General features: G+C 73.8%; 48 protein-coding genes (1 of these 48 only partly in view). 21 read left to right on the top strand and 27 right to left on the bottom strand.

Annotated elements, in window-relative coordinates; translation table 11 throughout:
• Positions 1-69 precede the first annotated feature (69 nt).
• Both ACFUK0_RS07620 and ACFUK0_RS07615 read right to left on the bottom strand, forming a co-directional pair.
• Complete coding sequence (locus tag ACFUK0_RS07620; RefSeq protein WP_380247240.1) at positions 70-609, bottom strand: DUF5324 family protein; 540 nt, start codon at positions 607-609, stop codon at positions 70-72.
• A gap of 66 nt (positions 610-675) precedes the next feature.
• A complete protein-coding gene (locus ACFUK0_RS07615) occupies positions 676-1,074 on the bottom strand; it encodes an STAS domain-containing protein (protein ID WP_380247239.1) in 399 nt (132 codons plus the stop codon).
• A gap of 176 nt (positions 1,075-1,250) precedes the next feature.
• Here ACFUK0_RS07615 and ACFUK0_RS07610 point away from each other — a divergent pair, with 176 nt between their 5' ends.
• Positions 1,251-1,724: an ATP-binding protein gene (locus ACFUK0_RS07610; protein WP_380247237.1), complete on the top strand. Its 474-nt coding sequence runs from the start codon at positions 1,251-1,253 to the stop codon at positions 1,722-1,724.
• A gap of 48 nt (positions 1,725-1,772) precedes the next feature.
• Here ACFUK0_RS07610 and ACFUK0_RS07605 read toward each other — a convergent pair whose 3' ends face one another.
• Together ACFUK0_RS07605 and ACFUK0_RS07600 are read right to left on the bottom strand one after the other, a co-directional pair.
• A complete protein-coding gene (locus tag ACFUK0_RS07605; RefSeq protein ID WP_380247235.1) occupies positions 1,773-3,050 on the bottom strand; it encodes a PP2C family protein-serine/threonine phosphatase in 1,278 nt (425 codons plus the stop codon).
• Positions 3,047-4,672: an ATP-binding protein gene (locus ACFUK0_RS07600; protein WP_380247233.1), complete on the bottom strand. Its 1,626-nt coding sequence runs from the start codon at positions 4,670-4,672 to the stop codon at positions 3,047-3,049. Before ACFUK0_RS07600 ends, ACFUK0_RS07605 begins: the two co-directional genes overlap by 4 nt.
• 167 nt (positions 4,673-4,839) lie before the next feature.
• Here ACFUK0_RS07600 and ACFUK0_RS07595 point away from each other — a divergent pair, with 167 nt between their 5' ends.
• The 3 genes from ACFUK0_RS07595 to ACFUK0_RS07585 all read left to right on the top strand — a co-directional run bounded on the left by ACFUK0_RS07595 (position 4,840) and on the right by ACFUK0_RS07585 (position 6,537).
• Positions 4,840-5,196, top strand: a complete 357-nt coding sequence (locus ACFUK0_RS07595) for a hypothetical protein (RefSeq protein WP_380247231.1) — start codon at positions 4,840-4,842, stop codon at positions 5,194-5,196.
• 33 nt (positions 5,197-5,229) lie between these two features.
• Positions 5,230-5,667: a response regulator gene (locus tag ACFUK0_RS07590; RefSeq protein ID WP_380247229.1), complete on the top strand. Its 438-nt coding sequence runs from the start codon at positions 5,230-5,232 to the stop codon at positions 5,665-5,667.
• A 165-nt stretch (positions 5,668-5,832) separates the two neighbouring features.
• Positions 5,833-6,537 (top strand): metal-dependent hydrolase, encoded by a 705-nt coding sequence (locus ACFUK0_RS07585; protein WP_380247228.1) that lies wholly within the window; start codon positions 5,833-5,835, stop codon positions 6,535-6,537.
• A gap of 109 nt (positions 6,538-6,646) precedes the next feature.
• Here ACFUK0_RS07585 and ACFUK0_RS07580 read toward each other — a convergent pair whose 3' ends face one another.
• Positions 6,647-6,955 carry a DUF4193 domain-containing protein gene (locus tag ACFUK0_RS07580; RefSeq protein WP_380247226.1) on the bottom strand — a complete coding sequence of 103 codons (309 nt, stop codon included), beginning with the start codon at positions 6,953-6,955 and terminating at the stop codon, positions 6,647-6,649.
• 188 nt (positions 6,956-7,143) lie between these two features.
• On the opposite strand from ACFUK0_RS07580, the gene ACFUK0_RS07575 reads away from it, so the two are divergent.
• From ACFUK0_RS07575 to ACFUK0_RS07545, 7 genes are all read left to right on the top strand, one after another.
• Positions 7,144-7,983 (top strand): DUF1206 domain-containing protein, encoded by an 840-nt coding sequence (locus tag ACFUK0_RS07575; RefSeq protein WP_380247224.1) that lies wholly within the window; start codon positions 7,144-7,146, stop codon positions 7,981-7,983.
• Positions 7,984-8,098: 115 nt separating this feature from the next.
• Positions 8,099-8,272 (top strand): CsbD family protein, encoded by a 174-nt coding sequence (locus ACFUK0_RS07570; protein ID WP_380247223.1) that lies wholly within the window; start codon positions 8,099-8,101, stop codon positions 8,270-8,272.
• Between the two features lie 186 nt (positions 8,273-8,458).
• Entirely contained in the window at positions 8,459-8,815 is a 357-nt protein-coding gene (locus ACFUK0_RS07565; protein WP_380247221.1) for a PRC-barrel domain-containing protein, read from the top strand.
• A 42-nt stretch (positions 8,816-8,857) separates the two neighbouring features.
• The gene (locus tag ACFUK0_RS07560) at positions 8,858-9,028 is read left to right on the top strand and encodes a hypothetical protein (protein ID WP_380247219.1); all 171 of its coding nucleotides are present in this window, start codon (positions 8,858-8,860) and stop codon (positions 9,026-9,028) included.
• 98 nt (positions 9,029-9,126) lie between these two features.
• On the top strand, positions 9,127-10,152 hold the full coding sequence (locus ACFUK0_RS07555) for a serine hydrolase domain-containing protein (protein ID WP_380247217.1): 1,026 nt from the start codon (positions 9,127-9,129) through the stop codon (positions 10,150-10,152).
• A gap of 125 nt (positions 10,153-10,277) precedes the next feature.
• Positions 10,278-10,625 carry a hypothetical protein gene (locus ACFUK0_RS07550; protein WP_380247216.1) on the top strand — a complete coding sequence of 116 codons (348 nt, stop codon included), beginning with the start codon at positions 10,278-10,280 and terminating at the stop codon, positions 10,623-10,625.
• Between the two features lie 171 nt (positions 10,626-10,796).
• Positions 10,797-11,057, top strand: coding sequence for a co-chaperone GroES (locus ACFUK0_RS07545; protein WP_380247214.1), 261 nt, complete (start codon positions 10,797-10,799; stop codon positions 11,055-11,057).
• 50 nt (positions 11,058-11,107) lie between these two features.
• Here ACFUK0_RS07545 and ACFUK0_RS07540 read toward each other — a convergent pair whose 3' ends face one another.
• Positions 11,108-11,359: a WhiB family transcriptional regulator gene (locus ACFUK0_RS07540; RefSeq protein ID WP_380247212.1), complete on the bottom strand. Its 252-nt coding sequence runs from the start codon at positions 11,357-11,359 to the stop codon at positions 11,108-11,110.
• A gap of 223 nt (positions 11,360-11,582) precedes the next feature.
• On the opposite strand from ACFUK0_RS07540, the gene ACFUK0_RS07535 reads away from it, so the two are divergent.
• Positions 11,583-11,906 carry a plasmid stabilization protein gene (locus ACFUK0_RS07535; protein ID WP_380247211.1) on the top strand — a complete coding sequence of 108 codons (324 nt, stop codon included), beginning with the start codon at positions 11,583-11,585 and terminating at the stop codon, positions 11,904-11,906.
• An 86-nt stretch (positions 11,907-11,992) separates the two neighbouring features.
• Here ACFUK0_RS07535 and ACFUK0_RS07530 read toward each other — a convergent pair whose 3' ends face one another.
• Positions 11,993-12,358, bottom strand: a complete 366-nt coding sequence (locus tag ACFUK0_RS07530) for a PRC-barrel domain-containing protein (protein WP_380247209.1) — start codon at positions 12,356-12,358, stop codon at positions 11,993-11,995.
• Positions 12,359-12,494: 136 nt separating this feature from the next.
• On the bottom strand, positions 12,495-12,929 hold the full coding sequence (locus ACFUK0_RS07525) for a hypothetical protein (protein WP_380247207.1): 435 nt from the start codon (positions 12,927-12,929) through the stop codon (positions 12,495-12,497).
• A 220-nt stretch (positions 12,930-13,149) separates the two neighbouring features.
• Between ACFUK0_RS07525 and ACFUK0_RS07520 the strand changes: the two genes are divergently transcribed.
• Positions 13,150-14,004 carry a hypothetical protein gene (locus tag ACFUK0_RS07520; RefSeq protein ID WP_380247205.1) on the top strand — a complete coding sequence of 285 codons (855 nt, stop codon included), beginning with the start codon at positions 13,150-13,152 and terminating at the stop codon, positions 14,002-14,004.
• A 10-nt stretch (positions 14,005-14,014) separates the two neighbouring features.
• Here the strand turns inward: ACFUK0_RS07520 and ACFUK0_RS07515 are convergent, their stop codons facing one another.
• The 5 genes from ACFUK0_RS07515 to ACFUK0_RS07495 all read right to left on the bottom strand — a co-directional run bounded on the left by ACFUK0_RS07515 (position 14,015) and on the right by ACFUK0_RS07495 (position 19,090).
• Positions 14,015-15,589 (bottom strand): S8 family serine peptidase, encoded by a 1,575-nt coding sequence (locus tag ACFUK0_RS07515; RefSeq protein ID WP_380247203.1) that lies wholly within the window; start codon positions 15,587-15,589, stop codon positions 14,015-14,017.
• 234 nt (positions 15,590-15,823) lie between these two features.
• A complete protein-coding gene (locus tag ACFUK0_RS07510; protein WP_380247201.1) occupies positions 15,824-17,368 on the bottom strand; it encodes a putative Ig domain-containing protein in 1,545 nt (514 codons plus the stop codon).
• A 440-nt stretch (positions 17,369-17,808) separates the two neighbouring features.
• Positions 17,809-17,997, bottom strand: a complete 189-nt coding sequence (locus ACFUK0_RS07505; protein WP_380247200.1) for a hypothetical protein — start codon at positions 17,995-17,997, stop codon at positions 17,809-17,811.
• A gap of 110 nt (positions 17,998-18,107) precedes the next feature.
• Positions 18,108-18,365 (bottom strand): hypothetical protein, encoded by a 258-nt coding sequence (locus tag ACFUK0_RS07500; RefSeq protein WP_380247198.1) that lies wholly within the window; start codon positions 18,363-18,365, stop codon positions 18,108-18,110.
• Positions 18,366-18,505: 140 nt separating this feature from the next.
• Positions 18,506-19,090 carry a hypothetical protein gene (locus tag ACFUK0_RS07495; RefSeq protein ID WP_380247196.1) on the bottom strand — a complete coding sequence of 195 codons (585 nt, stop codon included), beginning with the start codon at positions 19,088-19,090 and terminating at the stop codon, positions 18,506-18,508.
• A 335-nt stretch (positions 19,091-19,425) separates the two neighbouring features.
• On the opposite strand from ACFUK0_RS07495, the gene ACFUK0_RS07490 reads away from it, so the two are divergent.
• Positions 19,426-20,841 (top strand): sulfatase, encoded by a 1,416-nt coding sequence (locus tag ACFUK0_RS07490; RefSeq protein ID WP_380247195.1) that lies wholly within the window; start codon positions 19,426-19,428, stop codon positions 20,839-20,841.
• Between the two features lie 82 nt (positions 20,842-20,923).
• Entirely contained in the window at positions 20,924-21,865 is a 942-nt protein-coding gene (locus ACFUK0_RS07485) for a formylglycine-generating enzyme family protein (protein ID WP_380247193.1), read from the top strand.
• 79 nt (positions 21,866-21,944) lie between these two features.
• Here ACFUK0_RS07485 and ACFUK0_RS07480 read toward each other — a convergent pair whose 3' ends face one another.
• Positions 21,945-25,559: a discoidin domain-containing protein gene (locus ACFUK0_RS07480; RefSeq protein ID WP_380247191.1), complete on the bottom strand. Its 3,615-nt coding sequence runs from the start codon at positions 25,557-25,559 to the stop codon at positions 21,945-21,947.
• 454 nt (positions 25,560-26,013) lie between these two features.
• Here ACFUK0_RS07480 and ACFUK0_RS07475 point away from each other — a divergent pair, with 454 nt between their 5' ends.
• Positions 26,014-27,996: a discoidin domain-containing protein gene (locus ACFUK0_RS07475; RefSeq protein ID WP_380247189.1), complete on the top strand. Its 1,983-nt coding sequence runs from the start codon at positions 26,014-26,016 to the stop codon at positions 27,994-27,996.
• Between the two features lie 64 nt (positions 27,997-28,060).
• Here ACFUK0_RS07475 and ACFUK0_RS07470 read toward each other — a convergent pair whose 3' ends face one another.
• Positions 28,061-28,768, bottom strand: coding sequence for a hypothetical protein (locus ACFUK0_RS07470; RefSeq protein ID WP_380247187.1), 708 nt, complete (start codon positions 28,766-28,768; stop codon positions 28,061-28,063).
• Entirely contained in the window at positions 28,765-30,090 is a 1,326-nt protein-coding gene (locus ACFUK0_RS07465; protein ID WP_380247185.1) for a 2-isopropylmalate synthase, read from the bottom strand. The genes ACFUK0_RS07470 and ACFUK0_RS07465 overlap by 4 nt, the downstream gene beginning before the upstream one ends.
• Before the next feature lie 389 nt (positions 30,091-30,479).
• Here ACFUK0_RS07465 and ACFUK0_RS07460 point away from each other — a divergent pair, with 389 nt between their 5' ends.
• Complete coding sequence (locus tag ACFUK0_RS07460; protein WP_380247184.1) at positions 30,480-30,803, top strand: hypothetical protein; 324 nt, start codon at positions 30,480-30,482, stop codon at positions 30,801-30,803.
• A 51-nt stretch (positions 30,804-30,854) separates the two neighbouring features.
• On the opposite strand, the gene ACFUK0_RS07455 is transcribed toward ACFUK0_RS07460, so the two are convergent.
• The 3 genes from ACFUK0_RS07455 to ACFUK0_RS07445 all read right to left on the bottom strand — a co-directional run bounded on the left by ACFUK0_RS07455 (position 30,855) and on the right by ACFUK0_RS07445 (position 33,162).
• Positions 30,855-31,088: a hypothetical protein gene (locus ACFUK0_RS07455; RefSeq protein ID WP_380247182.1), complete on the bottom strand. Its 234-nt coding sequence runs from the start codon at positions 31,086-31,088 to the stop codon at positions 30,855-30,857.
• Positions 31,089-31,201: 113 nt separating this feature from the next.
• The gene (locus ACFUK0_RS07450; RefSeq protein ID WP_380247180.1) at positions 31,202-32,206 is read right to left on the bottom strand and encodes an aldo/keto reductase family protein; all 1,005 of its coding nucleotides are present in this window, start codon (positions 32,204-32,206) and stop codon (positions 31,202-31,204) included.
• A 197-nt stretch (positions 32,207-32,403) separates the two neighbouring features.
• Positions 32,404-33,162, bottom strand: a complete 759-nt coding sequence (locus ACFUK0_RS07445) for a hypothetical protein (RefSeq protein ID WP_380247178.1) — start codon at positions 33,160-33,162, stop codon at positions 32,404-32,406.
• Positions 33,163-33,427: 265 nt separating this feature from the next.
• On the opposite strand from ACFUK0_RS07445, the gene ACFUK0_RS07440 reads away from it, so the two are divergent.
• Together ACFUK0_RS07440 and ACFUK0_RS07435 are read left to right on the top strand one after the other, a co-directional pair.
• Complete coding sequence (locus ACFUK0_RS07440; protein ID WP_380247177.1) at positions 33,428-34,369, top strand: DUF1731 domain-containing protein; 942 nt, start codon at positions 33,428-33,430, stop codon at positions 34,367-34,369.
• Between the two features lie 262 nt (positions 34,370-34,631).
• Complete coding sequence (locus ACFUK0_RS07435) at positions 34,632-35,051, top strand: DUF2267 domain-containing protein (protein WP_380247175.1); 420 nt, start codon at positions 34,632-34,634, stop codon at positions 35,049-35,051.
• Here ACFUK0_RS07435 and ACFUK0_RS07430 read toward each other — a convergent pair.
• From ACFUK0_RS07430 to ACFUK0_RS07420, 3 genes are all read right to left on the bottom strand, one after another.
• Positions 35,039-36,184, bottom strand: a complete 1,146-nt coding sequence (locus ACFUK0_RS07430; protein WP_380247173.1) for an FAD-dependent oxidoreductase — start codon at positions 36,182-36,184, stop codon at positions 35,039-35,041. The genes ACFUK0_RS07435 and ACFUK0_RS07430 overlap by 13 nt on opposite strands.
• Before the next feature lie 56 nt (positions 36,185-36,240).
• Positions 36,241-36,987: a TetR/AcrR family transcriptional regulator gene (locus ACFUK0_RS07425; protein WP_380247171.1), complete on the bottom strand. Its 747-nt coding sequence runs from the start codon at positions 36,985-36,987 to the stop codon at positions 36,241-36,243.
• A gap of 171 nt (positions 36,988-37,158) precedes the next feature.
• Positions 37,159-38,586: a chondroitinase-B domain-containing protein gene (locus ACFUK0_RS07420; protein ID WP_380247170.1), complete on the bottom strand. Its 1,428-nt coding sequence runs from the start codon at positions 38,584-38,586 to the stop codon at positions 37,159-37,161.
• Positions 38,587-39,143: 557 nt separating this feature from the next.
• On the opposite strand from ACFUK0_RS07420, the gene ACFUK0_RS07415 reads away from it, so the two are divergent.
• Complete coding sequence (locus ACFUK0_RS07415; RefSeq protein WP_380247168.1) at positions 39,144-41,123, top strand: BTAD domain-containing putative transcriptional regulator; 1,980 nt, start codon at positions 39,144-39,146, stop codon at positions 41,121-41,123.
• Positions 41,124-41,196: 73 nt separating this feature from the next.
• Here the strand turns inward: ACFUK0_RS07415 and ACFUK0_RS07410 are convergent, their stop codons facing one another.
• Both ACFUK0_RS07410 and ACFUK0_RS07405 read right to left on the bottom strand, forming a co-directional pair.
• Positions 41,197-41,817, bottom strand: a complete 621-nt coding sequence (locus ACFUK0_RS07410; RefSeq protein ID WP_380247166.1) for a sigma-70 family RNA polymerase sigma factor — start codon at positions 41,815-41,817, stop codon at positions 41,197-41,199.
• 135 nt (positions 41,818-41,952) lie between these two features.
• The gene (locus ACFUK0_RS07405) at positions 41,953-42,330 is read right to left on the bottom strand and encodes a hypothetical protein (RefSeq protein WP_380247164.1); all 378 of its coding nucleotides are present in this window, start codon (positions 42,328-42,330) and stop codon (positions 41,953-41,955) included.
• A 285-nt stretch (positions 42,331-42,615) separates the two neighbouring features.
• Here ACFUK0_RS07405 and ACFUK0_RS07400 point away from each other — a divergent pair, with 285 nt between their 5' ends.
• On the top strand, positions 42,616-43,956 hold the full coding sequence (locus ACFUK0_RS07400; protein ID WP_380247163.1) for a MinD/ParA family protein: 1,341 nt from the start codon (positions 42,616-42,618) through the stop codon (positions 43,954-43,956).
• A 57-nt stretch (positions 43,957-44,013) separates the two neighbouring features.
• Here ACFUK0_RS07400 and ACFUK0_RS07395 read toward each other — a convergent pair whose 3' ends face one another.
• From ACFUK0_RS07395 to ACFUK0_RS07385, 3 genes are all read right to left on the bottom strand, one after another.
• Positions 44,014-44,697 (bottom strand): helix-turn-helix domain-containing protein, encoded by a 684-nt coding sequence (locus ACFUK0_RS07395; RefSeq protein WP_380247161.1) that lies wholly within the window; start codon positions 44,695-44,697, stop codon positions 44,014-44,016.
• Between the two features lie 144 nt (positions 44,698-44,841).
• Entirely contained in the window at positions 44,842-46,125 is a 1,284-nt protein-coding gene (locus ACFUK0_RS07390) for a S8 family serine peptidase (RefSeq protein ID WP_380247159.1), read from the bottom strand.
• On the bottom strand, positions 46,122-47,198 hold the 3' end of the coding sequence (locus ACFUK0_RS07385) for a right-handed parallel beta-helix repeat-containing protein (protein WP_380247157.1). The gene runs 2,322 nt beyond the window's last position; 1,077 of the gene's 3,399 nt are visible here — the last part of the coding sequence; the start codon falls outside the window, past its right edge; it ends in the stop codon at positions 46,122-46,124. The genes ACFUK0_RS07390 and ACFUK0_RS07385 overlap by 4 nt, the downstream gene beginning before the upstream one ends.

The following is a 47,198-nucleotide window of genomic DNA, read 5'->3' as shown; positions in this document are numbered from 1 at the left end:
GACGGGAACCGCGTGGTTCCCGTCCGGCGCCTTCGGTGTCCGGTCCGCCGTGGCGGAACGGACGGCGGCTCAGTGTCCCGCCGCCGGGCGCCCGCTCCCGAGGTCGTGCAGATTGCGGGCCTCGGTGTCGGCCACCAGGTCCTCGGGGCCGTCGGGGAGGGAGAGGTCCCCGCCCGGTGAGTCCTCGTCGGACAGGGCCTGATGCGGTACGTCCTCGGACAGCTCCTCATACCTCCGCTGCTCACGCCCCCAGGCCCGGACCAGCACCCCGGCGGCGGCGAGCGCCGCCAGCGCGGCGATGAAGCCGATCCGCCGCCGGCTGCGACGCTTGCGGAGCTGCTCGATCTCGGCCGCACCGGCCCTGCCGCGCAGTGCGGCCAGCGCGGCCGCACTGCGCCCGGGAACCTCGTGGGACGCGGCAACCGCGGTGCTGCGGGCCCGGCCGACCGCGTGGCCTGCCTCGGCCGCCAGCGATTCGAGGTGCGGGGCGAGCCGCTGCCAGGCCTGTTCTGCGCCGTGCGCGGCCGCGTCCCTGGTGCGGCCGAGATCGACGTCGAGGATCTCCCGGACCTTCTCGGCAGCCTGTCGCGGCGCGTTCGTACGGTTCACGTCTACCTCCAGGTCGATTCTGTGCTGCGGGCCGGCCGGACGGCTGCCGTCCGCTACTGCCGTCCGCTACTGCGGCCGGGGCGCGCCGGGCGCGCTGTGCGACAGCAGCGCCTCGACCGCCGCGACCGCGGCGGGCACGTCCGGATAGGCCGGATGCGAGAGGGTGATGCCGGTCAGGTCGAAGACCCGCTGCACCGCCGGCGTCAGGGCGGCGGTCTTCAGGCTGCCGCCCACGGCGTCGGTCTCCTTGATCGCCCTGATCACGATGTTCAGCCCGGAGGAGTCCATGAAGGGCACTCCGGCCAGATCGAGGATCAGGTGCCTGCGGCCGTGGGCGAGTTGGTTCGCGAGTTGGACGTGCAGCAGGGGCCCGGTGTGCATGTCGAGTTCGCCGGAGGGGGCGACGACCGCGAGTTCACGGTCCGCCAGGACCGTCACGGTCAAGTCGGCACTTTCCACGGACATGGGTCGTCCTCCGAAGGGGGCATCGCTGCTCGGATGTCTCGGTCACTGTCGAATGACCGGCTGCCCGGGATCCGGGGGCCCATGCGTCCGAGTGTTGAAACCGTGTCGGCAGGAGCCGGATCCGCTCACACAACTGAGGGTGCAAACCGGAGTATTCGGGGCAGAAGAGCGGCACGATGCACCCCAATCACCCCTCACCCCCGGCTCCCCGCGCGGCGACCTGGCCTCTGGACGGTCGGCGCGAGACCCCGGCGCGGGCCCGCGAGCTGGCCTGCGCCTTCCTGGACCAGTGCTCGTCACCGCTGACCGGCGCGGGGCGCGCGGACGTCCTGCTCGCGCTGAGCGAACTGGTCACCAACGCCGTCCGGCACGCACCCGGCCCCTGCACGCTCACCCTCACCGAGCACACCGACAGCCTCACCGTGGCCGTCCGCGACGGCAGCACCGCGCCGCCGGTGCCGCGCCCGCCCGACCTCATGGCCGGGACGGGCGGCTTCGGCTGGCACCTGCTGCGCACCCTCTCCGAAGAGGTGGAGATCCGCCGGCACCAGGACGGCAAGACGGTGGCCGTCCGCGTACCGGCGCGACGGGCCACCGGGCGGACGGCCGCACCCGACGGCGCCCCGCTCCCGGCCGACGGGCGGCCCTGACCTCACCCCGGGTCCGGGCCGCACCCCGGGTCCGGGCCCCGGCGGGGGTCACCCCGTGGTGACCTGCCGGCCGTGCGGGGTGGTGCGGCCGGGCCGGTCGCCGCTGCGGTCCCAGGCCAGGTGCAGGATCGCCAGGTCGTCCGCGTGCCGGCCGGCGTTGAGCCGGTGGACGGCACCGATCAGGTGGTCCAGGAAGCTGGCGGTGCCGGAGTCCGGAGCCGCCGCGATCAGGCCCAGCAGGCCCTGGGTGCCGAGCCGGTCCCGGTCGGGGCCGGTGTGGCCCTCGGTGAGGCCGTCCGTGTAGAGGAACAGCGCGCCGGCCGTGGGCAGTCGGACCGTGGTGGCCGGCCAGTGCCGCAGGCCGGGGGCCAGCCCGAGGGCGATGCCGTGGGCGGCGCTCACCTCCGAGGGGCCGCCGGCCAGCAGCAGCGGCTCGTGGTGCCCGGCCAGGTGGAGGGTGGCCTCGGTGCGGTCGGGCGCGAAGAGCACGGTCGTGCAGGTGGCGAACATGTCGCCGCGGGTGCGCTCCGCGACCAGGACCTGCTCCAGCAGGTCGAGCAGCTCGACGCCCCGGTGGCCGGCGAGGACCAGGGCCCGCCAGGTGATCCGCAGGCAGACGCCGAGCGCGGCCTCGTCCGGCCCGTGGCCGCTCACGTCGCCGATGAGGGCGTGCACGGCCCCGTCGGCGGTCTCCACCACGTCGAGGAAGTCCCCGCCGAGCTGGGCCCGTTCGCGCCCGGGGAGGTAGCGGCTGGTGACGACCACGCCGGCCGACCGCAGCAGCGGCGTCGGCAGCAGGCCCCGCTCCAGGCGGGCGTTCTCCTGCGAGCGGATCCGGTTCTCGCGCAGTTCGGCACTGGCCTGCTCGGCCTGCTTGCGGTGGACGGCGTAGCGCACGGCCCGCTGCAGCAGCCGCTCGTCGACCTGGCCCTTGACGAGGTAGTCCTGCGCCCCGGCGGCCACGGCCCGCTCCCCGGCCCCGGTGTCCCGCAGGCCGGTGAGCACGATGGCGGCGGCCTGCGGACAGGCCGCCTGGACGGCGGTGACGACGTCCAGCCCCTGGGCATCCGGCAGGTGGAGGTCGACCAGGACGCAGTCGGCGCCCTCCACGGCGAGCTCGGCGAGTGCCCCGGCCAGGGTCGGGGCCCAGCGGAGGCTGTGCCGGAGGTCGGTGTCGGAGAGCAGCTCCTCGACCAGCAGCGCGTCCCCGGCGTCGTCCTCGACGAGCAGGATCCGGTAGGCCTCGGGAAGCGGGTCGGCCGGGTCCGCCGGCCCGGCCGGGGCGCGCGTCGGCGCCGCCGGGGCGACCCGGACCTCGGGGGTCACCGCGCCGCCCCGGTCTCGGCGGCGGTCAGGGAGACGCTGCTCACGGGCGCGCCCACCGGCAGGGTGAAGGTGATCCGGGTGCCGGGGGTGTGATCGAGGTCCACCCCGATGGTGCCACCGTGGAACTCCACGATCTTCTTGCACATGGCCAGGCCGATGCCGTTGCCGGGGTACGCCTCGCGGGTGTGCAGCCGCTGGAAGATGACGAACACCTTGTCGACGTAGTCGCCGTCGATGCCGATGCCGTTGTCGGCGACCGCGAAGTGCCACACGTCACCGTCCCGGGCGGCCTCCAGGTGGATGCGGGGGCTGCGCCCCGGGTCGCGGAACTTGATCGCGTTGCTCAGCAGGTTCTGCAGCAGCATGCCCAGCTGGGTGGCGTCGCCGCTGATCTCGGGCAGGGGGTCGTGGGTGACGACGGCGCCGCTCTCCTCGATCGCGATACTGAGGGCGTCGACCGTGGCGCCGCAGAGCTTGTCCAGGTCGACCGGGGCGTACCCGGTGTGCATCCGCCCGACCCGGGAGAAGGCGAGCAGGTCGTTGATGAGGGTCTGCATGCGGTTGGCGCCGTCGACCGCGAACTCGATGTACTGGTCGGCCCGGGCGTCGAGGCTGCCGCCGTAGCGGCGCTGGAGGAGCTGGCAGAAGCTGGCGACCTTGCGCAGCGGCTCCTGGAGGTCGTGCGAGGCGACGTAGGCGAACTGCTCCAGTTCGGCGTTGGAGCGCTTCAGGTCGGCTGCCTGCGCGTCGAGGATCTCGCGGGCCCGCTCCTTGAAGGCCAGCTCGTCGGACAGGCGCCGTCGCATCGACTCGACCACGGCGGCGAGCCGGCGCAGGTCGGCGGGGCCGGTGCCGACGATGGGGTGGCCGAAGTCGCCGGCGGCCACCCGCCCGGCGTCGGCCGACAGGCGGCCGAGCGGCTTGGTGACGCCCCGTCGCAGGCCTTCGAAGACCAGGACGGCCAGCCCCAGGATGATCAGCGCGATGATCCCGAAGACGAGGTTGCGCAGGGCGCGGACGGACTGGAGGTCCGCACGGCCGCGCAGCCGGTCCTGCTGGAGATGGTCCTGCTGGACGGAGGTGGCGGCGCGCAGGGCGTCGAAGGCGCTCTTGCCGTTCGCGGAGAGCTGCGCGCCCTCGGGGACGGGAGCCCCGGCGGGCGAGCCGGCGATGGGGCGGGCGACCGCGCTCTGCCAGGCCGCCGCCCGGGTCAGGACCAGGTCGAGGTCCTGCTCGGCGGAGGTGTCATCGGCGAGCAGCCTGCGCAGGCCGTCGACGGCGTCCTGCTGCTGGGCCAGGCCCTGCACGTAGGGGTCGAGGAAGTCCGACCGGCCGGTCAGGGCGTAGCCGCGGATGCCGGTCTCCTGGTTGACCAGGCCGGCCTCCAGGCGGACGGCGGTGATCAGGGCCGGGGAGCTGCGGTCGACCAGCCGGTCGGTGATCTTGGCCGAGCGCACGAACACCCACGCGCCCAGGACCCCCAGGGACAGCAGCAGCACGAGTGAGGCGCTGACGCCGACCCGCAGCCAGCGGCGGGTGGTCCAGTTCGCGTGCCAGGACTCCCGGGCGGATGCCCCATCCCGGCCCTCTCGGTGCGCGCTCTCCGGGCCCGGCTCCGTCATTGCCTCAGTCCTCTGCTCCGCGCACCCCCGGCGGGGTGCGGTCCATGTGCCGCCCTCGGCACGGTCGCGCGGGGCACGGCCACCCTACAGGCTCCGACAACCGTGGTTGTCCCGAGCATGCGGGTGGCCTAGGGTGGAGCCTCATGCCGCCGGACCGATTTTCCGCCATGTTGAGCAAGGACCAGATCACCGTCCTCGCCGACGCGGCCGTCGCCGATCTCGCACGGCGGCTCGCCGCCCGGGCGATGCGGCCGCTCTCACCTGCTGCCACGCCCACCCCCGGGCAGACGGATGCCCCGTCGGCGCCGAACGAAACGGTCCTCGTCGCGGACGCGCTGACCAGGCTGCACGCGCTCGAACACCTGCGCCGGGCGGCCGAGCGGCTCGCCCGCGAGACGGCCCGGGAGGCCGCCCGGGCCGGAGCCGGCTATCCGCAGCTCGGCGAAGCCTGCGACATCAGCCGCCAGGGCGCCCGCAAGCGCTGGCCAGGCATCCTCAGCAAAGCCCCGTCGTCACAGTCGTAGCCCGCGGCCCACCCCCAGTCACCGGAGTCCCCGATGTCCACTCTGATCAACGCACGCTCCTACAACGTCCTGCTGGTCGAGGACGACCTCGCCGACGCGATGCTCATCGAGGAGGCGCTCTTCGAGCGTGGCATGGCCCGCACCATCGTCCGGGCCGAGGACGGCATCGCCGCCCTGGACTACCTCCGGGACGGCGTCAAGCGGTTGCCCGACCTGATCATCCTCGACCTGAACATGCCCCGGATGAACGGCCGCGAGCTGCTCAACGTCCTGAAGACCGACGAGGACCTGAAGGTCATCCCGGTGGTCGTGCTGACCACCTCCGCCGCGCCGGACGACGTGTCGGGGGCGTACCAGCACCACGCCAACGCCTACGTCACGAAGCCCGTGACCCTGGACGAGTTCAGCCAGGCCGTCCGCAGCATCGACGCGTTCTACCTGGAGACCGCCACGCCCCTGCCGCGCTCCTGACGGCGCTCTCCGGCCGCTGCACCGCCCCGGCCCGGCAGTCGTCGCGCCGGGGCGGCGTCGATCCGGCACTTCGGGGTAGCCGACGAACCGTCGGCCACCGGCGCCACCGGGGCCACCGGCACGGCCGACCGGGACGGAGGGCCGGGACGGAGGTCGGAGAACGCCATGATGGGCCACTCGCACGCGGTGAGCGGAGCGCTGGTGTTCGCGGCCGCGGCCCCCTTCCTGCCCGAAACGGCGCTCGGCCGGCCACTGGATCCCGGCGAGGTGCTGATGGGCACGCTGCTGTGCGCCGGCGCCGCCCTGCTGCCCGACCTCGACCACCACGACGGCACGGCGGCGAACTTCCTCGGCCCCCTCTCGCGGGCCCTGTGCCGGCTGGTCGCCCTGCTGTCCGGCGGCCACCGCCACGCCACCCACTCGTTGCTCTTCGTCGCCCTCGTAGGAGCGGGAAGCTGGGCCGGCATCGCGCAGTGGGGCCGGAACTTCACCCTCGGCCTGGTGTTCGTCCTGCTCGCCCTGGCGGTCCAGGCGCTTCAGCTGCACCCGCCCGGCACCGGCCCGACGGCCTGGCTGACGACCGTCGGCCTGGCGGCGGTCGGGACGGCGGCCCTGGACGTGTGGCTGCCGGGCGCCCCCGGCTGGCTGCCCTACGCCGTGACCCTCGGGACCCTCGCGCACGTCCTCGGCGACTGTCTGACCAAGCAGGGAGCCCCGCTGCTCTGGCCGCACCGGCGGCGGTACGAGCTCGTGCTGATCCGGCGCACCGGGAACCGGCTCGAAACGCGGTTCCTCGTCCCGCTGATGACCATGGCGACCTTCGTGCTCGTCTGGCTGGCCGCCTTCGCACCGACCATCCTGACCGGCTGACGCGCGGCCGCGCCTGGCGGCGGGTGGCGGACATCGGGTTTCGGGTTCACGGATGGTCGGTGCGCCGCAGGGGGTCGCAGGCCCCGGCGCGGCGGCTGTGGGACATACGTCAGGACATACCGGCGCACTCCCGGCAGATCGGACGGCCCTCCTTGTCCTCACCGGCCAACTGGCTGCGGTGGTAGACCATGAAACAGCTCACACAGGTGAACTCGTCCTGCTGCTTCGGCAGCACCCGGACGGTGAGCTCCTCGCCGGACAGGTCCGCGCCCGGCAGTTCCAGGCCCTCGGCCGCGTCGAACTCGTCCACGTCGACGTTGCCGGTCTGGCTCTCCTTCCGGTGACTCTTCAGCTCCTCGATGCTGTCGTCGTCCCCTTCGTCGTTGTTCTTGCGTGGGGTGTCGTAATCCGTTGCCAAGGCCGTGAGCCCTTCTCTTCGACTTGATCGCGATCTGCTGGTGCCCAGCATGCCGCCCGCACCCCGCCCGCAGGTCCCGCGACTCACACCGGGCGGGCCCTTCACCTCCAGCATCCGCGACCGGGAGGTCGTGGTCGACCCCGCCCGGCCGCCGTTTGCCCCCGGCGGGCCGGGGCAGGCGGGGGCGCATGGCCAGTAACAGTGGTGAAGGCGGCTCCCTGCGAGCCCGGGGACGGCAGTGGGGGCGCAGCCCGGTCGTGCGGACGGCCGGCCGGGCCGGGTTCACGGCCCGCGGGGTGATCTACGTCCTGGTCGGGGTCCTCGCGGTGCGGATCGCGCTCGGCGGGTCCGACGGGAAGGAGGCGGACCGCTCCGGCGCGGTGGCCGCCGTCGGCGAGCAGCCCTTCGGCAGGGTGATGCTGTGGGCGCTCGCGGCCGGGTTCGGCGGAATGGCGCTGTGGCGGCTCTCGGTCGCCGTCCTCGGCCGGGGCACCGGCGAGGACGGCTGGACCAAGCGCGCGGCCGACCTGGGGCGGGCGCTCTTCAACGCCTTCCTGTGCTTCAGCCTGGTGCAGGCGCTGCTGGCGGGCCGCGGCACGCGGTCCAGCAACGAGTCGTCCAAGGAGTACACGGCGACGGTGCTGGGCTGGCCCGGCGGGCAGTGGCTGGTGGGCGCGGCGGGCCTCGCCGTGATCGTCACCGGTGTGGTCCTGGCGGTGCGCAGCGCGCTGCGGAAGTTCGAGAAGAAGCTGGACACCGGGGCGATGGGGCGGCGCGTCCGCACCGCCGTCCGCACTCTCGGCGTCGTCGGAGGCGGGGTGCGCGGGCTGGTCTTCGCGGGCGCGGGCGTGTTCGTCCTGATCGCCGCGGTGATGTTCGACCCGGGTCGGGCGAAGGGCCTGGACGAGACGCTGCGCTCCTTCGCGGCCACGGCGGCGGGCCCGGCCCTGCTGGTCCTGGTGGGCGTCGGGCTGGCGCTGTACGGCTGCTACTCGTTCTGCCAGGCCCGCTGGTACCGCCTGGGCTGAGCCACCGGCGGCCGAAGTCCGACCGGGTGTACATATTCGTGCGAATACTCCCGGTTTGGCGGGGCAGGCGTGTCACCGCACGGAGAATCACGCAGCCGACGCCGAGGAGAGCGCGATGAGCACGGGCGACAAGGTCAAGAACACGGGCGAGAAGCTCAAGGGCACGGTCAAGGAGGCGGCCGGCAAGGCCGTCGGAAACGAGCGGCTCCAGGCCGAGGGCAAGGTCGACCAGAGCAAGGCCGACCTCAAGCAGGCCGGCGAACACGCCAAGGACGCCCTCAAGGACTGAGCGTCACGACGACGCGCGGGCCCCGGCCGAAGCGGTCGGGGCCCGCACCCGTCCCCCGGTGTGCGCTGGCGACCGCGCCCGGACGGGGGCAGGCTGATCAGCAGCTTCACCGCAGCCCGAGGGCCCGGCCCCGCGCCCGGTCCCGGCCGCTGCTCCCGTTGTTCCTGCCAGGCGAAGGGACTTTCGATGATCCGGATCGGCGACATCCGCGAGTGGCGGACCCATGACGTGGTCGACCCAGGCGGCCACAAGATCGGCGTCCTGGAGGCGGTCTACGTGGACACCAGCAGTGACGAGCCTGCGATGGCCACCGTCCAGGTCGGCCTGCCCACGCGGCACCGCCTGGTCTTCGTCCCCCTGGACGGCGCGAGCGTCGGTCCCGGTTACGTCAAGGTCGTCCACGACAAGGCCCTGGTGAAGGCGTGCCCGTCGATCGGCACGGACGACGTCCTGCCCGCCGAGGGCGAGGAAGCCGTCTTCCGGCACTACGGCCTGGGTTACCAGCCGGGCGCCGCGGGCGAACGCCAACTCGCGCGCGGCTGATCACTCCGTCCGGACTCCGTCCGGCGAAGGAGGCGTCCGATCATGTCCCTGTTCCTGCTCCTGCTCATCCTCGCGATCGTCCTGGGCATCGTCGGCGTCGCCGTCCACGGGCTGCTCTACCTGCTGGCCGTCGCCATCCTGCTGTTCGTCGCCGACCTCGCCTTCTTCGGCCTCCGCCGGTCGCGGGGCACGGGCCGGCACCGCGTCCGCTGAGGCGGTGCGGCCGGTACGCCGCAGGGAGGAGAGCGGCCCCGCAGAATCGGCTTCCAGGCTGATCCACCCCCCGGGCGGGCGCGCCTAGGTTGGACGCCGTGGCAGAACTCGGTGATCTCGCGCAGCAGACGGCGGACCGGCTGACGGCGCACCACGTCGGTGTGACGGTGGCGGTGCTGGCAGGTGGCGACGCGGCGATCCGCGGTGCCGGCCGGCTGGGCGGCGGGGACGACGGCGCACCCGACGGGGACACGGTGTTCGAGATCGGGTCGGTCACCAAGGTCTTCACCTCGCTGGCCCTCGCCCGTCTGGTCCTCGCGGGCACGGCAGAGCTGGACGAACCGCTCGCACGACTGCTGCCCGAGGCCGCGAGCGTGCCGTCGCGGGGCGGCGAGCAGATCACCCTGCGCCACCTCGCCACCCACACCGCCGGACTCCCCCGCCTGCCGAAGGGCATGGGGCTCCGCGCGCTGCTGCGGCCGAACACACCGGATCCGTACGCCGCCTGCACCACCGACGTCCTGCTACGGGGCCTGGCCGCCACCCGGCTGGGCGCGGTTCCCGGCCGGCGGTTCCGCTACTCCAACCTCGGCGCCGGTCTGCTCGGACTCGCGCTCGCGAACCGGGCAGGCACCGACTACGAGACGCTGGTGACCCGCGAGATCTGCTCGCCCCTCGGCCTGGCCGACACCGGTGTCACGCGGCCCGGCCGGCTCACCCAGGGGCACTCCGCAGGCCGGCGCCCGAAGCCCCCCTGGCACCTCGCCGACCTCGCCGGGGCCGGCGCGCTGCGGTCGACCGCCGCCGACCTGGTGACCTTCCTGCGCTCGCAGCTGACCGGCGAACCCGGCGAACTCGCCGAGGCGATCGCGCTGACCCGCTCCACCGAGCACCGGAGGAACCCGTTCGCCCGGGTGCACCTGGGCTGGTTCAGCCAACGGCTCCACCCCCGTCAGGGCGCCCACCTGCAGCTCTGGCACAACGGCGGCACGGGCGGCTTCTCCTCCTTCGCCGGTTTCGACCCCGAGAAGAACGTCGGCGTCGTGGTTCTGAGCAACACCCAGCGCTCACTGGACGCAGCCGCGTTCGAGCTTCTGCGCACCCTGCAGTCCACCCACCGGTAACGCGCCGGCGGACGGCCGGGCCACACCGGGTGACGTCAGGGTGTCAGGAGAACCGCGACGGGACCGGCCCTCGCCCGGGCCGCACCTGATGGCTACCCTGGCACCAGTCGACCGGGGGTGGGGACATGGTGTCGGACAACACGTGGCACGTGCTCGTCGAGGAGGAGTCCAAGAACTCCTGGGGCGAGGACAACCACCGCTGGGGGCTGGCGGGGCGGCATCCGGCCCGGGACGAGGAGCACGCGCGGGCGCTGGCCGCCGAACTCGCCGGCTCGCACGTTCCGTCCCTGCTGCGCAGCCGCCGGCCCTACCGCCGGCTGGTCCACCGGCTGGCGGGCGACGTCTGGCTGGCCGTCCTGGAGTCGGCGTCCGGCACCCTGCACGTCCGGGTCAGCGTCGCGCAACTGGTGGCCGTGCATGATCACGAGCCCTCCAGGCGCGGGGTGCTCGGGCGGCTGACCGGCCCGGAGTGACCGCTCCCGGCCGGATGCGACCGCGAACGGGCGGTGCCGGGCGGGAGCGGGGCCGGTAGCCCAGGAGGTCGATCGAAACGGGCCCCGCCGTGCGGGGACGGCCCGGCCCGGGAGAATCGAGATGCGGGCTGTCCACCGGCACCGCACAGCCGCCCGGCCGAAAGGAACCCCATGTCCGAGTTCCACCCGAAGCACGATGGCCTGATCGTGAAGCCGCTCGACGAGTCGGCGTCCGACACCGAGACGCGCCGGGGCGAGGTGGTCGCGGTGGGGCCCGGGCGACCGCTGGAGGGCGGCAAGCCCCACCCGGTGGACGTCAAGGTCGGCCAGCGGATCGTGTACAGCAAGTACTCCGGCTCCCGGGTCGAGCTGAACGGCGAGGAGTACGTCGAACTACCGGAGGACGAGATCCTGTCGGTGTCGGCGGACTAGCCCCGCCCGGCAACCGCCCCGTCCCGCCCCGGCCCGGCCGGCCGGCGTGGTCAGCGCGCGGACGCACGCTGCCGGGCGGCGCGGCGCTTGGCGGCCCGGCGCTCGTCCTCGCTCATACCGCCCCAGACACCGGTCTCCTGATCGTTCTTCACGGCCCACTGCAGGCACTGCGCGACGACCGGGCAGCGACGGCAGACGCTCTTCGCCTCCTCCGTCTGGCGGACGGCCGGACCGCTCGCGCCCACCGGGAAGAACAGCTCGGGGTCCTCGTCACGGCAGACGGCATGGTGTCGCCAGTCCATCGGGATCATCCTTTCCATGCTCGGTGGTGCCGGGCTCCGTCCGCTCGTCGCGGTCGGCCGGCCCCGGTGCGGGGCCGTGCCGGTCCCGGCCACGCCAGGCGCCTTACCGCCCTCGCCCGGCTCATGCCTGCCCGGACTGTGCGGTTCCGGTCGATTCGTCGAGGAGGTCGCGGGTAGGCGCGCGAGTACAGACCACGAAACCGCCCGGAGAGGAGACCAGGCCATGCCCCGAGGTTCCAGTCCCAAGCGGGAACGGCAGTACGAGCACATCAAGGAGAGCCTCCAGGAGCGGGGCCGGGACGAGGACACGGCGGAGGAGATCGCGGCCCGCACCGTGAACAAGGAGCGGGCGCGGCACGGAGAGTCCAGGACTGCCAGTCGCAGCTCGCTGGACGACATCTCCTCCAGCCGCCGCGGCGGCCTCCACTCGCACGCGGGCCCCCAGGGGCCGACCCGCGACCAGCTGTACAACGAAGCCCGGCAGCGCAACATCAAGGGCCGCTCCACCATGAACAAGGAGCAGCTCGCCGAGGCCCTCGGCCGCTGACCACCCCTCACCCCGGCCCACCGGAACGCGACTGCGGGCCACCACCTCGACGGTGGTGGCCCGCAGTCGCGTCGCGCGGCCTCCGGTCAGATGGCCGGGCCGCCGTAGAACGGGCCGTAGTAGCCCGCGTACCTCTCCTGGTAGCCGGTGTCCGCGTCGTGCTTGTCCTTGTCGAACTCCGGGCTGTCCTTGATCTCTTCCTTGGTCCGGTCGACGTAGACCTTCTTCTCCTCCTGCTCGACCCGCAGGACGGTGCCGGCCGGGAGCAGGACGTGCTTGCCGAAGATCCACGGGCCGGTGTCCACCACCAGGTGGGACGAGCCGGCCTCCTCGGACAGCCGGTCGACCTTCCCGATGTGCCCGTCGGTCGCCTCGACCTGAAAACCGACCAGGTCGGCGCCGGAGATGTGGCCGGACGTGCTGCGGAACTCCCAGATCTCGATGCCGCTCATGGTGTCTCCTCACTGTCCGTGGCACTGCCGGGGCCGCTCCCCTGGCGACGTGCGCCACGTTCCCTCGACTGCCCCGGGCCGGCCGGTCCATTCACGGGTACCGCCGCGGCCCGGGCCGGCGGCCGTCCCGGCGGCGTCAGCCGCGTCGCCGCCGCCGGACGACCACGACGACGACCCCGCCCGCCGCGAGGCCCGCGGCCAGCAGGTGCGGGACCCGGACTCCGGACGTGATCTCGTCGTACTGCCAACGGCCTTGCGCACCGCTCACCGCACGGTCCGCCCGAGCGGCCCGCAGCCGGCGGGCCGTCCGCCCGGCCGTGTGCCCGAGCTTCGACACGGCGGCGGCGCCCGCGCGGCCGACGGCCTGCCCGGCCCGGGCCGCCGGGCCACCGGCGTCCGGAACGGAGGCGTCGAGCGCGGCCCTGGCCGCCTTCGCGTCGCCGAACAGCAGCTCCGGGTCGTCCGGGACGGGAGTGCCGACCGCGAGGTGCGACTCGGGGCAGCCGGCTGGTCCGCCGGACCGGTCCGTGGTCGGGCCGGTGCTGCTCAGCCGGTTCTCTTCGGCGTTCATGGGTTCCTGCCTTCCAGGGTGGTCGGAGGCGCGGCGCGGCCGGCGCCACCAGGCGGGCGGACAGCGGGTGCTGCCCGCCCGCCGGGAGCGGCCCGCGCGCTACCACGGCCCCTGCCGCCTTGCCCGGGAACCCGTTGGCAAACCCACCGGCCGGGGGCTGCGGCCCGGCAGTGCGGCGCAGGCCCGAGGCGTCGGGCACCGGTATGGCTAGAGTGGCGGAATGACGCTACTCACCAGTAGGAAGTGCCATGGCGCACTGAACCCGCTCCACTCGCTGATCTACTTCGCGCCGGAGGCCGAACGGGAGTTCACCGCCATCGGCCTGGAGACGGGCCGGATGAGCTACTTCGCCGGGCGGGCGGCGGCCATGGGCGCCGTCGGGGCGGGCACGGTCACCGCCACGTTCTACAACTTCAGCCCGGATTTGGTCGCCCGTCACCTCCCCCGGGCCTGGGAGCTGGCATCCCCCGCCGACGTCCTCGACGCCCGGCTGCGGGCCGTCGACGGCGCACTGCGCCGCGTGCTGGGCGGCGAGATCGCCGCCGACCCGGAGGTCGCCGAAGCGGCCGGCCTGGCCCTGCTGGCCGTCGAGGGCTGTACCGCCGCAGGCCGCCCGCTGTACGCCGCCCACGCCGGCCTCCCCGTGCCGGAACAGCCCCACCTCGCGCTCTGGCACGCCGTCACCCTGCTGCGCGAGCACCGCGGCGACGGGCACCTCGCCGCCCTCACCGCCGCCGGGCTGGACGGGCCGGAGGCGCTGATCACCCACACCGCCACCGGCCGTGGCTTCACCACCGCCTTCGCCCGCGCCAGCCGGGGCTGGACGGACCCGCAGTGGGACGAGGCGTCCGAGCGGCTGGCGGAGCGCGGCCTGCTGGCGGCCGACGGGGCGCTCACCCCGCAGGGCGAGGAGCTGCGGCGCGAGGTGGAGGACGTCACCGACCGCCTCGCCGAGGCGCCCTACCGTCTGCTGGGCGAGGAGGGCGTGCAGCGGCTGACCCTGATCGGCGGACGGCTGACGGGCACGGCGCTGGCCAACGGAGCCTTCCCGCCGGGGGTGTTCGCCGGCCGCTGAGCCGGGCGGCTCAGAACCGCAGCGCCCACCGGTCGATGTATCCCCGGTAGCCGGCCCACTGGTCGGTCACCCGCAGCCGCCAGACACCGTTCGCCGTCTCGGAGGAGGCGTCCACGCCGAAGACCCCGTGCAGGTCCACGGAACCCCAGCCCTCGGAGACGTCCTTGACGGGGTAGGCGGTGCCGTCGGGGGCGATCAGGTCGATCTGGAGGTCCCCCGTCGAGGGGTGCACGATGTCGACCTCGACGTCCAGGGTCGCGGGCGCCCGGCCGGGCACGCCGCTCACGGTGACCGGCGAGTTGACGGTCACCAGGTCGGGCAGCTGGAAGTCGGTCGCGTTCTCGAAGCGCGGACCGGGTGTGCGCATCGGCGTGCTGCCGATGTAGAGCAGCCGGTCCGGTGACCCGGGACCCTGGTCGCGGAGCGAGCCGGTGGTGGCGGCGGCGATCAGGGCGGCGGCGACCTGGGCGGGGGTGGCGGTGCGGTGGCCGGAGAGGTAGAGCGCCGCCGCGCCGCTGACGTGCGGAGTGGCCATGGACGTACCGGAGAGCGTCTGCACGTCGTCGTCGAAGATGTACCCGGCGGAGGTGATGCCCGTGCCGGGCGCGAACAGGTCCACCAGGGCGCCGTGGTTGGAGTAGGAGGCCCGTGCGTCGGTGTCGTCGACCGCCCCGACCGTCAGCGCCGTGGAGACCCGGGCCGGCGAGTGCTGGGAGGCGTCCACGGCCTGGTTGCCCGCCGCGACGGCGTAGGTGAGGCCGGAGGCGATCGAGTTGCGGACGGCGGCGTCCAGCACCTCGTCCGGGTCGCCGCCCAGGCTCATGTTGACCACGGCCGGCTTCACGGCGTTCCTGGTCACCCAGTCGATGCCGGCCACCACCTGCTCCGTGGTGCCCTCGCCCGCCCAGTCGAGCACCCGCACCGCCACGATCCTCGTCTGCTTCGCGACCCCGAAGGTGCTTCCCGCGATCGTCGCGGCCACGTGGGTGCCGTGCCCGTGCTCGTCGTCCGCGACGGAGTCGTTGTCGACGGCGTCGAAGCCGTACGAGGCCCGGCCGCCGAACTCCTGATGGCTGATCCGGACGCCCGTGTCGACGACGTACGCGGTGACGCCCTGGCCCGCCGTGTCCGGGTAGGTGTAGGACTCGTCCAGCCGGAGCCTGCGCTGGTCGATCCGGTCCAGGCCCCAGGACGGCGGCTGCGCCTGCGTACTGTCGAGCGAGACCCGGCGGTTCTGCACCACCGCGGCCACCGCGGGGTCGGCCGCCAGCCTCCTGGCCTGCCGCTCGGACAGTTCGGCCGAGAAGCCGTTCAGCGCCGCCTCGTACGTCCGCCGGAGCTTGCCGCCGAACCGCTCGGCCAGCGCCGCCTTCCGGCCCGCACCGAGCGTCGCCGCCGCCGGGTCGAGGAGCACGAGGTAGCTCCCGGCCACCGTCCCCGGCGCGCCCGCGTTGCGGATCACGCCCTCGGGCGGACCAGCGGCGGCAGGGGCGCCGGCCCCGAGGGTCAGCACCGCCGCCAAGGCGGCCGCGGCGGCGGTCGCGAGGCCGCGACGAAGCTGGAGAGTACGCCTGCCGGATGTCACCACGGCCCCCCGCCGGACGGCGCCGCGGCCGTCGGCCCGACCGGCCGACGGAGGGTGCGGCGAAAGTGGCCGGCGGGCCCCGATGCCCGTCCACCACAACGAGACTGACGTGCGGTCAGCGATGGCGCAAGGGCACACATCGACGAGTTCTCCTACGCATCGCCCGCGTCCGGCGGAGCAGTGCGCGGGGCCCGGCGGCGCACACCGCCGGGCCCCGCCACGGTCGGAGCAGGATCAGCCGGTCTGGATCGCGATGTCGTCGATCACGAAGCTGGTCTGGAGCGAGGCGTCCTCCACGCCGTTGAACTTCAGGGTGACGGACTTGCCCGCGTAGCCGGAGAGGTCGACCGTCTTCTGGGCGTAGCCGGTGGCCGCGTCGGCGTTGGAGTACGAGGCGACCGTCGTGCCGTTGGCGGTGACGGTCAGCTTGTCGTAGGCCGTCGTTCCGGTCTCGGCGGTGTCGATGTGCAGCCAGTAGCTCAGGGTGGCCCGGCAGCCGGCGGGGACGGTGACCGTCTGCGCGGCGCTGTCGGTGTGGGTGGAGCCGTAGCCGTTCAGCCAGGCCTTCCAGCTGCCGGAGTGGGCGGCCTCGGAGGCGCTGTTGTCGACGACGCCGCTGCTGGTGGTCCAGGGGGCGGCGGTGCCGGTCTCGAAGCCCGCGTTGCCGAGCAGTTGGGCCGGGGTGCAGGTGCCGCCGGCGGCGGGGACCGTCCAGCCGAAGGAGGTCGAGCCGGTCCTGTTGGCGGCGTCCTTCGCGGTGACGGTGACGGTGGAGGTGCCGGCCGCCGTCACGGTGCCGGTGATCCTGCCCGCGCTGCTGATGGCGAGTCCGGCCGGCAGGCCGGTGGCGGTGAAGGTCAGCGGGGCCGTACCGCCGCTCGCCGCGATCTGCAGGTTCACCGTGCCGTTCAGCGCGGTGCTCTGGCTGCCCGGGTTGGTGACCGTGACGGTGCCGCTGCCGGCGGGCTTGGTGAGCAGGCAGCCGCTGACGGTGAGGTCGATGGCGCGGCCGGTGCCGAGGCAGGTGGTGAACCAGTACGTCTCCTCACCATAGCTCTGGCCCTTGGTGACGGTGGTGGTGCCGTCGGCGGCCACCTCGCACGGGTTGTTGAGCGTGCACACCGCGCCGTCGTCGTTGCCGGTGTTGTTGATGCCGACGACCTTCTTGCTGGCGGCGTCGACGATCGGGGAGCCCGAGGTGCCGTGGGTGGTGTTGCAGCCGGAGCTGTAGCGGATCGAGTCGTGCCACGTCCACTGGTCCTCGCGCAGGGTGTCCACGAAGCCGTTGACGGAGCAGTTCCACACCTGCTTCCAGTACGAGGAGGGTATGAACATCGACGAGCCGTCGACCGGGTGGGTGTCACTGATCGTCAGGGCCGTGGCGCCGAACTTGGTGCCGATGGAGGCGAAGGTGTCCGTCAGCTGGTAGAGCGCGACGTCGGTGCCCGTCATGGTCGCGTAGAGCACCTTGTCGGCCTGAACGGTGCCCAGGGAGGATCCGGAGGAGCTGAGCAGCGTGCCGCTGCGGCTGGCGGTGGTGTTCTGGATCACCTGTCCGGCGGCCGGCATGGTCGGCAGGCAGTGCCCGTTGGTGAGCATCAGGGCCCGGTCGGTGTCGACCGAGGACGGGTAGCGAACGAGCGAGGCCGAGCAGTTGCTCAGCGCGATGGTGGCCGTCAGGTCGCCGGCCTGGACTGCGTGTGCCGGGGTCGCGGCCGGGATCAGCGCGCCCACGACGATCGCGGCCGTGCCGAGTCCGCCGGCAAGTCCCTTGAACATGGGTCTCCTTGTGGGGGATCGCCGGACGCGCGACCGGTTGCGCACGCCCGGGGCGCACGAAAATGCCATGAACTCATCAATACGGTCAACCGTTCTGACGTAAATCGAGCCACGCTCCGGACGGCCACCACGGAGACGGCGCCGGCCCCGGGCCTCACCCCCGGCGGGACCGGTCGGACCTGGAGGGCAGGCACCGGGACAGGCCGAGGGCCGGGATCCTCGGGATCCCGGCCCTGGTCAACACGTACCTCGGTGACGCGGGGAACCTCACCCGCGAGGAGCGGACCGACAACGTACCCGCCGGGGCCCACTATCGGGGCCCACTGCCGGACCGCCCCCTGAAAGCGCCGAACTCGGCCTGCTGCGCCGGGAATCCGGACGTGTTCCGGATGCCTGACGCCGGCGGGCCGAGGTCGGTGCGCGGTCGGTGCGCGGTCGGTTCAGTTCACGGAGAGCAGGATGACGCTCTCGTAGGCGGGTTCCAGGGCGGTGCCGGCTTCACCGCCCGGGACGCCCTCGGCCGCCGGGCCGTCCTCACGGCACAGCCCGTTCTCCCCGGGGAGCACGTCCACGGCGGACGCTCGCTGCTCCGCGTCGGGGCGGATCTCGTCGGTTTTCGTCAGGTACATCCTGATCTCGACCTCTCATCGGGGCCGCGCGGCGCCGGACTCGGCGCCGGAGCCGCGCGGCCTGGTTTCTGCGGTCAGACCGGTCCTGTTGGTCGGGCCGGTCGGGCCGGTCAGGCCGGTTCAGTGGCCAGTCCGGTCTCGGCGTGGACCCCGGCGGCCTGACGGACGGCCATCGCCCGTTCGACCAGTGCCATGCAGGCGGCACACAGCTGCTCGGCCTCCGGGCGCCCGCCCGGTGTCGGCGGTGCACCCCCGGCCTCCTGCGTCAGGGTCCGGCCGCACAGGGCGGCGCTGTCAGCCCCGCCGGGTACCAGGGCGTGCCACACCTGGCCCTCGCCCGGCGCTTCCGGCTCGCGTTCAGATCGCATGCGGTACACAGGTCCTCCCTCGCTCAGGGCCGACTGTCTCCTTCCATGCCAGCCATTCGGGTCGTCCACTGCCACCGCAGTCACCCGACCGGGTGACCGGAGGCACCGAACGGAGTCGTCCGGAGGCCGGCCCGGGCGGCTCAGCGGGTCCCGCTCCAGCTGTGGGCGACGTCGATCACCAGGCGGTCGTCGAGCTGGAAGACCCGGAACGGCAGTCGGGCGCGCACGCCGAGGCCGATCTGGCTCTGGCCCTCGAAACTGGAGGCGAACCGGGCGTCGACGAACGTGCGGTACCCGTTGAGGTCCACCCCGGGCAGCGGGCTGCCCGCCCGGCCGGGGTAGGTCTGCGCGCCCGTGGCCGGGTCGTACGCGGGCGCCGTCGCGATCACCTCGATGACCGCCCCGCCCCGCACCGCCAGCGTCTTCCCGGAGCCGTCCTGGACGAGCCTGTCGACGTACCGGACGTGGTAGCCGACCGGATGCGCCGCGGACGTGCCGGGCACGTCGAGCACCAGCCGGTCGAAGCAGGGATGGGCGCCCGTCCTGACGCCGGTCAGCGGCCGGGCCGCACCGGCGGCGCCGTCCTCCGGCAGGCTTCCCCAGCCCGTCGGGCACGTGACGGCGGCCGGCGCGGCGACGGCGGCGGAGGGCGCCGACGGCGCCACCGCCAATCCGGCCCCGGCCAGCATCACCATCGGGAGCATCATCCAGCGTTGTCGTCGCATGGCGGGCCTCCTCGACCTGTCGCACCCCCTCACCTGGGAGGACGCGGGGTGCGCCGCCCCCGGTTGCACGTCCTTCCAGGCGAAGGGCGCCATCGGACGGCGGGGCGTTCGTGACCTACCGCAACGGCACCGTGAATTCCGCGTGTGGAGTACCACCGGAACATTGTGCGTACCTGCCAAGACCCCTAGCTTCGCTGCCATGGCAGCTGAAGTGACGCTCTTCGCGCGCCTGCACGTCGATCTCGGGCGACTGCAGAGCGCGCTGTGTACGGCCGGCCCGGTGTGATCCCGCCCCGCTCGAAGTCCGTGCCCGCAGCCACGAAAGGCAGTACACGATGAGCCGCAACGATCAGCCCCAGGTCGGCCGCCGGGGATTCCTGGCCGGCGCCGCGGCGGTCGCCGCCTCGACCGCCGTCCCGACCCTCACCGCACTCGCCGGCGCCACCCCCGCCGCCGCGGCCGGTACCGCCGCCCGGCCCAACATCCTGGTGATCCTCACCGACGACCAGCCCAAGCAGACCGAGTGGGCCACCCCCAAGACCGTCGACTGGCTCACCGGCCACGGCGTGCGGTTCAGCAACGGGCACGTCGCGACGCCGCTCTGCGCCCCGTCGCGCTCCTCGATCTTCTCCGGGCGCCAGGCGCACAACCACGGCGTGCTGGACAACTCCAGCCCGTACAACCTGGACCAGAACACCACCGTGCAGCGCTACCTCCAACAGGCGGGCTACCGCACCGGCCTGTTCGGCAAGTACCTCAACGCCTGGCACGCCGCGGACAACCCGCCGCACTTCGAGGAGTGGCTGCTGGAGGACCCGGTGGTCTACAACGACGGTGCCTACAACGACAACGGGACGGTCCACACCATCCCCGGCTACAGCACGACCGTCATCAAGGACCGCACGCTGGCCTTCCTCGACAAGGCCGCCACCGACCACCGGCCGTGGTTCGCGTTCGTCGCCCCGAAGGCCTCGCACGAGCCCAACACGCCGGACGCCAAGTACGCCAACACCGCCGTCCCGGCGTGGAACGGGCGGCCGTCCGTCCCCGAGGCCGACCGGAGCGACAAACCGCAGTACATCCAGAACGCCACCGCGACGCTCGCCGACGCGCAGGCCCTGCGCCGGCGCCAGCTGCGGACCCTGCTGTCGGTCGACGACGCGGTGCAGGAGTTCCACGACAAGCTGGTCTCACTCGGCCAGTTGGACAACACCCTGGTGGTCTACCTCGGGGACAACGGCTACACCTGGGCCGACCACGGCTGGCTGAAGAAGTCCGTCCCCTACCGGCCGTCCATCGAGGTGCCGTTCTACCTCTCCTGGCCGGCCGGCGGCCTCGGCGCCGGCACCACCGACAACCGGATCGTCGCCAACATCGACATCGCGCCGACCATCCTGGACGCCGCCGGCATCACGCCGACCACCCCGCAGGACGGCCACTCGCTGCTCGGCAACCACAGCCGTGACCACCTGCTGATCGAGTGGTGGAAGCACGGAACCGCCGCCGGGGGGCCGCACACCTGGTCCTCCTACGTCAGCACGAGCGAGCAGTACACGGAGTACTACCAGATCCACACCGACGCCGCGGGCAAGCCCGTGGGGACCGGCTCGCTGCTGTTCCGCGAGTACTACGACCTGGCGAACGACCCGCACCAGCTCACCAACAAGCTCTACCAGGCCACCGCCCAGGACGAGCAGGCGCTCGGCATCCCCGCCCTGGCGGCCACGCTCGCGGCCGACCGCGCCGCCTGACCCGGGCTCACCGTCGGGGCCCCGGCCGTACCCCGGGGCCCCGACCCCGCCCATGCCACCACTCTCCGACCAGGGGACTCCGATGCCCGACTGCTGCACACCCGGCCGCCACAGCTCCGAGCCGCAAGGCCTCCTGCTGCTCGGCACCACCCCGGTCAGCGCCGCCGCGCGGCGGGCCGGCCGGCACCTGCTGGAGCTGCCCGGCGGGCGGTTCCTGATGGGCACCGACGACCGCGACGGCTTCGCCGCCGACGGCGAGGGGCCGGTCCGCGAGGTCGGGGTCGGCGCCTTCCGGATCGCGGCGGCCACCGTGACCAACGCCGAGTTCGCCTCCTTCGCCAAGGAGACCGGGTACGTCACGGACGCCGAACGGTACGGCTTCAGCTACGTCTTCGGCGGCTTCCTGCCGGCCGGGCTCCGCACCGGCTCCCCGACCGTGCCGGGCACCCCGTGGTGGCACGCGGTCGCCGGCGCCGACTGGCGCCGCCCCGAGGGCCCCGGCTCCGGCTTCGCCACCCGGCAGCAGCACCCGGTCGTGCACGTGTCGTGGAACGACGCGCAGGCGTACTGCGCGTGGTCCGGTACCCGGCTGCCCACCGAGGCCGAATGGGAGTACGCGGCCCGCGGCGGCCTGGCCGGGCGCCGCTACCCGTGGGGCGACGAACTCGCCCCGGGCGGGCGCGAGATGCTCAACATCTGGCAGGGCGTCTTCCCCACCGCGCACACCGGCCGGCACCGCGGCACGGCGCCGGCCCGCGCGTACCGGCCGAACGGCTTCGGTCTGTACAACACGGTCGGGAACGTCTGGGAGTGGTGCTCCGACTGGTTCAGCCCCGACCACCACCGGGCCGGCCCCCGCACCGACCCGGCCGGCCCTCCCGAGGACGCCGCCCGGGTGATGCGCGGCGGATCGCACCTCTGCCACGACTCGTACTGCAACCGCTACCGGGTCGCCGCCCGCAGCTCGAACACCCCCGACAGTTCGACGGGCAACATCGGGTTCCGCGTCGCGGCTGCGCCCTGAGACACCCTGAGGACGGCAACGGCCGGCCGCCCGCCCGCGAGGGGTGGACGGCCGGCCGCCAGTGCCGGGGCGGAGCGGGTCAGGAGTAGATCTGGAACTCCGAGAGCTGCCCGGCGGGCCAGCCCGTGTTGCCGGTGAAGCTCAGCCGCAGGTAGCGGACGGAGCTCGTCGGCACCGCGATGGTGACGGTGTTTCCGGTGGCGGGGTTGAAGACGTAGCCGGCCGAGGCCTTCAGCGTCGTCCAGGTGCTGCCGTCGGTCGAGCCGAGCACCGAGAGCGTCTCCGTGCGGGTGGCCCAGTCGGCGGCCGGGGGCAGGGCGAGGGTGAGCGTGGTGACGCTCTTCGCACTGCCGAGATCGGCCTGCAGCCACTGCGGGAAGGCGTTGTTGTTGCTCTCCCAGTAGCTGCTCGCGTTGCCGTCGTTGGTGTTGCCGGGGCCGTAGTTCTGGGTGGAACTGCTCGCCGTCATGGCCGCGCCGAGCGCCAGGTTGCCGCCGCCCACCGCGTTGCCCGTCCCGCTCAGCGCGACGGTGAGCGGGCTCGCCGCGTCGTTCGAGGCGATGCTCACGCCGCCGGTGCGGGAGCCCGCGGCCGTCGGCCGGAAGGTGACGCCGACGGTGCAGGAGGCGCCCGCCGCCAGGGTGGCGCCGCAGGTGCTGGTGGCGGTGAAGTCGCCGGTGGCGGTCACGGCGCCCAGCGTGGCCGTCGCGGTGCCGGTGTTGGTGACGGTGGTGGTCTTCGCCGCACTGCTGGTGCCGACGTTCTGGCCGGCGAAGGACAGGCTCGCGGGAGCGGCCGCCAGGACGGGCGCGGTCGTTCCGCCGCCCCCGGTGGTGCCGCCGCCGGAGTAGACCAGCAGTTCGGAGAACTGGGCGGCGGGCCAGCTGGTGTTGCCGGTGACGTTGACCCGCAGGTAGCGCACGGTGCTGGTCGGCAGGGCGACGGTGACGGTGTTCCCGGTGGCCGGGTTGAAGACGTAGCCGGCCGAGGCCTTCAGCGTCGTCCAGGTGCTGCCGTCCGTGGAGCCGAGCACCGAGAACGTCTCCGTGCGGGTCTCCCAGGCGGTGGCGGGCGGCAGGTCCAGGGTCAGTGAGCCGACCTGCTGGGCGGAGCCGAGATCGGCCTGGAGCCACTGCGGGAAGGCGTTGCCGGCGCTCTCCCAGTAGCTGGCGGTGTTGCCGTCGTTGGTGTTGGAGGCCGGAAAGCCGCCGTTGGCGCTGCTCGCGGTGATGGTCGCGCCGGCCGCCAGGTTGGTGGTGGCGGACACGCCCGTCCCGGACAGCGTGGTGCCCACGGGGGTGGCGGTGGTCGAGTTGGCGATGGCCAGGGTGCCGCTCGCGGCGCCGCCCGTGGTCGGGGTGAAGGTGACGGCGACCGTGCAGGAGGCGCCGGAGGCCAGGGTGGCGCCGCAGGTGCTGGTCTGGGCGTACGGGCCGCTGACGGTGATCGAGGTCAGCGAGGCGGCGCCGGGCCCGGGGTTGCTGACCGTGACCGTCCTGGCGGCGGTGGTGCTGCCGACGGCGACGTTGCCGAACGCGAGCGAGCCGGGGCTCGCCGAGACGGGGGTGCGGACGACGGTGCCGCCGTCGGTGCCGACCAGTTGCACGGTGACCGGCCCGCCGGACTGCCCGTTGGGGATGGTCAGCGTGCCGGTGGTGATGCCGGAGGCGGGAGCCGTGTAGGAGACGTCGACCTGGCACCACATGCCGGGGTCAGTGGGGTTGGCACCGTTCAGGCTCGTCCCGCAGGGCTTGGCCGGGTCCGGGGTGACGGTGAACCCGCCGGTGGCGGAGATGCCGCCGAGGGTGGCCGCCGAGCGGCCGGTGTTGTAGACGGTCACCTTCTGGACCGGGGTGGCGGAGCCGACCGCGGCGTTCTGGAAGGTCACGGTACTGGGGAAGGCGGTGACCGGCGCCGTGCCGGGGAACCCGCAGACGGCGGTGGACGACCAGCCGGTGTTGCCGGTGCCCAGCGCGAGCGCGAAGCCGGAGCCGCAGTCCTCGACACCGCCGACGCCGACGTTGCTGGCGCTCACGCCGGAGACGCTGGCGGAGCCCGAGGTCTGGTTCTGGAAGACGTAGGTGCCGACACCGTTGACGGTCTCGTTGCTGATGTGCACGTTGCTGATCGGCTTGCCGCCCTCCAGCGTGCCCTGGAACTGGTAGGCCTCGTACGGGCTGGCGAGGATCTCGTTGCCGGAGATGTTGATCGTGCCGGTCATCGGCGCGTCCAGCGCGAAGAACCACATGGCGCCGACGCCGTAGTCCCAGCCGGGGTCGAACTGGCCGGTGCGGACCAGCTTGTTGCCGCTGATCGTGGTCGTCCCGGCGACCGGGACGGAGCCGAAGCGGTTGCCGACGTGGATGCCGCCGCCGCGGGTGACCGTGTCCTGCACCAGGTTGTTGGTCACGCTGTTGTCCGAACCGCCGTACAGCGCGATGTTGTTGGCGAGTCCGGGTGAGCTGACCGTGTTGTGGTCGAAGGTGTTGCCGCTGTTGTTGGTCGACGACCACATGGCCAGGCCGTCGTCCTGGGTGTTGCGCAGGAAGCTGTTGCGGACGGCGGAGTTGGAGATGCCGCCGTCGAAGTTGATGCCGTCGGCGAGGGTGTCGAGGATCCGGACGTTCTGGATGGTCAGGTTCGTGGTGGGGCCGACGATCCAGGCCCCGACCTTGACGTTCTGCATCCAGACGTCGGAGATCACGGTGTTGTTGAAGCCGCCGTTGAAACCGTTGACCGAACCGTCGCTGTCGTCGCGGACGTTGACGTTCCCGAAGATCGCGAGGTCGCGCACGGTGACGTTGGTGGTCTGGCCGACGTTCCCCTGGAACTCCACGTTGTGGCCGGTCAGCTTGGTGTACCACTGCCCGGCGCCCGCGACGCCCACCCGGTTGAGGCCGATCGGCGCGGTGATGTTGTAGAGGCCCTGGGGCAGGTAGACGCCGGTGCCGGCGGCGGAGGCGTCGTTGATCGCCTGCTGCAGCTTGGTGGTCGCGTCGGCGACGCCGGAGGAGTCGATGCCGTAGGGCGCCTGGGTGACGTCGAGGTACCCGGCGGGCTTGGGCAGCGGCGCGGGGACGTTCTCGAACTCGGCCGTGTTGATGGCGTACCAGGGCGCGTTGTCGTTCGCGTCGACCTGGAGCTTCACCACGGTGCCGGCCGGCAGCACCGACGGGAACATGATCCGGGCGTCGTCGTAGAAGTCGTGCGGCACCGCGCTCTGCGGGTTGCCGACGTCGGCGGGGTTGTTGGTGAAGGTGTACGCGCCGTACAGCCAGCTGTTCCTGGACGTCAGCCGGAGGTCCTGGGACTTCGTCCCGTTGACGTACACGCTCAGCGGCGCGTCGAGCCCCTTGCCGTCCGGCGAGTCCGGGATCGAGTAGTGGAAGTTCACCGCGTTGGCCGGCGCCGTCAGCGTGAACGAGACGTACTTGCCCTGCCCGACCAGCTGCACGGCCTGACGGCCGGTCGCCTCCGAAGCAAGCGTGCCGTAGGTGTAGTTGGGGGCGAGGACGGTGCCGTTGGTGGCCGCGTCCGCAGCCAGGTACTGGGTGAACGGGACGGCGGCCCCGGCCGGGGTGGCGGCGGCGGCCACGGTGGCCGGCAGGGCCACCAGTGGCGCGGCGGCCAGCAGGGCGGCGGAGGTGAGACCCGCCGCCCAGCGGCGTATGACACGGGTCGGACGGTGGAACACGCAAGGCTCCTACGGCTCGGCTGATCTGGGTGGGGGGCGGCCGCGCCGCCCCCCACAGAGGCGACGCGGCCCATCGGTGCCGGCCACGCGGAAGCTGCGCCCGGACACACCGCCGTACCCCGCAGGCAGCGGTGCACCCACCCGGGGCAAGCCGCTTGTGGCGGCATCACTTAACCATTTCCAACAGATGGCCACAATATTTCGATCGAAGTTTGCAAAACTTTGACATCTGATCGGGTCGCCCGACACTGCAGCCCGAGGGCGGGCGGCCCACCGGGTCACAAGGGCGAGTTATTGCATCCATGCGACTCTTTTTTGCACAACATGCGCGTTCCATTGCGCCTTCATGTCGATCTCGTTACGATCCCCCAGCACTGGACTCCGCGCCGGCCGGCACTGCCGCTCAACCATCCATTCCGTCAGCGGAGTTGACGACCAATCGAAGGAGATCCAGATGGGTGTCACACGTCGGGCGTTTCTGCAGGCCGCAGCCGTGGCGGGGGTTGCCGGAGCGATGGGGCTCGGGGAGGTCGCGCTCGCCGGGCCCGCAGCCGCGGCGAGCGCGCCCGGCGATGTGGTCGGCAAGGTGACGGTGGGCTACCAGGGCTGGTTCGCCTGCGCCGGGGACGGCGCCCCGATCAACGGGTGGTGGCACTGGGCCCAGAACTGGGGCCAGACGCCGTCCGCCTCCAACAACGCCATCGTGGCCTGGCCCGACGTCCGCGACTACCCGACGACCTACCGCACCGCCTACGCAAGCCTCGGCAACGGGCAGCCGGCCTCGCTGTTCTCCTCCTACGACCAGTCGACCGTCGACGTGCACTTCCGCTGGATGAAGCAGTACGGCATCGACACCGCGGCCCTCCAGCGCTTCAACCCCACCGGCGGCGAGGGGCCGACCCGAGACGCGATGGCGGGCAAGGTGCGCAGCGCGGCCGAGTCCCAGGGCGTCAAGTTCTACGTGATGTACGACGTCTCCGACTGGGCGACCATGCAGGCGGACATCAAGACCGACTGGACGAACAAGATGCGGGCGCACACCGCCTCGTCCGCCTACGCACGGCAGAACGGCAAGCCGGTGGTCTGCATCTGGGGCTTCGGCTTCAACGACAACCAGCGGCCGTTCACGCCGGACGTCTGCCTGGAGGTCCTGAACTGGTTCAAGGCGCAGGGCTGCTACGTGATCGGCGGGGTGCCGACCTGGTGGCGGACGGGCGACCGGGACTCCCGGCCCGGCTTCGGCGACGTCTACCACGCCTTCGACATGCTCTCGCCCTGGATGGTCGGCCGGATCGGCAACGTCTCGGACGCCGACAACTTCTACAACGTCGCGACCGTGCCCGACCTCGCCGAGTGCACCGCGCGCGGCATCGACTACCAGCCGTGCGTGCTGCCCGGCGGGGTCTCCAACCGGCAGCGCGCCCACGGCGACTTCATGTGGCGGCAGTTCTGGAACATGGGCCGGGCCGGGGTGCCGAGCGTCTACATCTCGATGTTCGACGAGTACAACGAGGGCAACCAGATCGCCAAGACCGCCGAGTCCCAGGCCTGGGTACCCGCCGGTTCGGGCTACCTCGCCCTCGACGAGGACGGCACCGCCTGCTCCTCCGACTACTACCTGCGGCTGACCGGCGACGGCGGTCGGATGCTGAAGGGCCAGCTCGCCCTCACCGCCGTCCGGCCGACCCAGCCGGTCGTCGGCGGCGGGGGCGACACCGTGCCGCCGACCGCCCCCGGCGGTCTGCGCGTCACCGCCGTGACCGACACCACCGTGGCGCTGGCCTGGACGGCGTCCACCGACAACGTCGGCGTGACGGGCTACCGGATCCGCCGGATCACCGGCACCACCGCGACCCCGGTCGGGACCGCCGCCGGGAACGCCACCGCGTTCACCGTGACCGGGCTGACCGCGTCGACGGCCTACACCTTCGACGTGCAGGCGCTCGACGCGGCCGGAGGCGTCTCCCCGCAGTCCAACCAGGTCACCGCCACCACGACGGCCGGCAGCTCACCCACCGTCAACCTCGCCCTGAACCGGCCGACCTCGGAGAGCAGCCACACCCAGGTGTACGGCTCGGGCAACGCCGTGGACGGCGACCCGAACAGCTACTGGGAGAGCGCCAACAACGCCTTCCCGCAGTGGCTCCAGGTCGACCTCGGATCCGCCACGGCGGTCCGCCGGATCGTCCTCACACTGCCGCCGGCCACCGCCTGGGCCACCCGGACGCAGACCGTCGCCGTCCAGGGCAGCACCGACGGCAGCTCCTTCGGGCAGCTGCTGGGCGCCGCGGGTTACACGTTCGACCCCGCCACCGGGAACGCCGCCACGCTGACCCTGCCCGCCACCGCGACCACCCGGTACGTCCGGCTCGTCTTCACCGCCAACACCGGCTGGGCGGCCGGGCAGGTCTCCGAGTTCCGGGTGTACGCCGCCTGACCGGCCCTCCCGGGAGGCGGCCGATTCACTGGCCGCCGACGCGCTGGGCCACTGCCTGGTCCGGTCAGGTGCCGTAGGTGCGGCGCAGCCGGGCCAGGTAGTCGGCGGTGCCGCCCGGGCGGCCCAGGTCCTGGGCGCCGTGGCGGTGCAGGTCCAGCCGTCCGTCGGGGTGCAGGCGCACGGTGGTGGTGGCCCGCCGCTGCACCGGCTCGACGGGCACCGGGACGGCGGGCACCGGCTCGACGGGCACCGGCTCGGGAAGAACCGGTTCGGCAAGCACCGGGACGGCGGGCGCGAAGACCGCTGCGGCGTCCGCGGGAGTGGGGCAGGGCAGTTGGCCGGTGCGGTTCGCACTGCTGACGTAGAGCAGGGGGAACGGGTCCAGCAACGGGCCGAGTCCGGGGTGGCGGGCGCCGAACAGCAGGGTCCAGCCGTCACGCGTGGCCGGCCCGAGCCAGCCCGGAGCCGCGGCCTCGTCCCGCACCGGTACCAGCAGGGTGAGGAGTTCCTCGGCCAGCAGCCGGCGGGCCAGCCGCAGGTCGGCCGGGTCCAGTGCGAGCAGCCCGACGAGGCGGTCGAGGGTGACAGGGTGGTGGGCCCACAGAGCAACGGCCTGACCCGGCGGGCGCTGCTTCGCGGCGTTCACCGCGGCGGGTTCGGTGGCGGCCACCACACAGGTCAACGGGGCCGGGTTGGGCAGCACGACGGCCGAGCCCCGGGCGAGGGCCAGACGTACGGTGGCCACGTCCGAGGTGCCCGCGGTGTGGCTCACGGGCGGACCTCGCTGCGGGGCTGAGTGATCGTGGTCACGGGCACGGTGGTCATGGGCACGGCAGTGACGGGCTCGGCGGTCGCCGGTGGAGAGGCCGCTGCGAGGCCGTCCAGGTAGCCGGCGAAGGCATGTTCGTCGACGGTGGCGCGGCCGGTTCGGTAGGCGCGGGTCTTGACCCAGGCCATCGCGGCCCGCGCCTGTCCGGCGTCCAGGTGGTGACCGAGGCCGGTCGCGACCGCGGTGACCACACGGGCACTGGCCAGGTGGGTGAGGACGACCTCGGGCTCGATCCCCAGGAGTGACCTCGGGTCGAAGGGCTGGAAGAGGCCCGGGTTCACGAAGGGGGTGCCGGTGGAGATCGATCCGACGCCGGTGCCCACCACCGGGGTCGTGACGGTCAGCGGCACGCCGGTCTGCTCGGACACCATCGCCGCGATGGCCGGCAGCCGGGTCAGGTCAGGGGCCGTCCACCACAGGCCGCCGGCCCCGGACGCCGGCCGGAGCAACCGCTCGGCGCGGGCGGGATCGTGGGCCAGCAGGAACAGCAACTGCTCGGTGGCGACCATTCCGGACCGCTCGGCGATGCCGAGCCACGAGGCGGAGGCCACGCGCACACCCGCTGCCAGCGCCTCCAGGGTGTTGGCCAGGCCCAGCCCCAGATCGTTGTGCAGATGCGATCCGAGGACCACCCCGGGGCCCGCACCGGCCCCGACCTCGGCGAACATCGCGGTGGCCTCGAAGGGCAGTTGACGGCCCACCGTGTCGGCGAGCAGCACCACGCCGGCCCCGTTCGCGGTCATCGCGGCGGCGGCCCGTGCCATGGCGCCGTGGTCCGCCCGGGAGGCGTCGGCCAGGCAGACGTCGATCGCCACCTCGCCGTCCGACCGGCGCAGCGCCCCGACCAGTTCGGCGCCCTGCTCCAGCGCACTGCGGGCGTCCTGGTGGACCATCACTCCGGCCATGGCCTCCGACGCGGGCACCACCAGCATCACCCGGGCGTGCGCGACCCCCCGGACCGATGCCAGCGCCTGCTCCGCGTCCTTGCGGGTCCCCCGGCAGACGGCGGCCACGCTGACCGCTCCCTCCGTCTCGACGGCGACCCGCCGTACCGCCTCGAACTCCTCGGCGCACACCGCCGGGAACCCGGCGGCGAACACCACGTGCCGTGGCCCGTCCGAGCCGAAGACCGCCCCGTGCGCACGGGCCAACCGCACCCGGAACCCGGCCGGCATCAGCGTCTTGGCCTGCGCCCCGTCCCGGGCCGACTCCTCCCACAGCACCAGCCGGCCGGCCTGTGCCGTCTCCCGCACCACGTCCCGCATCGTTCCCCCCACTGCCCCTGCCCCCGGCCGGCGACGGACCGCCGCCCGTACCCGTCCGAACCATAGCCACCGATCACACCGGCGCACCCGAATCTGCCGGACCACCGACGGGACCGGCCCTGATTCGAGGGATCTTCGTATCGGCGCGGACCAGTTGTGCTAGGTGACGTCACCGGGTGCAGCGGTGACGGCGACCGCCCGCCACGAGGACCGGCACCGGGAGGCACGGCCGCTGAAGGCGAACGGAGGCCACCGGGGGCGCCCCGTGTGGCCGGTCCTCCCGTTACCCGTGGGTGCCGGGGAGCGTTGGAGCGGCATGACGACTTCTTCGAGCCCGACAACCCGCCCAGCCGGCCCGGCCGGCCCGGCACCGCTCACCGGAGCCACCGGTGCCTGACCTGGTCGGCCACCAGCGCCGCACCCAGGAGCCCGAGTCGCCACCGCCCGCCGGCGCCGCCGGCCGGCAGGCCGGCCGCGGCCTCAACTCGCTCATCCCCCAGCGGCCCGAGAACACGGCCGGCCAGCGGGCGGCGAACCGGCTGCTCGGCCTGCGCGAGATCACCATGTCGGCCGCCGTGGCCGAGGCCGCCTGCGAACTCCTCGCCGACGCCTGCAACCACGGCCACCCCGACGAGGTCACCCGGCACGCCATCGAGGCGACCGTCAACCGCCTGCGCCACGCCCTCGACCAGGCGCAGCCGCAGGGACGCTGAGTGGGCGGGGCACGGTCAGCGGGCGGGGCACGGTCAGCGGGCGGGGCGCGGTCAGCGGGCGGGCGAGGAGGTGCAGTGGGGCAGGTGCCAGGTGGTCCGGACGACGCAGCCGTCCATCGTGCGGCGCTCGGTGACCGTCGTCCGGCAGCAGGTGGCCGCGCCGCGCCCGGGACGGCGGGTGGAGGCGGCGAACACCGCCACCGGCAGCGACCTCGTGCTGGGGGCGGGGCCCGCCGGGGCGGCGGCGGGGCGGTGGTTGCGGCGGCGGCGGTTCGGTGTGCTCATGCGCGATCTCTCCCCGCTGGCGGGCCGTCGAACCACTGCTTCACCTGTTCAGCCACCAACGGGTGGCCGGGCCGTGCGCGCGGGCGCTCCGCGCACGGCCCGTGACCGCCGGATCAGGGGCGTGCCTTGGGAGCGTTCTCCTCGGTCCTGGCCGGGTCGGTCTCGGCGACCGGGGCGAGGATCTCGTCCATCGCCTTCAGCAGCGCGTCGTCCAGGGTCACCCCGGCGGCCTTGACGTTCTCCGCGACCTGCTCGGGCCGGGACGCGCCGATGATCGCCGCGGAGACGTTCCGGTTCTGCAGGACCCACGCCACGGCCAGCTGGGCCAGGCTCAGCCCGGCCTGGTCGGCCAGTGGCCGCAGCAGCTGGACGCGCTCCAGCACCTCTGGCCGGAGCCAGCGGGCGACGAAGTTCGCGCCGCCCTTGGAGTCGGTCGCCCGCGAGCCGGCCGGCGGCTCGGCGCCGGGCAGGTACTTGCCCGTCAGGACGCCCTGGGCGATCGGCGACCAGACGATCTGGCCGAGGCCGAGCTCCTCGCTGACCGGCACGACCTCGGCTTCGATGACCCGCCACAGCGCGCTGTACTGCGGCTGGCTCGACACGAAGGGCACCCGCAGCTCGCGGGCCAGCGCGTGGCCGGCCCGGATCTGCTCGGCCGTCCACTCGGAGACCCCGATGTAGAGGGCCTTGCCGGAGCGGACCACGTCGGCGAAGGCCTCCATGGTCTCCTCCAGCGGCGTGGTGACGTCGTAGCGGTGGGCCTGGTAGACGTCGACGTAGTCGGTCTGCAGGCGGCGCAGCGAGCCGTCGATCGACTCCATGATGTGCTTGCGGCCCAGGCCCCGGTCGTTGCGGCCCGGCCCGGTCGGCCAGTACACCTTGGTGAGGACCTCCAGGCCCTCACGGCGCTCGCCCTTCAGCGCCCGGCCGAGGACGGACTCGGCCCGGGTCTCGGCGTAGACGTCGGCGGTGTCGAAGGTGGTGATGCCCGCGTCGAGCGCGGCCCGGATGCAGGCTGCGGCCGCGTCCTCCTCGATCTGGGAGCCGTGGGTGAGCCAGTTGCCGTAGGCGATCTCGCTGACGATCAGGCCGCTGCGGCCGAGATGGCGGAACTCCATGTGTCGGATCCTCTCTGTACCAATGCCGGGGCAGTACCGGTGTCAGGTCCGATCATGCCCGGCCGGGCCGGAGGGTGCGGGCGGCCGCCGTGGAATTCTCCCGGCGGATTTCGGACGGCCCGGCGGGGAGCCCGGTGATCCGGCGGGACGGACCGGTCCGCCCCCTGACGGGTGCCCGGCGCTGACGGGTGCCCGGCTCAGGGACGCCGGGCGGCGGCCGGGCGGGCGGTGCGGCGGCGGACCTCGGCGGAGCGCCGCCAGATCCGCTCGCGCACCGTCTGCGGCAGGTCCTCTCCGGTGTCCTCGGACAGCACCTCCCGGCGGGCGACCACCGCGCTGGACACCATCGCCCGGTAGCGGCCGAAGATCTGGATCTCGCCCTCGGCGGGACAGCCCTCGCCGAGGTAGGTGTAGTCGCTGTCGTACCTCGTGCCCTCGCCCAGCCGGGCCGCGTCCACCGCCCAGCAGCGCAGTTCGGCGGGCGGAGCGGCAATCATGATCAGCCCGCCGCGGCGGGTCACCAGCCCGGCGAAGTCCCGCTGCCGCCGGTAGTCCTCGCGGACCTTCTCGTGCCAGCCCTCGATGTCGGCGAGGGCCAGGTCCAGCCCGGGGGTCCGCCACCGCACGGTGCCGTCCGGCGCCGGGCGCAGCGGCAGTGCCCGGCGCAGCGCCCGGGCGGCGGCCTCGCTCAGGGGCGTGAGGTCGCGGGGTACCAGCACGACCGGGTCGGCGGCCTCGCCCTCGAACGGGGTGGGGTCGAGGAAGGGCCGGTCGATGACGATCAGGGTGTTCGGGTGCCGCTCGTAGGACAGCCCCCACAGCAGCCGGGCCAGCAGGCCGGCGCCGGCCCGGTCCGACAGGACGTGCCAGGTCTGGTGGAAGAAGTTGGTGGCGAACCTCGCCCTCGTCCCGGGCCTGGGCGACAGCACGGTGTAGTCGCGGCCGTCGAGGCGCATGACGCGGCGGTGCAGCTTCAACCCGTCGCCGGCCGTGGCCGCCGCCTTCGGGCGCGGCCTCGCCGCAGTCCTGGTACCGATGGTTCCCGTGCCTCCTGTACGGGCGGGCTCGGGCGGCCCGCACAGGGGAATCGTGGCGGACCGGCCCGGGATCGTCACCAGGTTTTCGGTTGCGAGCCACCACGGAACGTTCTTTTGAACGTGTTCATATTTTGCTAGGCTCGCCCCACGGGCATCACGCCCGACAGGTACCGAGGGGGATCCGTTGAAGATCGTGCTGCCCGGGGGCACCGGACACGTGGGCAGGCTGCTGGACCGGGCGTGGACCGCCGCCGGGCATGACGTGGTGATCCTCACCCGGGGGCCGGGCGGCGGCCGCGAGACGCACTGGGACGGCCGCACCCTCGGCCCCTGGGCCGAGGCGGTCGACGGCAGCGACCTGGTGGTCAATCTCGCCGGACGGAGTGTCAACTGCCGCTACACACCCGCCAACGTCCAGTCCATGATGGATTCGCGCGTGCACTCCGCCCGGGTCGTCGGGGAGGCGATCGCGGCCGCCGCCCGGCCGCCCCGGGTCTGGCTCCAGATGAGCACCGCCACCATCTACGCCCACCGCTTCGACGCGGCCAACGACGAGGCCTCCGGCCTGCTCGGCGGCGCCGAACCCGGCGTTCCGGCCTACTGGGCCAACAGCGTCCGGATAGCGCAGGCCTGGGAGCGGGCGCAGGAGCTGGCCGACACTCCGCACACCCGCAAGGTGGCGCTGCGCACCGCGATGGTGATGGGGCCCGAGCGCGGCGGCGCCTTCGACCTCATGCTGCGCATGGCCCGCCTGGGCCTCGGCGGCCCGATCGCCGGCGGCGCCCAGTACGTGTCCTGGATCCACGAACGCGACTTCGTCCGGGCCCTCGACTTCCTGGCCGACCGGGAGGATCTCGCCGGGCCGGTGAACCTCGCCGCCCCGGCCCCGCTCCCGTACCGGGACTTCATGCGGGGGATCCGGGCCGCCTGGGGCATCCCGGCCGGCCTGCCGGCGACCCGCCGGATGGCCGGGATCGGCGCGTTCGCGCTGCGCTCGGACACCGAACTGCTGCTCAAGAGCCGCCGGGTCACCCCCGGCCGGCTGTTGCAGGCCGGCTTCGGCTTCGAGCACACCCGTTGGCCGGAGGCCGCAGCCGATCTGGCGGGGCTGGTCCGCGCCGGGTGAGCGGCCCGCCCCCGGCGGCACCCGGTCCCCCGCCTGCCTGCCTGCCTGCCTGCCTGCCCACACTGCCCGCCTGCCCGGCTGCCCGGCTGCCCGCCCGGCGGCGCCGATGCCCGCCGTCGTTTGCTTGTCATCGTTTCGGGTGCGTGTTAGAACGGGTTTGCATCGCAGACGAAGCGTCCCCGCGCAAACCGGGACGTCTCCGAGACCGACCACCCGGGCCGGAGCAGCGGGAGCCCCCGGCCCGCCCCGCAGGGAGGCGGACATGACGACCGTCACGCGCTGGCACAGCTTCCTCCAGGACGTCCAGGGCCGCGCCGAGTACCGGGACGAGTGGGAGGCGGAGAACGCCGCCCGCATCGTGGTGGCGCTGCTCGGGTCCCACCTCCTCGGCTCCGAACGGACCGAGCTGGCCGAGCGCCTTCCGCTGCCCTACGTGCCGCTGCTGCTGGACGCCCCGCCGGCCGAGGGCCCGATCAGCGCCGAGCGGTTCGTCGGGACGGCCGCCACCTGGATCGACGGCGCGACGCCCGCCACGGCCAGATGGGACGTCTGCGCCGTCCTCAGCACCGTCGCCGAGGCGGCCGGCCCGGATCTGCTGCGCCGCCTCCTGCTACAGCTCCCCGAAGGCTACGACCAGCTCTTCGGGCGGCTCCCGGGCCGCTCCGACGCTCAGCCCGCCTGAGCGTTGTACTCCGCGAAGCGGTCGATCAGCCCCTGCGGCGCGTCGGCGCCGAAGCACAGCACGAGGTTCTCGGCGGAGTCGGCCGCGGACGCCTCGCTGCGCGGGAACAGCGCCTGCTCGTACGCGGCGAGCGCGGCCTCGGTGGCCCCGGGGTGCGCGACGACGGACAGGGCGAGTTCGGCGCCGTCGAGCATGGCGAGGTTGGCGCCCTCACCGGCGAACGGCGACATCAGGTGGGCGGCGTCGCCGAGCAGGGTCACCCCCGGGACGCGCTCCCAGCGGTGGCCGACCGGCAGTGCGTGGATCGGACGGGCCGTCAGCGTGCCGTCCGCCTCGGTGACGAGGGCCCGCAGGCTCTCGTCCCAGTCCGCGAACTGCTCCAGCAGGGCGGCCCGCGCAGCGCCCGCGTCGGTGAGGTCCACACCGGCGGCCCAGTCCTCGGGGGCCCGCAGGGCGGCGTAGACGTGCAGGCTGCCGTCGCCCTCCCGGTGGGCGAGGAAGCCCCTGCCGTCACCGAGGGCGAAGAGCATCCCGCCGCCGACCACGGCGGCGCTCCCGGGGTGGCGGGTGTCGGCGTCCAGCAGGTCGAACTCGACGAAGGACAGGCCGCAGTAGGCCGGCACCGCCTCCGAGAGCAGCGGGCGGATCCGGGACCAGGCCCCGTCCGCGCCGATCAGCAGGTCGGTGGTGAGGGCCGAGCCGTCGGCGAGGGTCACCTCGTGCCGGCCGCCGCCCAGCGGGCGCGCTCCGGTGATCTTGGCGTCCCAGCGGACGGTGCCCTCGGGCAGCGAGCCGAGCAGCAGGTCGCGCAGCCGTCCGCGGTCGACCTCGGGGCGGTCGCCGTCGCCGTGGTCGGCCTCCTCCCGGTGCACGACGCCGTGCCGGTCCAGGATCCGCATCGCCTCTCCGCCCGGGTGGACCAGCGCCCGGAACTCCTCGTACAGGCCGGCGGCCTTCAGGGCCACCTGACCGGAGTCGTGGTGGATGTCGAGCATGCCGCCCTGCGGGCGGGCGGTCGGCGAGGCGTCGAGGTCGAAGACGGCGGCCTCGATGCCGTTGACGTGCAGGACGCGGGCCAGGGTGAGGCCGCCGAGTCCGGCGCCGATGACGGCGACGGGGTGGTGTGTGGTCATGGGTCTCGCTCCTCGGGGTCGTGCCGGGACGGGTACGGAGGGGGCCGGGGCCGTGGTCAGGGGTGTTCGGGCGTGCCGGGGCCGGGAGTGCGGACGGGGGTGTGGTCGGAGGCGTGGTCGGAGGCGTGGACGGGGGTCTGCAAGATGCCGTTGAGCAGCATCCGGAACCCCCAGGACAGCCGGGCCGCCGGCTCGCCGGAGAGCAGCTCGTCGGCGAGCGAGGCGGTGTGCGGGTGCGTCCGGCCGGAGGCGCCGCGCAGGGCGGCGGCCAGCGCGTCCCACTCGCCCCGGGTGCGGGGGGTTCCGTCCCGGCCGGCGTGTTCGGCGGCGGTCGCGGTGGCGTACTGCAGCAGCAGGTCCAGGCCCCAGGCCGCCTGCCCGGACGGGACGCCGCCCTCGTCCAGCAGGGCCAGGACCGCCTCCACCAGGTTCAGGTAGTGCGCTCCGCTGGGTCGGGCCACCAGGGCGGACTGGGCGAGGCCGGGGTGCTCGAACAGCATCAGCGTGTAGGAGGTGAGCAGCCGCTCCAGCCGGTCGCGCCAGTCGCCGCCCGCCGGGGGCCGCTCGACGGTGGCGAGGAGTTCGTCCAGGATCGCGGCGTGCAGTTCGGCGGTGTTGCGGACGTACACGTACAGCGAGGCGGGCCCGGTGTCGAGCTCCTGGGCCAGCCGGCGCATGGTGACCTTCTGCAGGCCCTCGGCCCGCATGATCCCGACCGCGACGGCGACGATGCCGCCGCGCGTCAGGGCGGGCTTCGCCGGGCGCTCCCGGCGGCTGCCGGGCGGATCGGTGCGTTCTGTCATGCCACCACCGTAACGAACATGTTCGTTACGAACAAGTTCGACGCAGGTCGGGCGCCGTTTGGTGCCCGACCTGCGTCTCAGGTGGTGGTGACGATCAGACGTTCGGATGGCGCGGTGACGATCGGATGGCGGCACCGGTCAGGAGCCGGGGCCGGTCAGACACCGGACCGGTCAGGCGGCGTCGGGGCCGACGTCGGCGGGGGTGAGGGGGCGGCGGACCGGGGCGAGGGTCGTGTACTCGTCGGCGCCGACATCGCGCGAGCTGCCGCGCGGGTGGCCGTCGAGGTCCTGGGTCACGACGGGGTCGGTCAGCGTCGCCGCGTTGATCGCGGGGCTGCCGGCCGAGAGCCGGTACACGCCGTCGGACTCCAGTCGCAGGAGCGGGTCCACCCGGCGGTAGCCGCCGGACGGGACGGTGCCGTTCGCCGCCGCGCCCCAGAGGATGTTGCCCTGCCAGGTGAAGCCGGTGGCCCCCATCGCGACCAGGCTGCCGGTACCGCCGGACAGGATGTTGTCGGCGACGACCACGTCCCGGGGCTCGTGGGCCCGGGTCTCGCCCGAGAGCGTCCCGGCGTTCCCGACCAGGGTGTTGTACGCGATCACCGCGCGGTCGCAGGCGTCGTTGCCGCGCCGCTCCTCGGTGGTCTCGCCGGAGTGGTGGTCGCGGGTGGTGCCGCTGCCGATCACCAGGGCGCGGCCGGACAGGCCGGCCAGGTAGTTGTTCACCACCAGGTGGTCGTTGCCGTACAGCCGCAGACCGTCCGTACCGCCGAGCAGGTGGTTGCCCTCCACCGTGGTCCGGTTGCCGTGCCGCAGCACGATCCCGCCGCGGCTGTCCCGGACGGTGTTGTACCGGACGGTGTTGTCCGAGGACTTCACCGAGACGGTCTCGGGGTCACCGTCGCACCGCTCGAACAGGTTGTACTCCACGAACGCGCCGGCGCTGGACAGCGCCCGGCTGCTGACCCCGAGCCGGATCGGCTCGCCGCCGTTGGCGCCCGGGTAGCTGTGGTCGGAGAAGTGGTTCCTGAGGATCTGCGTCCGTTGCGCCATCGCGGTCGTGCCGGGGCCGTCGACGACGAGGAAGATGCCCTCGGTCGTCCGGTCGTGGAAGTGGTTCCGGTCGATCTTGGCGTCGTCGCCCCGCACGACGACCCAGTCGAGCCCGCTGACGTCGGCGAACCGGAAGTCGTTGCGGGTCAGCCGGATGCGCGGACAGCTCGCCGGGATCTCCAGCGTGCTGCTCTGCCGGAACGCGAACCCGCTGACGGTGATGTTGCTGGAGTCGCTGAACACGAAGCTCCGCTCGCCCTGCAGCACCGCACCGCCCCGGGACTGCGACACGACGGTGATCGGCGCGTCGGTGGTGCCGTTCCGGCCGGAGATCCTGACGGAGCCCCCCGCCGGCACGGTGTACGTCCCGTCGGCCACGACGATGCGGTCGCCGGGGACGGCCCGGTCGACGGCCGCCTGAAGGTCCTTCAGGGAACCGACCGTCACCGTGGCCGCCGCCGCGCGGGCCGGCCGCAGGACGGAGAGCGGGACGGCGGCGACCGCCGCGCCGATCAGCGTGCCGGTGAGAAAGGTTCGTCGTTGCATGGCGCCTCCTGTGGGAACGGCCGGGCCGGGAAACTGACGGTGCGCCGACAGCTCGCGGGGACCGTACCAGCGCGAGGCCCGCTCCCGGCCGGCCGGCTGACGGCCGCAGGGCCGTCCGGGCAGACCGGACGGCGACCCCGGTCTCGTCCTGACAGGCCCGCCTGACCTGCGGTTTCTCCTGACTGAGGACGGGACTGCACGGCCACCGCCGAAGCGGCGGGCGCGCGGCGCGATGCCCGTTCGGGCACCGCGCTCGACCCCAAGAGGCGGCCCGCCCCCGGCGCGCTTGCCTTCGAGGCTGCCGCCCCCGCATCCTGGCGAGCCTCGGCGACGGGACATCGTACGGCTCAGGGCGAGCGGAGGCGGGCGTGATGATCACCCCGTCGTGACCGCTCTGCCAGGGCTTTCCCCGGCGTTCACTTCGTCGTCGAACCGGATACCTATGATCACCGGAGTCCGGCGAGTGCCGCCGCGGTAAACCTCCGCCCCACCCCTGCCGGGAGGGCGGCCGACGCGGCCCTCCTGCTCCGCGCCGGTGGCCAAGGGGAGTGGAACACTTGGGCATTCGACTGCTCGGCCCGATCGAACTGCGGACCGTCACCGGAGAGCCGGCCGAACTCGCCGGCCCGAAGCGGCGGGCCGTACTGGCGCTGCTCGCGATCGAGTTCAACCGCGCGGTACCGCTCGGCCGGTTCTTCGAACTGCTCTGGGACGAGGAACCGCCGGCCCAGGCCCGGGCCGCCCTGCAGGGTCATGTCGCGGCGCTGCGCAAGGTGTTGGACGGCACCGCGTTCGAACTCCGCACGTGTGCGCCGGGATACCTCCTCACCGGCGACGCCGGACAGGTCGACCTGCTCCGGGTCGAGGCGCTGGCGGCCCGCGCCGAGGCCGCACCCGGCGACGACCGGTCGGCGGCCGTCCTGCTGAAGCAGGCACTCGACCTCTGGTACGGGGTGCCGCTGGCCGACCTGCCGGACACCGCGCTCTGCCGCGCCCTCGGCGACCGGCTCGGCGAGACGCGCGCCCGGGTGCTGACCTCCTGGGCGGAGCGGCAGCTGCGGCTCGGCCACGGCGCCGCCGCCGTACCGGCGCTGGAGCAGTACGTGCGCGGCAACGGACTGCGCGAACAGGCGGTCGCGCTGCTGATGCGCTGCCTGCACCAGGACGACCGCGTCCCCGACGCGCTGGACGCCTACCACCGCGCCCGCGCCCGGCTGGACGAGGAGCTCGGGATCGCACCGGGCCCGGCCCTGCGCGAGGCCCTCGGCGCCGTCCTGCGGGACGAGAGCGCGGGCCGGCCACTGCCGTACGCGCCGGCCCCCGGATCACCCGGCGCCCGGGTGCCGGGCCGCCGGCCACCGTACGACCACCCGGCCGTAGCGGCGGCCGGCCTCGCCCTGCCCCGGCGCCCCGACGGCCTGGTCGGCCGTACGGCCGAGTGCCGCTGGCTGGACCGCGAGTGCGGGCCGGAACGGACCGGCGGCGGACTGGCGGTCGTCACGGGCCCGGCCGGGGTCGGCAAGACCGCCATCGCGGTGCGCTGGGCCCAGGACGCCACGGCCGACTTCCCCGACGGGCAGCTCTTCGTCCCGCTGCGGGGCTTCGACCCGGCGGGGCCCACCCCGCCCGGGGAGGCCCTGGGCCGCCTGCTGCGCGCCCTGGGGCTGCCGGAGTCCGCCGTTCCCGACGATCCGGCGGCCCGCACCGCGCTGTACCGCGAGGAGACCCGCCGACGCCGGCTGCTGGTCGTGCTGGACGACGCCCGGGACGCCGCGCAGGTCGCCGCGCTGCGCCCGGCCGGGGCGCGCTGCGCCACCGTCGTCACCACCCGCAGCACGCTGGAGGAGCTCGCCGTCACCCAGGGGGCGGCCCTGCTCGGCCTCGACGCGCTGCCCGCCGCCGAGGCCGCCGAACTGCTGGCCCGGCTGCTGCCGCCCGGCCGGGCCGCCGCCGAAGCGGAGCCGGCCAGGCGGCTCGCCGCGCTGTGCGACCGCCTGCCGCTCGCGCTGCGGATCGCCGCCGCCCGGCTGGCCTCCCACCCGGCCTGGACGATCGATGCGCTCACCACCGTGCTGGAGGAGGAGCGCACCCGGCTGCTGCTGCTGGACACGCCGGGCGACGTCGGGCTGCGCAGCCGGCTCACCATGACGTACCGCCGGCTGCCCTGGGACGCCGCGCAGCTGCTGGCGCTGCTCGCCGTCCACCCGGGCCCCGAGGTGGACGCCTACGCGGCGGCGGCCCTGCTCGGCACCGACATGCCGGCCGCCCGGCTCGCCCTGGCCGCGCTGACGGAGCACCACCTGCTGGCCGAACGCGCACCCGGCCGCTACGAACAGCCGGGCCTGGTCCGGGCCTTCGGCGCGGAGCTGCTGGCCGAGCAGGGCGAGTCCGTCCGGTACGGCGCGGCGGGCCGGCTGCTCGACCACTACCAGGCGGCGGCCGAGGCGGCCGCGGATCCGGTCGTCCGGCGCCTGCGGACCGCGGTGGCGGACCGGGCCGGCGGCGAAGCTCCGTGGCTGCAGGCCCAGTTGTCCTGACCGTGCCCCCGGCCCCGCCTGACCCGGCCGTCACCGCCCGGCGGGCACCCGCCCGGCCGGCGACGACCGGGAATCAGGCGGCCGCCACCACGCCCTGCGCGACCAGGACCGGGCGCAGGGCGCGCAGCGCGTAGAAGTTGCGGGACTTGACGGTACCCGCCGGCACCCCGAGGGCCCGGGCAGCGTCGGCCACCGAGCGGCCCTTCAGGTGCAGTTCGGTCAACACCTCGCGGTGCAGCGGCTGGAGCCGGGCGAGTGCGACGCCGATGTCCAGCGCACCGAGCACCTCGTCGAACGGGTCCTGGGTCGTCGCCCGCTCCTCGGGGGTCTCGTCGGTGACCTCCTGGGCCCGTGCGGCCTGCATCCGGAAGTGGTCGATCGCGATCCGGCGGGCGACGGTGAACAGCCACGGCCGGCTCAGCTCGGGCCCCCGGGAGATCGCCTCCGGGTGCTGCCAGGCGCGCAGCAGGGTCTCCTGGAGGATGTCCTCCGCCTTCCCCCGGTCACCGCTGGTCACCCGCATCAGGGCGCGCAGCAGGTACGGGCCGTGCAGGCGGTAGAGCTCCGCCAGGGTCTCCTGGTCGAGCGTGGCGCGCGGGGTGGCCACGGCGGCTGCGGCGGCCCCGGTGGCCGTCGCCCCGGACGGGCCGGTGTCACCGGCGGCGTGGGGTTCGGACCTGTCACGGTTGTTCATGACCATGGTTCTGCTGCTCCGGCTGGCACAGGCGTGAGGGAGCCGCCGGACAGCCGGACCGAGTGCTCCGGTCCACGTCCGCGGCCTGACAGGACGATCTTCGCCAGGCGCCCCAACAGTGGGCCAATGATCCGCTTATGTTCCCGGAACGGACATTGGTGGCAGCTCCTCACCGGTCGGCGGAACGCCCTTCCACCCCTCCCCCACCGCCCCGAACCGGGGCAGCACGAGCGCGGCGGCGGGAGCCGCCACCGCCAGCAGCGCCTGCACGCCGTCCTCGCCGAAGCGGTCGATCAGCACCGCCACCCAGCGGACGGTTCGTCGGCGCTCCTCGTCCGTCCAGCCGCCGGCCGCCAGGTACTCGTCGACCACCAGCGCCTCGGCGACCTGCCGCAGCTCGGGCGACGGCAGAGTGCCCGTCCCCGTGAGCCCGCGCAACGCCAGTGACCGCGCCGTCCGGATCACCTCCGGCGCGCCGAGCACCGCACCGGGCCGCACCCCGTCCTCGTCCACCAGCACATCCGTTCACCGTTGGGCGGCCGTGGCCGAACCGGCCCGCGTACGGGCCGGCGCGCGGTCCGCACCGCGCTGCTCCGGTAGACCGCGCTGCTTCGGTAGAACGGGCGCGGCGGGCCGCGGGTTCACCGGCGGCAACTCCGTTCACCGGCGGCAATTCCGGAGCGGGGGTGAACGGTCCGGGCCGCCCGCCCCGTTCTCCTGCTCGAACGGCCTGCGGAGAAGCGGTGCAGGGGCGCATGCACAAGCGCGGGGGCCGCTGTGGCGGCAGGAGAGGGACACGTGGCAGCCGAGGAGAGCAGCGCGACGGTACCGGTGCAACGGCTGACGCCGGGCGCCGACTGGGAGCGGGCCCCCGACTACAGCCCCGCCGACTGGCCGGTCGCAGCACCCCCGGCGATGCCGGCACCGGCACTGTCAGGCCCCCCGTCGGTCTGGCGGGAACCGCTGGACGCCCTGGGGACGGTCCTGGTGCCCGCGGCCGAACGACCGGGGCCCTTCGTGACGGCGGCCCCGGCTCCGCCCGCCCCCGCTTCGGCTCCGCCCGCCCACCCCGCCGCCGCTGTTCCACCGACCCGGCCGACCCGGCCCACTCAGCCCGCTCCCGGCCGCACCGAGCCCGTGCCGCAGCTGCCTCGGCCGGTCCTTCCGGCAGCCGCGCCGGCGGCCCCCCGGCGCGGCCGCCTCGATCAGGCCCAGACCCTCGGGACCGGCCTCGGCCGCGCCGTCGGGTTCAACCCCGGTGAGCGCGACCGCCGGCGCCGGCTCGCCGCCATCCGTACGCCGCTGCACAGTTCCTTCCGGATCGCGGTGGTCGGCCTCAAGGGCGGAGTGGGCAAGACCTCGACCACGCTGGCGCTCGGGTCGGTGCTCGCCGAGCAGCGTACGGACAAGGTCATCGCCGTCGACGCCAACCCGGACACCGGGACCCTCGCGCAGCGGATCCGCCAGGAGACCCGCGCGACCGTCCGCGACGTGCTGGCGGCGGCCCCCTCGATCAGCGGGTACATGGACATCCGCCGCTTCACCTCGCAGACCCCGAGCGGCCTGGAGGTGCTCGCCGGATTCGCCGACCCGGCGGGTGCGAACGCGTTCACCGGCGAGGACTACCACCGGCTGATCACCATGCTGAGCAGGCAGTTCCCGATCGTGCTGAGCGACTCGGGCACCGGTCTGCTGCACAGCTCCATGCGCGGCGTCCTGGACCTCGCCGACCAGCTGGTCGTCACCGCCACCACCAGCGTCGACGGTGCGAGCAGTGCGAGCAGCACCCTGGACTGGCTGTCCGCCAACGGCTACGACGCCCTGGCCCGGCGCAGCGTGACGGTGATCTCCAGCGTCCGCGGCACCGGGCGGCTGATCCGGGTCGAGGACCTGGTGGCCCACTTCCGGACCCGCTGCCGGGATGCGGTCGTCATCCCCTTCGACGAACATCTGGCGCTGGGAGGGGAGTTCGATCCGGCGAAGCTGCGGACGAAGTCCCGCCGGGCCTTCCTGGACCTCGCCGCCCTGGTCGCCGAGGGAATCGCGGACGTACGCCCCCGGAGCCGACCTCAGCCCCATCAGACCAACCAGAAGCATCAGCCCCAGCACCACCAGTCGGCCGCGCCGCACACCGGCTGACCGAACCGGCCGAGCCCGCCGGCCGGCCGGCACGCCGCAGCCACACGCGCGTCCAGGTCAGGCGGTGCTGATCGAGCGCCCGGTGACCCTGCTGGGGACGACGCGCACCCACAGGTCCCGGGGCCCCGGCGCCCACGGGACGGCTCCCGGCTGGTCCGCGAGCCGCCGCACCGTGTCGATGTCAGTGATGTGCTCGGCCGAACCGACGACCAGGACACTCCAGCCATCGCTGAGCAGCTCGTTCACCTGATCGACCTCGAAGGCCACCTCGCTGCCCTCCGCCACCGCAGCGATGCCCCTGCGGGCCGTCCGGTAGACGAGCGAACGAGCGTCGACCAGGTAGTTGACGGGCAGGACGGCCGGGCCGGACTCCGCGGAGAGGGCCACCCGTCCGACGCCGTGGTCGGAAAGCCTGTCCCAGCATTCGTCGGGCGTGAGGCTGCCGAGTCTCGGGTGGGGCGCGGCCGACTGCTGTCCCGGCGGAAGGTCGGCGCGGCCCTCGACCAGCTCGCTGTAGGTCATCTTCAGGACGGCGGCCAGCCTCAGCGCGGAGGCCGGATCGAAGTCGCCGGCCAGCTCCTCCAGGGACTGGAGGTACCGCGGTGCCATGCCGGCCCGGCCCGCCACCTCCTCACGGGTGAGTCCGAGCTCCCTGGAACGCAGGGCCACGCGCTGGGCGATGTCCCCGGAAACGGGTCGTACCGCGGCCTGCTCCTCGGAGCGGGGGCTGCTCTCGTTCATGGCTGTCCACCTTCCTCCCGTCGAGCATGTCACTGCTGGGAGTGGCAGGCGTCCCGGGTTGCTCCGCGCACCGCCCCGTGAGCGGGCCACGGCCTTCCAGCCGGCACACCCGGCGTCACCGCACCCGTTCCAGGGCGCCCGCGATCAGCCGTCCACCGTCCAGCGGCCCGGCTGCCACCCCCGGCGGCGGCCGCGGGAGAGCACCGCCCCGGCTCCGGCCACCAGGGCGGTGCCCACCAGGACGCCGCCGGCGACGGCGACCGCGTGCCACTGGGCCGGGCGGGCCGGGGGCGGCGGCAGGGCGGCGACCGCCGTACGGGCGGCGGAGGGGGCGGGGGCCGGCTTCCCGGGCAGCGCGGCGGCGACGGCAGCCGTCGGGTCGACGGTGCCGTAGCCGAGCCGGGGGTCGGGGAGGAGGGTGCCGGGGTGGTAGGCGGTGGTCTTCAGCCGGTCGGCCAGCTGGGCCGGGGTCAGTTCGGGCCGGTAGCCGAGGACCAGGGCCGCCGTGCCCGCCACGACGGCGGTCGCCAGGCTCGGCCCGGAGGCGGTGAAGTAGCCCGCGCCGCCGGGGCCGACGCTCATCAGCGCGTCGCCGGGCGCGACCAGGTCGATCCGGCCGGAGTTCGCGGCCTCCGCCTGCGGCAGGGCGCCGCCGGGGCCGAGGTCGGAGACGGCCAGGACGTCCGGGTAGGAGGCCGGGAGGGCGCCGCTGTCGGAGGCGCCGGATCCGGTGGAGTCGGGGGCGGAGGGCGCGATGACCAGCGCTCCCCGCGCTCCCGCGTAGGCCACGGCGGCCGCCAGTTCGGGGCCCGCGCCGGGGACGGGCACGCCCACGGTGATCACCCGGGCGCCGCCGTCGGCGGCGGCCCTGATCCCCTTCGCCAGCAGGTCCGCGCTGGTGTTGCCGACGTCGTCGGTGACGGCGATCGCGAGGATCCTGGCCTCGGGGGCGATCCCGGCGAAGCCGAGGCCGGGCTGCCGGTGACCTGCGATCAGCCCTGCCAGGAAGGTGCCGTGGCCGACGCAGTCGCGCCCGGCACCGCCCTCGCCGTACAGGCGCGGACCGAGGGTGAGCCGGCTGTCCAGCACACCGGAGGAGGCGTCGACGCCGGAGCCGAGCACCGCGACCGTCACTCCGGCGCCCCGGCTGAGCGCCCAGGCGCCCTCCGGCCGGAGGAAGGTCTGCGCCCACGGCGTCAGGTCGGTGGTCTTGGCGGACGGTTTCACGCAGCCGTCCTGCTGCACCCCGGGAGCGGTCTGGCCGATCGCCGGGAACGACGCCGGGGAGCCGGCTCCGGCTCCGGCTCCGGGAGCGGTGTCGGCCAGGGCGGCCGGGGCCGCCGGGTGGGCCAGCACCAGGTCGCAGCCGAGCAGGGCGCAGCAACAGCTCAGCAGGGCTGCGACGGCCGCCCTGCGCGGCCGGGTCACACCGGGCTCCCCTGCGGCGCCGGCAGGTCCTGGGGCAGCAGCAGGCTGAGTTCGGAGACGTCCGCGATGTCGAGCCGGGCGAGCCGGCCGGCCTGCCGGGTGACCATCGCCTCCAGAGTCCGGCGGGCGAACCGGCCGTTGCCGAAGTTGCGGTCCTTGGGGACGGCCGCGCAGAGCGCGGCGAGGGCGGTGAGCGTCTCGGGGGCGCACAGGTAGCCGGCCGTCTCGGCCTGGCGGCGGACGATGGTGACGAGTTCGTCGTCGCTGTAGTGGCCGAAGGGGATCCGGTGCGAGAAGCGGGAGGCCAGGCCGGGGTTGGAGTCGAGGAAGCCCTGCATCTCCTCCTCGTAGCCGGCCACGATCACCACGACTTCGTCGCGGTGGTCCTCCATCAGTTTCATCAGGGTGTCCACCGCCTCCTGGCCGAAGTCGTTGCCCGCGCCGTGGCGCGGGGTGAGGGTGTAGGCCTCGTCGATGAACAGCACGCCGCCGCGGGCACGGTCGAACGCCTCCTTGGTGAGCTGCGCGGTGTGTCCGACGTAGCGGCCGACCAGGTCGCCGCGGGCGGTCTCGATCAGCTGGCCGCCGGGCAGCACGCCGAGTTCGGCGAGGATCGCGCCGTAGAGGCGGGCCACGGTGGTCTTGCCGGTGCCGGGCGGACCGGCGAAGACCAGGTGGTGGCTCATCGCGGCGGTGGGCAGTCCGGCCTCCTCGCGGCGGCGGACCTGCTTGATCAGGTTCACCAGGTTCTCGACCTGCTCCTTGGCGGCGGCCAGGCCGACCATCGCGCGCAGTTCGTCCAGGAGTCCGGTGCGGCCCTCGCCGCCCTCCAGGCCCTGCCGGGCGGCCGCGGCCTGCTCGCCGAGGTCCGCGGGGACGAGCAGGGCGAGATCGGCGTCGGTGACCTCTGCGAGGACGGCCAGCCGGGAGGCCTGCCGGTCCACCATCTCCTCGAAGACCTTGCGGGCGGCGCGGCCGTTGCCGAAGTCGGCGCCCTTGGGCATCCGTTCGAAGTGGACGGCGAGGGCGTCCACGGTCTCCGGGGGGAGTTCGTAGCCGTGGCCGGTGGCGGC

Source organism: Kitasatospora sp. NPDC057223, assembly GCF_042669755.1.
Taxonomy (GTDB): domain Bacteria; phylum Actinomycetota; class Actinomycetes; order Streptomycetales; family Streptomycetaceae; genus Kitasatospora.
The sequence above is the reverse complement of the archived record's forward strand: the minus strand, read 5'-3'. Positions and strand labels throughout refer to the sequence as shown.

Coding starts and splice junctions, on each gene's coding strand:
- ACFUK0_RS07615 (WP_380247239.1), bottom strand. CDS start 1,074: ATGTCCGTGGAAAGTGCCGACTTGACCGTGACGGTCCTGGCGGACCGT.
- ACFUK0_RS07610 (WP_380247237.1), top strand. CDS start 1,251: ATGCACCCCAATCACCCCTCACCCCCGGCTCCCCGCGCGGCGACCTGG.
- ACFUK0_RS07600 (WP_380247233.1), bottom strand. CDS start 4,672: ATGACGGAGCCGGGCCCGGAGAGCGCGCACCGAGAGGGCCGGGATGGG.
- ACFUK0_RS07595 (WP_380247231.1), top strand. CDS start 4,840: ATGTTGAGCAAGGACCAGATCACCGTCCTCGCCGACGCGGCCGTCGCC.
- ACFUK0_RS07590 (WP_380247229.1), top strand. CDS start 5,230: ATGTCCACTCTGATCAACGCACGCTCCTACAACGTCCTGCTGGTCGAG.
- ACFUK0_RS07585 (WP_380247228.1), top strand. CDS start 5,833: ATGATGGGCCACTCGCACGCGGTGAGCGGAGCGCTGGTGTTCGCGGCC.
- ACFUK0_RS07575 (WP_380247224.1), top strand. CDS start 7,144: ATGGCCAGTAACAGTGGTGAAGGCGGCTCCCTGCGAGCCCGGGGACGG.
- ACFUK0_RS07570 (WP_380247223.1), top strand. CDS start 8,099: ATGAGCACGGGCGACAAGGTCAAGAACACGGGCGAGAAGCTCAAGGGC.
- ACFUK0_RS07565 (WP_380247221.1), top strand. CDS start 8,459: ATGATCCGGATCGGCGACATCCGCGAGTGGCGGACCCATGACGTGGTC.
- ACFUK0_RS07560 (WP_380247219.1), top strand. CDS start 8,858: ATGTCCCTGTTCCTGCTCCTGCTCATCCTCGCGATCGTCCTGGGCATC.
- ACFUK0_RS07550 (WP_380247216.1), top strand. CDS start 10,278: ATGGTGTCGGACAACACGTGGCACGTGCTCGTCGAGGAGGAGTCCAAG.
- ACFUK0_RS07545 (WP_380247214.1), top strand. CDS start 10,797: ATGTCCGAGTTCCACCCGAAGCACGATGGCCTGATCGTGAAGCCGCTC.
- ACFUK0_RS07540 (WP_380247212.1), bottom strand. CDS start 11,359: ATGGACTGGCGACACCATGCCGTCTGCCGTGACGAGGACCCCGAGCTG.
- ACFUK0_RS07535 (WP_380247211.1), top strand. CDS start 11,583: ATGCCCCGAGGTTCCAGTCCCAAGCGGGAACGGCAGTACGAGCACATC.
- ACFUK0_RS07530 (WP_380247209.1), bottom strand. CDS start 12,358: ATGAGCGGCATCGAGATCTGGGAGTTCCGCAGCACGTCCGGCCACATC.
- ACFUK0_RS07525 (WP_380247207.1), bottom strand. CDS start 12,929: ATGAACGCCGAAGAGAACCGGCTGAGCAGCACCGGCCCGACCACGGAC.
- ACFUK0_RS07520 (WP_380247205.1), top strand. CDS start 13,150: ATGACGCTACTCACCAGTAGGAAGTGCCATGGCGCACTGAACCCGCTC.
- ACFUK0_RS07510 (WP_380247201.1), bottom strand. CDS start 17,368: ATGTTCAAGGGACTTGCCGGCGGACTCGGCACGGCCGCGATCGTCGTG.
- ACFUK0_RS07505 (WP_380247200.1), bottom strand. CDS start 17,997: ATGTACCTGACGAAAACCGACGAGATCCGCCCCGACGCGGAGCAGCGA.
- ACFUK0_RS07500 (WP_380247198.1), bottom strand. CDS start 18,365: ATGCGATCTGAACGCGAGCCGGAAGCGCCGGGCGAGGGCCAGGTGTGG.
- ACFUK0_RS07495 (WP_380247196.1), bottom strand. CDS start 19,090: ATGCGACGACAACGCTGGATGATGCTCCCGATGGTGATGCTGGCCGGG.
- ACFUK0_RS07490 (WP_380247195.1), top strand. CDS start 19,426: ATGAGCCGCAACGATCAGCCCCAGGTCGGCCGCCGGGGATTCCTGGCC.
- ACFUK0_RS07485 (WP_380247193.1), top strand. CDS start 20,924: ATGCCCGACTGCTGCACACCCGGCCGCCACAGCTCCGAGCCGCAAGGC.
- ACFUK0_RS07475 (WP_380247189.1), top strand. CDS start 26,014: ATGGGTGTCACACGTCGGGCGTTTCTGCAGGCCGCAGCCGTGGCGGGG.
- ACFUK0_RS07465 (WP_380247185.1), bottom strand. CDS start 30,090: ATGCGGGACGTGGTGCGGGAGACGGCACAGGCCGGCCGGCTGGTGCTG.
- ACFUK0_RS07455 (WP_380247182.1), bottom strand. CDS start 31,088: ATGAGCACACCGAACCGCCGCCGCCGCAACCACCGCCCCGCCGCCGCC.
- ACFUK0_RS07450 (WP_380247180.1), bottom strand. CDS start 32,206: ATGGAGTTCCGCCATCTCGGCCGCAGCGGCCTGATCGTCAGCGAGATC.
- ACFUK0_RS07445 (WP_380247178.1), bottom strand. CDS start 33,162: ATGCGCCTCGACGGCCGCGACTACACCGTGCTGTCGCCCAGGCCCGGG.
- ACFUK0_RS07435 (WP_380247175.1), top strand. CDS start 34,632: ATGACGACCGTCACGCGCTGGCACAGCTTCCTCCAGGACGTCCAGGGC.
- ACFUK0_RS07430 (WP_380247173.1), bottom strand. CDS start 36,184: ATGACCACACACCACCCCGTCGCCGTCATCGGCGCCGGACTCGGCGGC.
- ACFUK0_RS07425 (WP_380247171.1), bottom strand. CDS start 36,987: ATGACAGAACGCACCGATCCGCCCGGCAGCCGCCGGGAGCGCCCGGCG.
- ACFUK0_RS07420 (WP_380247170.1), bottom strand. CDS start 38,586: ATGCAACGACGAACCTTTCTCACCGGCACGCTGATCGGCGCGGCGGTC.
- ACFUK0_RS07410 (WP_380247166.1), bottom strand. CDS start 41,817: ATGAACAACCGTGACAGGTCCGAACCCCACGCCGCCGGTGACACCGGC.
- ACFUK0_RS07395 (WP_380247161.1), bottom strand. CDS start 44,697: ATGAACGAGAGCAGCCCCCGCTCCGAGGAGCAGGCCGCGGTACGACCC.